This window comes from Janthinobacterium algoris (assembly GCF_051380935.1).
Classification (GTDB): Bacteria; Pseudomonadota; Gammaproteobacteria; order Burkholderiales; family Burkholderiaceae_D; genus Janthinobacterium.
Genome location: NZ_JBNYXZ010000008.1, coordinates 1 through 57671, shown reverse-complemented (window position 1 = coordinate 57671; position 57671 = coordinate 1). Strand labels below are relative to the sequence as shown.

Annotated in this window: 51 protein-coding genes and 1 pseudogene (1 of these 52 running past the window's edge); 24 read left to right on the top strand and 28 right to left on the bottom strand. The window is 60.5% G+C overall.

All coding sequences use genetic code 11. The features are described from left to right. The 6 genes from ACQ4W7_RS13550 to panB all read left to right on the top strand — a co-directional run. A protein-coding gene (locus ACQ4W7_RS13550) for an AI-2E family transporter (protein WP_426071836.1) crosses the window boundary here: on the top strand, positions 1-204 show its end. Its footprint begins 879 nt before the window's first position; only the last 204 of its 1083 coding nucleotides appear in the window; its start codon lies beyond the left edge, outside the window; the stop codon is at positions 202-204. Positions 205-303: 99 nt separating this feature from the next. Beyond that, the gene (gene hda, locus ACQ4W7_RS13545; RefSeq protein WP_034788687.1) at positions 304-972 is read left to right on the top strand and encodes a DnaA regulatory inactivator Hda; all 669 of its coding nucleotides are present in this window, start codon (positions 304-306) and stop codon (positions 970-972) included. Further along, entirely contained in the window at positions 972-1643 is a 672-nt protein-coding gene (locus ACQ4W7_RS13540; protein ID WP_426072168.1) for a histidinol-phosphatase, read from the top strand. The genes hda and ACQ4W7_RS13540 overlap by 1 nt, the downstream gene beginning before the upstream one ends. After that, positions 1636-3012, top strand: a complete 1377-nt coding sequence (gene pcnB / locus ACQ4W7_RS13535; protein ID WP_436531087.1) for a polynucleotide adenylyltransferase PcnB — start codon at positions 1636-1638, stop codon at positions 3010-3012. Before ACQ4W7_RS13540 ends, pcnB begins: the two co-directional genes overlap by 8 nt. Positions 3013-3020: 8 nt before the next feature. Continuing rightward, positions 3021-3500 carry a 2-amino-4-hydroxy-6-hydroxymethyldihydropteridine diphosphokinase gene (gene folK, locus ACQ4W7_RS13530; protein ID WP_436531085.1) on the top strand — a complete coding sequence of 160 codons (480 nt, stop codon included), beginning with the start codon at positions 3021-3023 and terminating at the stop codon, positions 3498-3500. A 122-nt stretch (positions 3501-3622) separates the two neighbouring features. Then, on the top strand, positions 3623-4498 hold the full coding sequence (gene panB / locus ACQ4W7_RS13525) for a 3-methyl-2-oxobutanoate hydroxymethyltransferase (RefSeq protein WP_426071833.1): 876 nt from the start codon (positions 3623-3625) through the stop codon (positions 4496-4498). A gap of 54 nt (positions 4499-4552) precedes the next feature. Here the strand turns inward: panB and ACQ4W7_RS13520 are convergent, their stop codons facing one another. The 7 genes from ACQ4W7_RS13520 to ACQ4W7_RS13490 form a co-directional block, all read right to left on the bottom strand. After that, entirely contained in the window at positions 4553-6040 is a 1488-nt protein-coding gene (locus ACQ4W7_RS13520) for an aldehyde dehydrogenase (protein ID WP_436531083.1), read from the bottom strand. Between the two features lie 36 nt (positions 6041-6076). Then, positions 6077-6922 carry an ABC transporter permease gene (locus ACQ4W7_RS13515; protein ID WP_436531081.1) on the bottom strand — a complete coding sequence of 282 codons (846 nt, stop codon included), beginning with the start codon at positions 6920-6922 and terminating at the stop codon, positions 6077-6079. Then, a complete protein-coding gene (locus ACQ4W7_RS13510; protein ID WP_426071830.1) occupies positions 6919-7860 on the bottom strand; it encodes an ABC transporter permease subunit in 942 nt (313 codons plus the stop codon). Before ACQ4W7_RS13510 ends, ACQ4W7_RS13515 begins: the two co-directional genes overlap by 4 nt. A 7-nt stretch (positions 7861-7867) precedes the next feature. Continuing rightward, entirely contained in the window at positions 7868-9016 is a 1149-nt protein-coding gene (locus tag ACQ4W7_RS13505) for an ABC transporter ATP-binding protein (RefSeq protein WP_436531079.1), read from the bottom strand. A 133-nt stretch (positions 9017-9149) separates the two neighbouring features. Next, complete coding sequence (locus tag ACQ4W7_RS13500) at positions 9150-10610, bottom strand: aspartate aminotransferase family protein (protein ID WP_436531077.1); 1461 nt, start codon at positions 10608-10610, stop codon at positions 9150-9152. Positions 10611-10621: 11 nt separating this feature from the next. Next, on the bottom strand, positions 10622-11992 hold the full coding sequence (locus tag ACQ4W7_RS13495) for a glutamine synthetase family protein (RefSeq protein WP_102121276.1): 1371 nt from the start codon (positions 11990-11992) through the stop codon (positions 10622-10624). 70 nt (positions 11993-12062) lie between these two features. After that, entirely contained in the window at positions 12063-12830 is a 768-nt protein-coding gene (locus ACQ4W7_RS13490; RefSeq protein ID WP_426071827.1) for a gamma-glutamyl-gamma-aminobutyrate hydrolase family protein, read from the bottom strand. 255 nt (positions 12831-13085) lie between these two features. On the opposite strand from ACQ4W7_RS13490, the gene ACQ4W7_RS13485 reads away from it, so the two are divergent. Then, positions 13086-14231: an MFS transporter gene (locus ACQ4W7_RS13485; RefSeq protein WP_426071826.1), complete on the top strand. Its 1146-nt coding sequence runs from the start codon at positions 13086-13088 to the stop codon at positions 14229-14231. Between the two features lie 6 nt (positions 14232-14237). Here the strand turns inward: ACQ4W7_RS13485 and ACQ4W7_RS13480 are convergent, their stop codons facing one another. The 5 genes from ACQ4W7_RS13480 to ACQ4W7_RS13460 all read right to left on the bottom strand — a co-directional run bounded on the left by ACQ4W7_RS13480 (position 14238) and on the right by ACQ4W7_RS13460 (position 20691). Further along, positions 14238-15026 (bottom strand): hypothetical protein, encoded by a 789-nt coding sequence (locus ACQ4W7_RS13480; RefSeq protein WP_436531074.1) that lies wholly within the window; start codon positions 15024-15026, stop codon positions 14238-14240. Beyond that, positions 15023-15580, bottom strand: a complete 558-nt coding sequence (locus ACQ4W7_RS13475; protein WP_426071824.1) for a sigma-70 family RNA polymerase sigma factor — start codon at positions 15578-15580, stop codon at positions 15023-15025. Before ACQ4W7_RS13475 ends, ACQ4W7_RS13480 begins: the two co-directional genes overlap by 4 nt. A 49-nt stretch (positions 15581-15629) precedes the next feature. Next, entirely contained in the window at positions 15630-17528 is a 1899-nt protein-coding gene (locus ACQ4W7_RS13470) for a beta-propeller domain-containing protein (protein WP_436531072.1), read from the bottom strand. A gap of 96 nt (positions 17529-17624) precedes the next feature. Then, positions 17625-18248 (bottom strand): trimeric intracellular cation channel family protein, encoded by a 624-nt coding sequence (locus ACQ4W7_RS13465; protein ID WP_070254674.1) that lies wholly within the window; start codon positions 18246-18248, stop codon positions 17625-17627. A gap of 4 nt (positions 18249-18252) precedes the next feature. Continuing rightward, positions 18253-20691: a penicillin-binding protein 1A gene (locus ACQ4W7_RS13460; RefSeq protein WP_436531071.1), complete on the bottom strand. Its 2439-nt coding sequence runs from the start codon at positions 20689-20691 to the stop codon at positions 18253-18255. A 144-nt stretch (positions 20692-20835) separates the two neighbouring features. Between ACQ4W7_RS13460 and ACQ4W7_RS13455 the strand changes: the two genes are divergently transcribed. Then, entirely contained in the window at positions 20836-21723 is an 888-nt protein-coding gene (locus tag ACQ4W7_RS13455; RefSeq protein ID WP_436531069.1) for an HTH-type transcriptional regulator ArgP, read from the top strand. Positions 21724-21735: 12 nt separating this feature from the next. Here ACQ4W7_RS13455 and ACQ4W7_RS13450 read toward each other — a convergent pair whose 3' ends face one another. The 11 genes from ACQ4W7_RS13450 to ACQ4W7_RS13400 form a co-directional block, all read right to left on the bottom strand. After that, positions 21736-22608 carry an ABC transporter permease gene (locus tag ACQ4W7_RS13450; RefSeq protein ID WP_436531067.1) on the bottom strand — a complete coding sequence of 291 codons (873 nt, stop codon included), beginning with the start codon at positions 22606-22608 and terminating at the stop codon, positions 21736-21738. Beyond that, positions 22605-23450 (bottom strand): ABC transporter ATP-binding protein, encoded by an 846-nt coding sequence (locus ACQ4W7_RS13445; RefSeq protein WP_426071819.1) that lies wholly within the window; start codon positions 23448-23450, stop codon positions 22605-22607. Before ACQ4W7_RS13445 ends, ACQ4W7_RS13450 begins: the two co-directional genes overlap by 4 nt. Position 23451: 1 nt before the next feature. Continuing rightward, positions 23452-24426, bottom strand: coding sequence for an ABC transporter substrate-binding protein (locus ACQ4W7_RS13440; RefSeq protein ID WP_436531343.1), 975 nt, complete (start codon positions 24424-24426; stop codon positions 23452-23454). Between the two features lie 84 nt (positions 24427-24510). Next, positions 24511-25395 carry a TauD/TfdA dioxygenase family protein gene (locus ACQ4W7_RS13435; RefSeq protein ID WP_436531065.1) on the bottom strand — a complete coding sequence of 295 codons (885 nt, stop codon included), beginning with the start codon at positions 25393-25395 and terminating at the stop codon, positions 24511-24513. 151 nt (positions 25396-25546) lie between these two features. Then, complete coding sequence (gene can, locus ACQ4W7_RS13430; protein ID WP_426071816.1) at positions 25547-26218, bottom strand: carbonate dehydratase; 672 nt, start codon at positions 26216-26218, stop codon at positions 25547-25549. Between the two features lie 133 nt (positions 26219-26351). Next, on the bottom strand, positions 26352-27485 hold the full coding sequence (gene dnaJ, locus ACQ4W7_RS13425) for a molecular chaperone DnaJ (protein WP_219115251.1): 1134 nt from the start codon (positions 27483-27485) through the stop codon (positions 26352-26354). A 168-nt stretch (positions 27486-27653) separates the two neighbouring features. Next, positions 27654-29597 (bottom strand): molecular chaperone DnaK, encoded by a 1944-nt coding sequence (gene dnaK, locus ACQ4W7_RS13420; protein WP_436531063.1) that lies wholly within the window; start codon positions 29595-29597, stop codon positions 27654-27656. 91 nt (positions 29598-29688) lie between these two features. Then, positions 29689-30210: a nucleotide exchange factor GrpE gene (grpE, locus tag ACQ4W7_RS13415; RefSeq protein WP_426071815.1), complete on the bottom strand. Its 522-nt coding sequence runs from the start codon at positions 30208-30210 to the stop codon at positions 29689-29691. A gap of 345 nt (positions 30211-30555) precedes the next feature. Continuing rightward, positions 30556-31665: a ferrochelatase gene (gene hemH, locus ACQ4W7_RS13410; RefSeq protein ID WP_436531061.1), complete on the bottom strand. Its 1110-nt coding sequence runs from the start codon at positions 31663-31665 to the stop codon at positions 30556-30558. Between the two features lie 107 nt (positions 31666-31772). After that, positions 31773-33440, bottom strand: a complete 1668-nt coding sequence (recN, locus tag ACQ4W7_RS13405) for a DNA repair protein RecN (protein WP_426071813.1) — start codon at positions 33438-33440, stop codon at positions 31773-31775. 46 nt (positions 33441-33486) lie between these two features. Further along, positions 33487-34458, bottom strand: a complete 972-nt coding sequence (locus tag ACQ4W7_RS13400; protein ID WP_426071812.1) for an NAD kinase — start codon at positions 34456-34458, stop codon at positions 33487-33489. Between the two features lie 261 nt (positions 34459-34719). Between ACQ4W7_RS13400 and ACQ4W7_RS13395 the strand changes: the two genes are divergently transcribed. The 4 genes from ACQ4W7_RS13395 to gloA all read left to right on the top strand — a co-directional run bounded on the left by ACQ4W7_RS13395 (position 34720) and on the right by gloA (position 37420). After that, positions 34720-34986 carry a hypothetical protein gene (locus ACQ4W7_RS13395; RefSeq protein WP_426071811.1) on the top strand — a complete coding sequence of 89 codons (267 nt, stop codon included), beginning with the start codon at positions 34720-34722 and terminating at the stop codon, positions 34984-34986. Between the two features lie 51 nt (positions 34987-35037). Next, positions 35038-36348: a PQQ-dependent sugar dehydrogenase gene (locus ACQ4W7_RS13390; protein ID WP_436531058.1), complete on the top strand. Its 1311-nt coding sequence runs from the start codon at positions 35038-35040 to the stop codon at positions 36346-36348. A 118-nt stretch (positions 36349-36466) separates the two neighbouring features. Next, positions 36467-36889, top strand: coding sequence for an OsmC family protein (locus tag ACQ4W7_RS13385; RefSeq protein ID WP_426071809.1), 423 nt, complete (start codon positions 36467-36469; stop codon positions 36887-36889). A gap of 123 nt (positions 36890-37012) precedes the next feature. Continuing rightward, positions 37013-37420: a lactoylglutathione lyase gene (gene gloA / locus ACQ4W7_RS13380; RefSeq protein ID WP_436531056.1), complete on the top strand. Its 408-nt coding sequence runs from the start codon at positions 37013-37015 to the stop codon at positions 37418-37420. 4 nt (positions 37421-37424) lie between these two features. Here gloA and ACQ4W7_RS13375 read toward each other — a convergent pair whose 3' ends face one another. Continuing rightward, positions 37425-38330 carry a LysR substrate-binding domain-containing protein gene (locus ACQ4W7_RS13375; protein ID WP_436531054.1) on the bottom strand — a complete coding sequence of 302 codons (906 nt, stop codon included), beginning with the start codon at positions 38328-38330 and terminating at the stop codon, positions 37425-37427. Positions 38331-38422: 92 nt separating this feature from the next. Here ACQ4W7_RS13375 and ACQ4W7_RS13370 point away from each other — a divergent pair, with 92 nt between their 5' ends. Beyond that, on the top strand, positions 38423-38890 hold the full coding sequence (locus ACQ4W7_RS13370) for a DMT family transporter (RefSeq protein WP_436531052.1): 468 nt from the start codon (positions 38423-38425) through the stop codon (positions 38888-38890). Positions 38891-38960: 70 nt separating this feature from the next. On the opposite strand, the gene ACQ4W7_RS13365 is transcribed toward ACQ4W7_RS13370, so the two are convergent. The 4 genes from ACQ4W7_RS13365 to ACQ4W7_RS13350 form a co-directional block, all read right to left on the bottom strand. Further along, on the bottom strand, positions 38961-40301 hold the full coding sequence (locus tag ACQ4W7_RS13365) for a TolC family outer membrane protein (protein WP_426071806.1): 1341 nt from the start codon (positions 40299-40301) through the stop codon (positions 38961-38963). 303 nt (positions 40302-40604) lie between these two features. Continuing rightward, positions 40605-40928: a rhodanese-like domain-containing protein gene (locus ACQ4W7_RS13360; protein ID WP_426071805.1), complete on the bottom strand. Its 324-nt coding sequence runs from the start codon at positions 40926-40928 to the stop codon at positions 40605-40607. Positions 40929-40941: 13 nt separating this feature from the next. After that, entirely contained in the window at positions 40942-41592 is a 651-nt protein-coding gene (locus ACQ4W7_RS13355) for a protein-L-isoaspartate O-methyltransferase family protein (protein WP_426071804.1), read from the bottom strand. A 170-nt stretch (positions 41593-41762) separates the two neighbouring features. Continuing rightward, on the bottom strand, positions 41763-42413 hold the full coding sequence (locus ACQ4W7_RS13350) for a TetR/AcrR family transcriptional regulator (RefSeq protein WP_353659779.1): 651 nt from the start codon (positions 42411-42413) through the stop codon (positions 41763-41765). Between the two features lie 292 nt (positions 42414-42705). On the opposite strand from ACQ4W7_RS13350, the gene ACQ4W7_RS13345 reads away from it, so the two are divergent. From ACQ4W7_RS13345 to ACQ4W7_RS29140, 11 genes and pseudogenes are all read left to right on the top strand, one after another. Continuing rightward, entirely contained in the window at positions 42706-43146 is a 441-nt protein-coding gene (locus ACQ4W7_RS13345) for a helix-turn-helix domain-containing protein (protein WP_436531049.1), read from the top strand. Between the two features lie 241 nt (positions 43147-43387). Further along, positions 43388-44389: a PDDEXK family nuclease gene (locus ACQ4W7_RS13340; RefSeq protein ID WP_436531047.1), complete on the top strand. Its 1002-nt coding sequence runs from the start codon at positions 43388-43390 to the stop codon at positions 44387-44389. Continuing rightward, the gene (locus ACQ4W7_RS13335) at positions 44380-46758 is read left to right on the top strand and encodes a TnsB C-terminal domain-containing protein (protein WP_436531045.1); all 2379 of its coding nucleotides are present in this window, start codon (positions 44380-44382) and stop codon (positions 46756-46758) included. Before ACQ4W7_RS13340 ends, ACQ4W7_RS13335 begins: the two co-directional genes overlap by 10 nt. After that, the gene (locus ACQ4W7_RS13330; protein ID WP_436531043.1) at positions 46758-48266 is read left to right on the top strand and encodes an AAA family ATPase; all 1509 of its coding nucleotides are present in this window, start codon (positions 46758-46760) and stop codon (positions 48264-48266) included. Before ACQ4W7_RS13335 ends, ACQ4W7_RS13330 begins: the two co-directional genes overlap by 1 nt. A 2-nt stretch (positions 48267-48268) precedes the next feature. After that, on the top strand, positions 48269-50068 hold the full coding sequence (locus tag ACQ4W7_RS13325) for a TniQ family protein (RefSeq protein ID WP_436531041.1): 1800 nt from the start codon (positions 48269-48271) through the stop codon (positions 50066-50068). Between the two features lie 35 nt (positions 50069-50103). Beyond that, positions 50104-51252, top strand: coding sequence for a TniQ family protein (locus tag ACQ4W7_RS13320; RefSeq protein ID WP_436531039.1), 1149 nt, complete (start codon positions 50104-50106; stop codon positions 51250-51252). 510 nt (positions 51253-51762) lie between these two features. Beyond that, a complete protein-coding gene (locus ACQ4W7_RS13315) occupies positions 51763-53031 on the top strand; it encodes an HlyD family type I secretion periplasmic adaptor subunit (protein ID WP_436531037.1) in 1269 nt (422 codons plus the stop codon). Positions 53032-53102: 71 nt separating this feature from the next. Further along, a complete protein-coding gene (locus ACQ4W7_RS13310) occupies positions 53103-53597 on the top strand; it encodes a hypothetical protein (protein ID WP_436531035.1) in 495 nt (164 codons plus the stop codon). Positions 53598-53603: 6 nt separating this feature from the next. Further along, positions 53604-54449: a DUF6973 domain-containing protein gene (locus ACQ4W7_RS13305; RefSeq protein WP_436531033.1), complete on the top strand. Its 846-nt coding sequence runs from the start codon at positions 53604-53606 to the stop codon at positions 54447-54449. A 178-nt stretch (positions 54450-54627) separates the two neighbouring features. Next, the gene (locus ACQ4W7_RS13300) at positions 54628-56721 is read left to right on the top strand and encodes a peptidase domain-containing ABC transporter (RefSeq protein WP_436531031.1); all 2094 of its coding nucleotides are present in this window, start codon (positions 54628-54630) and stop codon (positions 56719-56721) included. Between the two features lie 53 nt (positions 56722-56774). Further along, a pseudogene (locus ACQ4W7_RS29140) lies at positions 56775-57545 on the top strand (IS66 family transposase); the annotation flags it as partial. Positions 57546-57671: the final 126 nt, after the last annotated feature.

The following is a 57671-nucleotide window of genomic DNA, read 5'->3' as shown; positions in this document are numbered from 1 at the left end:
ATCGAGGGCTTTTTCCTCACGCCGCGCCTGGTAGGCGAGCGCATCGGCCTGAACCCCCTGGCAGTGATCTTCGCCTTATTGGCTTTCGGGCAATTGTTTGGTTTCGTCGGCGTTTTGCTCGCCTTACCCGCTTCTGCCGTCCTGATGGTCGCTTTTAAGCATCTAAGACGCCACTACCTGTCCAGCACCTTCTATAATGCATGATAGGGTACCCGATACGGCTACAATGTGAAACCAATAACAAACTAACAATAGCGACGACGACGCATACGCAGTAATGAAAAACAGGACAAGGCGTACGCCATGAAACAACTGGTGCTCGATTTAGGCACAGACCAGGCGCACAGCCTCGATACCTTCGAGGTGGGACAGAATGCCGAAGTGGCGCAGCTAATGCGCCAGTTCGCCGCGCGCACCTCGCGCGAACATTTTGCCTACCTGTGGGGCGAACTGGCCGCCGGCAAGAGCCATCTGCTCAAGGCCCTGGCCAGCACTGAGCGCGCGCGCTATATTTCGCCATTCTCGATCGAGTCCGAATTCGTGTATTCGCCTGACGTGGATTTGTACCTGCTCGACGATTGCGAAAAGCTGTCGCCGCTGGCGCAGATCGATGCCTTTGCCCTGTTCAATGAAATCCGCGCCAACAAGGCCTACATGGTGTGCAGCGGCGCCGTGCCGCCGGCCGTGTTGCCCGTGCGCGAAGACTTGCGCACACGCATGGGCTGGGGTCTGATCTATCAAATCCACGGCTTGACCGACGATGAAAAAATCGCCGCCCTGACCCAGGCGGCCACCACCCGCGGCTTGACCTTATCGCCGGGCGTGTTACCCTATCTGCTGTCCCATTTCCGGCGCGACATGCGTTCGCTGTCGACGATGCTGGACTCTCTCGACCTCTACTCCCTTGAAACCCAACGCCCGATCACCTTGCCATTGTTGCGCGAGTTGCTGCAGGCGGAAGCGAAAGAATGATGAATCTGGCCCTGTTTGACCTCGACCACACCCTGCTGCCCATCGACTCGGATCACGAGTGGGGCGAATTCCTGGTACGCATCGGTGCCGTGGACGCCGCCGAATTCACCCGCCGCAACGACGAATTTTTCGCGCAATACCAGGCCGGCACGCTCGATCCGGTGGAATACCTGGAGTTTTCCCTCGGCACGCTGGCGCAGTTCCCGCGCGAACGCCTGGAAGCGCTGCACCAGCAATTCATGGCCGAAGTGGTCTTGCCGGCAATCCGCCCGGAAGTCGTGGCCTTGCTGAAGCAGCACCAGGATGCGGGCGATTTGCTGGCCATCGTCACGGCCACCAACCATTTCATCACCAAGCCCATCGCCGATGCGCTGGGTGTCGAGCACCTGCTGGCCGCCATGCCCGAATACGACGCCAAAGGCAATGTCACGGGCAAGCTGCTGGGCACGCCGACCCTGGGCGCGGGCAAGCTGACCCACACCCACGCCTGGCTGGAAAAGATGGGCAAGGAGCTGGGGCAGTTCGAGCGCAGCTATTTTTACAGCGATTCACACAACGACATTCCCTTGCTGTCGGTCGTTACCCACCCTGTAGCGACCAACCCCAACACCGCTTTGAGCGCACACGCATCCCTCCACGGCTGGCCATCACTCCACTTATTCAATGATTAAAAAATTCATCCGCAAGATCCTCGGCGTTAAAAAAGAGGCAGCGCGCGACACCACGGCAGCCATCGTGCTCGGTCCTGCGCAACACGGAATCGACCCGAAACTGGTGTCGTCGAATGCCATCCGCGTCACCAGCAGCCTGCAGGAAGCGGGTTTCGAAGCCTTTGTCGTCGGCGGCGCCGTGCGCGACCTGCTGCTGGGCGTGAAGCCGAAAGACTTCGATATCGCCACCAACGCCACGCCGGAACAGGTCAAACGATTGTTCCGCCGCGCCTTCATCATCGGCAAGCGCTTCCAGATCGTGCACGTGATGTTCGGCCAGGATTTGCTGGAAGTGACGACCTTCCGCGGCGCCGGTGCCGACTCCGCGCCCAAGGATGAACATGGCCGCGTCCTGCGCGACAATACCTTTGGCTTGCAGCACGAAGATGCGCTGCGCCGCGACTTCACCATCAACGCCATGTACTACAACCCGGCCACGCAGGAAGTGCTGGATTACCATGGCGGTGTGGAAGACATCCGCGCCAAGACCCTGCGCATGATTGGCAAGCCGGAAGAGCGCTACCGCGAAGACCCCGTGCGCATGCTGCGCGTGGTGCGCTTTGCCGCCAAGCTGAAATTCACCATCGAGCCGCACACGGCCGCGCCGATTCCCATCATGGCGCCGCTGATCAACAACGTGCCCGCGCCGCGCGTGTTCGACGAAATGCTGAAACTTCTGATGAGCGGCCACGCGCTGGCCTGCCTGCAGCAGCTGCGCAAGGAAGGCTTGCATCACGGCTTGCTGCCGCTGCTCGACGTAGTGCTGGAACAGCCGCTGGGCGCGAAATTCGTCACCCTGGCGCTGGATGCCACGGATCAACGCATCGCCGCCGGCAAGACCGTCTCGCCGGGCTTTCTGTTTGCCTCGCTGCTGTGGCACCAGGTGTTGGAAAAATGGACGGCCTACCGCGCCGCCGGCGAGTCGACCATCCCCGCGCTGCACCTGGCGGCCGACGACGTGCTCGACTCGCAAACGGAAAAGCTGGCCCTGCAGCGCAAGATCGGCTCCGACATGCGCGACATCTGGTCGATGCAACCGCGCTTCGAGCGCCGCGTGGGCAAGGCGCCGCATAAACTGCTGGAACACCTGCGCTTCCGCGCCGGCTACGACTTCCTGCTGCTGCGCTGCGCCTCGGGCGAGATCGATACCGAGATCGGCGAGTGGTGGACAGCCTTCTACGAGGGCGACGAGGAAACGCGCGAAGCGTTGCTCGTCAGCGCCAATGCCGCGCCGGGCGCCGCCAAGAAAAAACGCCCGCCACGCCGCAGCACGCGCAGCAAGACTGGCAGCGGCACGGGCAGCACCAGCGGCAGCACCGGCGAGGATTGAACGCAGCCATGCAGCAAGTGACCGCTTACATCGGCATCGGGGCGAACCTGGGCGACGCGCGCGCGAATGTGCAGGATGCGCTTGCGCGCCTGGCGCGCCTGCCCGGCGCCTCGCTGATCGACGCCTCGGCCAGCTACCGCACGGCGCCCATAGCTTCAAGCGGTGACGACTACATCAACGCGGTGGCGCGCATCACGACCACCTTGCCGGCCGAAGAACTGCTGCAGGCCCTGCACGCCATCGAGGCGGCGCATGGGCGCGAACGGCCCTACCGCAACGCCCCGCGCACGCTGGACCTGGACTTGCTGCTGTACGGCGATGAACAGATCGCCAGCGCCAGCCTGACGGTCCCCCATCCGCGCCTGACAGAACGGGCCTTCGTGCTGATACCGCTGCTGGCCCTGGCGCCCGCCATCGTCGTGCCCGGACTCGGGCCGGCGCAAGACTACCTGGCAAGCGTCGCTGACCAGGCCATCAGCCAGCTCTGACCCCCAGCTCTGCCCCATCTCGCTCCCATCCTCTACAATGCCGCTCCTGCAGCACGCCGCATAAAGTACTACACTAGCGGCGTCGCAATCGCATCACCCCCCTTTCACTCTAGAGAATACCTATGTCCGCTTATTTGCAAGGAACAGATCTGGCCGCAAAAGACAAGGCCGCCACACCGGCGCCGGCGCCATCCAAGCCTGTCGCCAACAAGGCCGTGACCATCCACACGCTGGCCACGCTGCGCGCCGCCCGTGAAAAGATCTCCATGCTGACCTGCTATGACGCCAGTTTCGCGTCGCTGATGGACCGCTGCGGCGTCGAGATCCTGCTGATCGGCGATTCGCTCGGCATGGTCTGCAATGGCCACAACTCCACCCTGCCCGTCACCATGGCCGAACTGGCTTACCACACGGCGTCCGTGGCGCGCGGCGCCAAGTCGGCCATGATCATGTCCGACCTCCCGTTCGGTGCGTATGGCACGCCCGAAACGGCCTACGCAAATGCCGTCATCCTGATGCAGGCAGGCGCGCACATGGTCAAGATCGAAGGCGGTGCCTGGCTGGCCGAGACCGTCCGTTTCCTCACCGAGCGCGGCATCCCCATCTGCGCCCACATCGGCTTGACGCCGCAATCGGTGCACCAGCTGGGCGGTTATAAAGTGCAGGGCAAGAGCACGGAAAGCGCTGCACAGCTGAAAAACGACGCACTGGTGCTGCAAAACGCGGGCGCCGCCATCGTGCTGATGGAAGCCATGCCGTCGCAACTGGGCAAGGAAGTGACCGACATGCTGACGATACCCACCATCGGCATCGGCGCCGGTCCCGACTGCTCGGGCCAGGTCCTCGTCATGCACGACATGCTGGGCGTGTTCCCAGGCCGCAAGGCGCGCTTCGTGCGCAACTTCATGGAAGGCGCTGCCAGCATCGACGATGCCGTCACCGGCTTTGTGAAAGCCGTCAAGGATGGCAGCTTCCCGGCGCTGGAACACTGCTTCTGATGTCGTTCTGCCTGTCGGCTTGCGCGCAGAGCGCCAGGCCGACAGCGCTTCGTTTTATCCCACCTGTATCCACGTCGTCTTCAGCTCCGTGTACTTGTCTAACGCGTGCAATGACTTGTCGCGCCCGTTGCCCGACTGCTTGTAGCCGCCGAACGGCACGGTGATGTCGTCGCCATCGTACTGGTTGACGTGCACGGTGCCGGCGCGCAGGGCGCGCGCCGTCTGGATCGCCTTGCTAATGTCGGACGTCCACACGGCTGCCTGCAAGCCGTACGGCGTGGCGTTGGCCTGTTTCACAGCGTCGGCAAGGTCCGTGAAGCCCAGCACGGACAAGACAGGCCCAAAGATCTCTTCGCGCGCTATCGTCATGTCGGCGTCCACGCCGAAGATGGTCGGCTGCACATAATAGCCGCCCGTCTGCGCGCGCACGGCTTCGCCTCCGCCGAGCAGCTGTGCGCCTTCGCTCTTGCCGGCCGCGATATAGGCCATCACCGTGTTCATCTGCGTGGCATCGACGATGGCCCCCATGACGGTGGCTTCGTCGAGCGGGTCACCGGGCTGGAAGCGCGGCAGCATGGCCAGCGCTTTGGCCAGGAATTCCTGCTTGATCGATTCTTCCACGAACAGACGCGAGGGCGCGTTGCAGCTTTCGCCCTGGTTGAAGAAGATGGAACCGACGGCGGCCGCCACGGCCTTGTCCAGGTCCGGGCAATCGGCGCAGACGATGTTGGCGGACTTGCCACCCAATTCCGTCCACGCCCGTTTCAAATTCGACTGACCCGCCATCTGCACGATCAACTTGCCCGTGCGCGTGGAACCCGTAAAGCCGATGCAATCGACATCCATGTGCAGCGCCAGCGCGGCGCCGGCTTCGTTGCCGTAACCTGGCAGCACGTTGAAGACGCCCGGCGGCACGCCCGCTTCCAGCGCGATGTCGGCCAGGCGCAGGGCCGTCAGCGGCGATTTTTCCGACGGTTTCAATATCACGCTGTTGCCGGCCGCGAGAGCGGGCGCGATCTTCCACGCGGCCATGATCATCGGGTAATTCCACGGCACGATGGCGGCGACGACGCCGACCGGTTCGCGCGTGATCAGGGCCAGGCTGTTGGCGGGAGTCGGTGCGATTTCATCGTAGACCTTGTCGATCGCCTCGCCATACCAGCGCAGGCAGTTGGCGGTGGCGCCCACGTCCACGCTTTGGCTGTACTTGATCGGCTTACCCATGTCCAGGGTTTCCAGCAAGGCCAGCTCGGGACCGTATTGCTGCACCAGATCGGCGAACTTGATCAATATCCGCTTGCGCTGCGCGGGCGATTTACCGGCCCAGCGGCGGTCCTCAAAGGCGGCGCGCGCGGCCAGCACGGCCGTGTCCACATCCACGCCATCGCAGCGGGCCACTTGCCCCAGCAAGCGCCCATCAATGGGCGACAGATTGTCGAAAGTCTGGCCGGACCTGGCCCAGGCGCGCTCGCCGTTGATGAAGGCGCGTCCATCGATCGTGAGCGCTGCGACCCGCGCATGCCAGTTGGTGTTTTCCGTCATGGTCGTCTCCTGCAAGGTGAAAACGCCAGCTTACTCCTAGTCTGGCGAATAGGCCGCAGACATCTGCTTGCGGCGTTTCCGGTCGGCGCGCGCCAGCATCACGGCATACGCGATCACGGCGAGCGTCACCACCAGGATGGTCAGCGCGGCGATGGCATTCACGCGCGGGTCGAGCCCCAGGCGGGCGCGCGAGAAGATCACCAGCGGCATGGTCGTCGAACCGGGGCCGGACAAAAAGGCCGACATCACCACGTCGTCCAGCGACAGAGTAAATGTCAGCAGCCAGGCCGAGGCCAGGGCCTGCGTGATGTTGGGTAGCGTCACGAGGAAGAAGACCTGGTGCGCGCGGCAGCCCAGGTCCATCGCCGCTTCGGCCAACGATTTACTCATTTCCTGCAGGCGTGACTGCACCACCACGGCCGCATACGCCATGCCCAGCAGGGTATGCCCCAGCCAGATGGTCAGCACACCCCGCTCGGGAAAACCGAAGACCTTTTGCATGGACACCAGCATCAGCAGCAAGGAGAGGCCGATGATCACTTCCGGCATCACCAAAGGCGCGCTGACCATGGATGAAAATAGGGTGCGGCCACGGAAGCGCTGGTAATTGGTCAGCGCGAAGGCGGCGAAGGTGCCGAGGATGACGGACGAGGTGGCCGACATGAAGGCGATCTTCAGGGACAAACCAAAACCCGAGATGATTTCCGTATCGCTCATCAACTCGCTGTACCAGCGCAGCGAAAAACCGCTCCACACCATGTCCTGGCGCGAGCTGTTGAACGAAAAGACGATCAGCACGATGATGGGCAGGTAGAGGAACAGGTAGCCCAGCGAGAGCCAGCCGCGCCCGAACCAGCGCTGCAGGAAGGTACGTCCGTTCATGTGCGCTCCTCCGCGTCCTGGTCGGTCTTGTATTTGTTAAAAATGGCCATCGGCACGAGGATCAGCAAGACCACCAGTACCGTCACCGACGACGCCATGGCCCAATCGTTATTGGTGAAGTATTCATCCCATAGCACGCGGCCGATCATCAGGGTTTCCGGGCCGCCCAGCAGCTCGGGAATCACATATTCGCCCACGGACGGAATGAACACCAGCATGGCGCCGGCGATGATGCCCGACTTCGACAGGGGCACCGTGATGCGCCAGAATGCCTGCAAAGGCGTGGCGCCCAGATCGGCCGCCGCTTCCAGGTAGCGCATGTCCATCTTTACCAGGTTGGCATACAGAGGCAAAATCATGAAGGGCAGATAGGCGTACACCATGCCGACCACCAGCGAAAACGAGGTGTTCATCATGTGCAGCGGTTCCTGCACGATGCCCAGCGCGATCAGCAAATCGTTGAGCAAGCCGTGGTTGGCCAGGATGCCCTTCCACGCATACACGCGCAGCAGGAACGAGGTCCAGAACGGCAGCATCACCAGCATCATCAGCACGGGCCGGATGGACGGCCTGGCGCGCGCCATGAAGTAGGCGAACGGGTAGCCGATGAACAGACAGATGGCCGTGGTAATCGCCGCATATTTCAAGGAACTGAGATAGGTGAGCAAATACAGTTCATCGGCGGCGATGAACAGGTAATTGGCGATTTTGACCTTCAGCACGACGATGCCGTCGACATACGACAGCAAGCCGCCAAAGGGGCTGCCCGCCGTGTCCATGTCGGACAGGCTGATGCGCAGCACGATCAGGAAAGGCACGAGGAAGGCGGCTGTCAGGAACAAGGAAGGCACGGCGATGACGGCGTTGCGGGCCGCATTTCTCCCCGTTATCCAGCGCAGGGTGACAAGGTTACGCAGCGATTGCAAGAGGGACGTCATGATGGCCTCAGCTGGTCAGCACGACGATGTCGGCGCCATCCCACCAGACCCACACGCGCTGCTCGCGCTCGAGGCGCGCGGCGTCGTGGCGGGCCGCGTTGGTGCGCGAGACTTTCACCACCGCGCCGCTGTCGAGGCGCACATGGTAACTGGTTTCATTGCCAAAATACGCCATGGCGACGATCACGCCCTGGGCGCAGTTGTAGCCATGCTCCGCTGGCGACGCGCGCTCTTCCAAAGCGGGTGGCTCAATCTGGATGCCGATTTTTTCGGGGCGCACGGCCACCGAGACATCCATGCCCAAGTTGCCCGTGATACCGTGCGAGACATAGTGCTCGCCATCGGCGGTGGCGATCACCACGTGATCGGGTTCGTCCCGCGTGATGTGCCCGTCGAACAGGTTGACGCTGCCGATGAAGTCGGCGACAAAGCGGCAGTTTGGCGTTTCGTAGATTTCACCGGGCGCGCCCACTTGCAGGATGCGCCCTTCGCTCATGACGGCGATGCGCGTGGCCATGCTCATCGCCTCATCCTGGTCGTGCGTGACCATCACGCAGGTGACGCCCACCTGTTCGATGATGTTCACCAGTTCCATCTGCGTGCGTTCACGCAGTTTCTTGTCGAGCGCGCCCAGAGGCTCGTCGAGCAGCAGCAATTGCGGGCGCTTGGCCAGGCTGCGCGCCAGCGCCACGCGCTGCTGCTGGCCGCCCGACAGTTGATGCGGCTTGCGCTTCGCGTATTGGCCCAGCTGCACCAGCGCCAGCATCTGCTCGACCCTCGCCGCCACTTCCGCTTTCGGCAAGCCGTCGCGGCGCAGGCCGAAGGCGATGTTATCCCACACGGACAGGTGCGGGAACAGCGCGTACGACTGGAACATCATGTTGATGGGCCGCTGGTGCGGCGGCACATCGACGATGCTGTTGCCCGCCAGAGCAATGCGCCCCGAGGTCGGCGTCTCGAAACCGGCCAGCATGCGCAGCAGGGTCGACTTGCCGCAACCTGAACTGCCGAGCAGGGCGAAAATCTCGCCCTTGTTGATCGTCACGGAAATCGCATCGACGGCGCGCACGCCATCGAATTCCTTGACCAATTGATCAATCAGCAAGAAAGGCGCTTGGGCGTCGCTGGCCGACGCGGCAGGTATTGCTATCGTCATGTGTGGGTACTTTGGTCGAGGGTGTCAAAATGAAAAACTGGCCGCTGTAGTGGCGGCCAAGATGGAAGTTTAGCGGAACTGCCGCCATCGCGGTCCAAAAATTGCGCAGATGGCGGCAAAATGGGGCAAAAACCTACACCCAGCCCTTCGCCTTCACCTGCGCATAGGTCTTGTCCAAACACAGGCGTATCAACGTCACCATTTCATCGATCTGCGCGCGCGTCATGACCAGCGGCGGGGCGACGATCATGCGCTCGCCCACGGCACGCATGATGACGCCGTTGTCGAACATGTGGCCGCGGCAGAGCATGCCCACACCCTGGTTCTCGTCGAACAGCTCGTTCTCATGCACGGTGGCGCCCTTCTTGCGCACCAGGTTCAGGCCCGCGACCAGGCCGCAGCTGTCCGCGTAGCCGACCAGCGGATGTTCGCCCAGGCTGGCGAAGCACTGTTTCAGGTAGGGGCCCGTATCCTCGGCCACCTTTGCCACCAGTTGCTCTTCCTCGATGATGCGGATGTTTTCCAGCGCCGCCGCGCAAGCGACGGGATGGCCCGAATACGTGAAACCGTGCGTGAATTCGCCGCCCTGCTCGATCAGCACCTTGGCCACCCTGTCGCCCACCAGCACGCCGCCCAGGGGCACATAGCCGGACGTGACGCCCTTGGCAAAGGTGATCAGGTCGGGCTTGATGCCGAACAGTTCGGAGCCAAACCAGCGCCCCAGGCGGCCAAAGCCGCAGATGACTTCATCGGCGATGAGCAAGATGCCGTACTTGTCGCAGATGCGCTGTATTTCAGGCCAGTAGGTACTTGGGGGGATGATGACACCGCCCGCGCCCTGCACCGGCTCGCCGATGAAGGCGGCCACCTTGTCGGCGCCGATTTCCAGGATTTTTTCTTCCAGCCAGCCGGCCGCTTTTACACCGAATTCCTCTGGCGTCAATCCGTGGCCCGACTCCAGGTAATTCGGCTGGCCGATATGCGCGATGCCCGGTATCGGCAGGCCGCCCTGCGCATGCATGCCATCCATGCCGCCCAGCGACGCTCCCGCCACCGTGCTGCCGTGATACGCGTTGTGGCGGCTGATGATGGTATGGCGCTCCTGGTAGCCGAGGATGTCCCAGTAGCGGCGCACCATGCGCAAATTCGTGTCGTTGCCTTCGGAGCCGGAACTGGTGAAGAACACATGCTGGAACTGCGGCGGCGAGATTTGCGCCAGCTTGGCCGCCAGCTGCGCGGCTGGCACGTTCGTCGTGCCAAAGAAGCTGTTATAGAAGGGCAGCGTTTCCATCTGCTTGTACACGGCTTGCGAAATCGAGGTGCGGCCGTAGCCCACGTTCACGCACCACAGGCCAGACATGCCATCGACGATTTTCTTGCCCTGGCTATCCCACAGGTAGACGCCGTCGCCGCGCACCATCACCCTGGCGCCCTTGCTTGCCAGGTCCTGGAAGTCGGTGAATGGATGCAGGTAGTGGGCCGAGTCCATTTGCTGGATGGCGGCCGTGTCATACACCTGCGGCGCCGCGTTCTTCTGCGCCACGGAGGCGACCAGGGCGGCGCTTGGCGCCAGTGGATTGTTTGTTGTGCTCATGCGTGCTCCTTTTAAACGTGCAATAACAAGTGTTCGCGCTCCCATGGGCTGATCACCGTCATGAATTCCTGGTGCTCCAGGTCCTTGATGGCCGCATACACGTCGATGAAGCGATCGCCCAGCACCGTGCGCAGCTTGTCTTCCGCGCGCAGCAGTTGCAGGGCTTCCGGTAAGCCTTGTGGCAGTTCGAACTTCATGTCGTAGGCGCTGCCCACCATCATCGGCGTCGCTTCCAGCTGCTCCGTCATGCCCAGATATCCACAGGCCAGCGTCACGGCCAGCGCCAGGTAGGGATTGGCGTCGGCGCCGATGATGCGGTTTTCCACGCGGCGGTCCTGCACGCCCGACTCGGGCACGCGAAAACCCACGGTGCGGTTGTCCAGGCCCCACTGGATGTTGATGGGTGCGGCCGTATGGCGCACGATGCGGCGGTAGGAGTTCACGTAAGGCGCGACGATGGCCATGGCCGACGGCATGTAGCGCTGCAATCCCGCAATGTAATGCTTGAAGATGGGCGCGGCCGAACCGTCGTCGTTGCTGAAGATATTCAGTCCCGTCTTCGCATCGACGACACTCTGGTGCACATGCATGGCGGACCCCGGCTCGCCTGCCATGGGCTTGGCCATGAAGGTGGCGTACATATCGTGTTTCAAGGCCGCTTCACGCAGGGTGCGCTTGAAGAAAAAGACCTTGTCGGCCAGGCCCAGCGGGTCGCCGTGCAGGAAGTTGATTTCCATCTGTCCCGCACCGATCTCGTGGATCAAGGTGTCGACGTCGAGGTTCATCAATTCGCAGTAATCGTAGATATCCTCGAACAACGGGTCGAATTCGTTGACCGCATCGATGCTGTAGACCTGGCGGCTGGTCTCGGCCCGGCCGCTGCGGCCGATGGGCGGCTTCAGCGGCAAGTCGGGGTCGGTGTTCTTCGCCGTCAGGTAGAATTCCAGCTCCGGCGCCACCACGGGTTTCCAGCCCTTGTCCGCATACAGTTTCAGCACGCGCCGTAGCACAGATCTTGGAGCAAAATCGACCAGCATGCCGTCGGCAAAATAGCAGTCGTGGATGACTTGCGCGGTGGGGTCTGTGGCCCACGGCACCATGGTGATGGTGGTGGGATCGGCCTTCAAGATCATGTCGCGGTCGGTGCTGGAAATGGCGCGGTCGTAGCCGCCGTCGTCGACCGGGTAATTGCCCGTCACGGTCATGCCCAGCACCGCTTCCGGGATGCGCATGCCGCGCTCCTGGGTGAATTTACCGCGCGGCAGGATCTTCCCGCGCGCCACACCCGTCAAGTCAGGCACCAGGCACTCGATTTCCGTGACGCGCTTTTCATTGAGCCACAAATCCATATCCGTATAAGTGAAATTTTCGCGTATTGCCATGTTTTCCTCTCGCTGGTATTAATCAAGCGCCGCGCGGTGCTGGTGCGGCGCACCTGTCATTCCTGTCCTGTCATTCTATCTTTCTGTGCTGCTGTTCCTGGTAATCGCGGCACGCCTGGCCGAAGGCACCGAACAGCCGCATGGCGTGCGCATTGTCTTCCACCTGCCATTCCGGGTGCCATTGCACGCCCAGCGTAAAACCGGGGGCGCTGGCCACCGTGTAGGCTTCCACCAGCCCGTCGTCGGCCAGGGCTTCCACCAGCAAGCCGTCGGCCAGCCGGGCCAGGCCCTGGCCATGCAGGGAATTGACCATCATTTCGCTCTCGCCGCCCAGCAGGCGCGACAAAAGGCCCTCGGGCATCAGGCGAATGCGGTGCGCGGGCGCGTACTGGCGTTCCAGCGGATCGAGCACCTTTTCGCGGTGATCCTGCATGTTCGGCACCGCATGCACGGCCTGGTGCAGGGTGCCGCCCAGGGCCACATTGACTTCCTGGAAACCGCGGCAGATGGCGAGCAAGGGCAGCTGGCGCGCCAGCGCGGCGCGGATCAGGGGCAAGGTGGTGGCGTCGCGCGCGGGGTCTTGCGGTAAGTCGGGATGCAGGATGTCTTCGCCATACAGGCGCGCGTCGACGTTCGAGGCGGAACCGGTCAGCAGGATGCCATCGGCGATCTGCAGCGCCGCGTCCAGGTCCACCTCAGCTCCCAGGGCAGGCAGCAGCAGCGGCAGGCAGCCGGCGCCGTGCAGCACGGCGTGCAGGTACTTGTCCTGCGCCATGTGCCAGGCATGGTTTCCCAACTGGCGCTGGCAGGCAGGAACGAGAACGATGGGATGGCGCATGGAGCTTCCTCGCTGGCGTGACGATCCAATGACAGCGCCATGACAGCGCTGCCGCTCGCTACACTGTACAGCAGAGCCAATAGAAACCGGCACACATCGCCTACACTACGGCTTTGCAATCTTGCCTTTATTAAAATCATCATATGCCCGTCCGGCGCCAAACACCAGCACCACCGGCAAAGTCCCTTACTTTCCCATGCATCCACACCGTTTTCAAGTCTTCCAAAACTCCTTTTTCACCCTGCGGGGGCAGCCATGAAGACCATGCCATGGCGTGATTTCTTCGCCCTCGTGGTCAGCATCGGCGTGGTGGGCCTGGGCCTGGGCGCCACCATGCCGCTCACCGCGTTGACCCTGCACCAGCGCGGCGTGGGCACGGACATCATCGGCATGATCACGGCCGTCAGCGCGCTCGGCATCCTGGCCGCCTCGCCGTTCGTCTCGCGCTGGGTGAGGCGCTTTGGCGCGCGCGCCACCATGCTGGGCGCCGTGTGGGTAGCGTCGCTGGCGACGATCGCCATGCAGTTCACCGACCACCTGCTGGCGTGGAGCGTGCTGCGTTTCCTGTTCGGCGGCGCCATGGGCGTGCTGTTTACCATCGGCGAAGCATGGGTCAATCGCCTGGCGCCCGACAATTCGCGGGGCCGCGTGGTGGCCATGTACACCACCAGTTTTACGTTTTTCCAGCTGATCGGCCCTGCCCTCGTCGCCCTCTTCAACGACAAGATCAGCTGGAGCTTTGCCGCCTGCGGCCTGCTGTTCCTGCTGGCCGTGCCGGGATTGATGCTGATCTCGAACAGCGGCCCGGAAAGGGAGCCGGAAGAACATGGCGTGAAATGGACCTTGATCCTGCCGCGCATGCCGATGATCGTGCTGGGCGCCGCCTTCTTTGCCCTGTTCGATACGCTGGCATTGAGCCTCCTGCCGCTGTATGCGATGGAGCACGGCATCAGCACGGACCTGGCCCTGCTGTCGGCCACGGTGGTGCTGGTGGGCGACACGGGCCTGCAATTCGCGCTGGGATGGATGGCAGACCGCTTTGGCCGCGCCAGGGTGCACGCAAGCTGCGGCGTGGCGGTCTGCCTGCTCTTGCCGTTGCTGCCGTTCGCCGTCGGCACGCCGTGGCTGTGGTGGACCTTGCTACTGTTGCTGGGCGCGGCGGCGGGAGGCATTTACATGCTGGCGCTGGTGGCCTGTGGCGAACGCTTCACTGGTCTGTCGCTGACCAGCGCCAGCGCCATCGTCAACGCCACCTGGGGCGTGACCAGCGGCGGTGGTCCCCTGCTGACGGGCGTGCTGATGCAATCGGTGGGCGTGAACGCTCTACCGGCCGTGATGTGGGTGTGCGCCGCCATTTTCGTCGGCAGCGCCGTGTGGGAACGCCGGAAGGGCATCGTGTAACGCGCGCTACTTCGGTATTTTCTCCAGGCGCTGCCGCAGCTCCTCGGCCACAGGATAATCGGGATACGCCTGCCGGAACGCGGTCCATTCGTCCTGCGCCAGCGCGCCTTCGCCCGCCTTGAGCAAAGCGTCGATCTTCACCAGCCACACGGAAGCGTCAAGCCTGGCCGGCGGCGGCAGCGGCGCCGACTTTGCCGCGACGGGAGCGGGCATGGCCAGCGCGCGCTGCACGGGGGACTGGCGCTGCAAGCTGGATTCGGCTTGCACGGCGGCTTGCTGCTCCATTGCCCGCTGCATATCCGTGGCTGGCGGTGGCGGCGGTGCCAGTTCAGGCGGCGGCGCTGGCTTGGCTGCGGCCATGGCACGCGGCACTGGCGCTGATACTCGCGCCGGTACTGGCGCCTGCACGGGCGCCGTGGAGACGGCAGCTTGCGGCACTGGCGCCGCATCCGGCATCGCATCCTGCGTGACCGGTTCCCCGACCACGGGAAATTGTGCCGGCTTCGAGCCGAACCAGTCCACGCCGATCAGGTTCACCGTCAGCAGCACGGCGGCGGCCAGCCCCAGCGGAACGCGCCAGCGCTGCGGATAGTCCGGGGATTTCTTGGCGGGCAAGGTACGCAGCACACCATCGGCGCTGTCGTTCGCGGCTGCCGGTTGTTGCAGAGCTTTCTCTGCATCGGCCAGGATGAGCGCATCGAGCGCGCTGGAAGGCCCTGGCTGCGGCAAGCCGGCCAGCAGCGCGTTCAATTCTGCGTCATGCACTTCGTCGTTATCTTGATCGTGCGTATTCATGCCTGCCCTCCCGCGCTGTCCAGTCCGGCCCGCAACTTCTGCATGGCATAGCGCAGCCGGCTCTTGACGGTTTCCGCCTCCGCCCCCGTCACCACGGCGATCTCGAGGATGCTCATGCCGCTGAACTGCTGCAGCACCAGCGCCTCTTTTTGCTCGGTGGGCAACGCGGCGATGGCCGCATGCAGCAGCGCGTGCTGCTGTTTCCACTCCAGCGACTGCGACGGCGATGCGCCCTCGTCGGCCAGTTCGCCCACGTCGTCATGCTCCTGTCCTTCCCGCTGGCGCAGGATGTCGATCAGGCGGTTACGCGCGATCTGGTACAGATAGGTGCGAAACGCCGCCTGCGGCCGGTAGCCCGTGCGCGCCGCGTGCAGGCTGGCCCAGGCATCCTGCACTATCTCGTCAACCCACGCGCGGCGCGGCGCACGCCAGGCCACAAAGCGGTACAGGCCCTGGCTATGGCGCCGGTACAATTCCCGAAACGATGGCAGGTCGCCGGCGCTGTAGCGCAGCATCAGGTCTTCATCCGTCGCGGTGAGTAAAGTGTCGGGCATGCGAACCAGTGTAGCCGAACTACGCGGCAGCGACAATTTCCCTGCGCCTTCAGCGTACAGTGGACGCAATGGGCGCATAACTGATGCGGCGCACTTCGCGGATCTGTCCCACCTTGAGCGCCCCCTCCACCAATTCATAGCCGAGCAGGGCGAAGACGCGGCCCTGCAGGAACAAGGGGCGCGCATTGCCATACCAGTCCACGCAGGATGCGCGGCAGCCGTCATCCGGTGATGGACCGGGCCGTGTGGCCAGCGCACCCAGTTCCGTCAATTGCAAGCCGCTGTTGCGCAGGTACAGGATGGAAGCGGCCGGCCGGTTCAAGCCGGGCCGCTCATCCGCGCCCAGGATGGGCAGCCCGATCATGCCTTCGTCTTGCGCTTGCGGCTTGTAGAAAAAGCCGTGGCTGCGCGACTCTCCCTGCGCCGCATCGGCGCGGATGTAGCGCGTGGCGACGGACGCCTGCGCCCCCAGGCGGATGCTGCTGAAGTGCAAATCCTTGCCCTGCGCACCGATCACCACGGCATCATTGCCCAGCGCCTCGATGCGCTCCACGCCGTGCGGCAGAGATAAAGCTTGCACGCTGCCCGCATCGGCCCAGCGCACGGCATACAGGGGCTGGCGCGGCCAGGACTGGTCTGCCTGTCGCCCGCCGCCATTGCCCGGATTGCCGTACAACAGATACGCTCCCACATAGCGGTTCTGCAAGCCGTAACCGCCACCACCGGGCAGAGGCTTGTAGCTGCTGGCGGGCGCACTGTCGCGGCCATCGGAAAACGACGTCAACGGCACGCGCAGCAGGGCCATGTCGCCGCGGCCCCGCGCACCATCCCACATGGCGTCGCCCTGGCCCTCGGCGCGCAGCAAGACGTTCAGGTGGCCATCCACGCTTTCCAGGAACGAGAACTGGTCGACGGGCGCGCCCGCCACTTTCAGGGCGCTGGGCGCACTGCCATCGAGGGGAATGCGGAACACGCCCGAGTCGCGGCCCCGGCGCGTGGTCCACACGAATACGGACTCGCCCGACACATAAAATGCGCGGCCCTGCGGTCCCATCACGGCCGTCGCTTCGCAACGCATGTCGCGCTGCGCCAGGTCGCACACGGTGACCGTGTGCAGGGTCAGGCCGGCGCCAACTTCGGGCTCCTCATCGGTACGATAGATGCGCGTGGCAGGGGCGATGCGCTTGAAGTCGGACGGCACGGCGTCGGGACGCCAGCGACGCAGCGCAGGAAAGCCGCCGAACGGGTCGCCCCGGCGCAAGTTCAACGACAGGGGAGAATAGAACACCAGTTTGCTGCCTATCAGCCGGCTGGCGTAATTGCGCGAGGAATAATAATCGTTGGAGCGCAAGTGATACGTGGAGCGGTAGGCCAGCTTGCCGTCGGCCGCGATGTCGAACAGGCCAATCTCCGTGCCGCCACGGCTGTAGCTGTAGCCGATGACCACCACCGTATCGCCATCGATCAGCATCTCGTCATACCAGCTGCCCGACGGATCGCTGCCCGGCGCGAACGCGTCGAGCACGGCGACGGGTTGCAGGGCATTGCCGCCTACCTGCACCGTAAACAGCTTACCGCGTCGGAGCATCACCAGGTGCTTGCCATGCAGCTTGACGATGCCGCCTTCGTCCACGCCCGCCGTCTGCACATTGGTGATGGATTCCGCCGCTTCTGCCGAAGCTGCCGGCACGGCTTTCGCCGCCATCGGTGCGACAGGGGCCGGCGCCGCCGCCGTGTACTGCGCCGAATACTGCGCCGTCGCGCGCTGCAGTTTCTGCTGTTCCCTTTGCAGGGCCGCCTGGCGCGCCTGCAACTGCTGCAAATAGCTGCTCAAGGCCTGCTCGCTGGCGAACGGCGCCAGCGTCTTGCGCGGTGCCGTGCCGGCGGCGTGGCAGCCTGCCGACAGCAGCAGGGACAGTATCAGGGTGATCTTGAGGGCGCTGGACATCGCTTCTTCTCCGGTTGGCTGGGGTGTCAAACATGAAACGCAGCGGCGCAGAAAAAGGGGTTAAATGTGCGTGAAAATATTTACGCGGCTGCTGCCTTACTCAAATCCCCGTATGCGGTCGCCATTGAAATTCGGCAAGCGCCACTCGAAGTGCAGGGCCAGGAAACGGAACAGGAAGCCGGCGCCGATGGACGCCAGCTGCGCCACCGAGCTGTCGACCTTGAAATACAGCAGTCCGACATACAGGCTGCCCGTAAACAGCGCCACGGTGGCATACACTTCACGCTGCAGCACGAGGGGAATCTGGTTGCACAGAATATCGCGCAGCAAGCCGCCGAAGACGCCCGTGATCATCCCCGCCAGCACGACGATGGCTGGATGCATCTTGGCCGACATGGCGATGTCGCAACCGATCACGCAAAACGCCACCAGCCCCAGTCCATCGACCAGCAAGAAGATGGCGCGCAGATGGTGCAGGTAGCGCGCGACAAAGGCCGTGACGACAGCCGCGCCGATGGTAAACAGCAGGTACTCGGGATGCGCGATCCAGCCCAGCGGATAGTGCCCGAGCAGCACGTCACGCACGGTGCCGCCACCGAGCGCCGTGACGGTGCCGATCATGCAGATGCCGAACAAATCCATGCCGCGCCGCATGCCCATGATGGCGCCGGACATCGCTTCGGCGACAATCGCCACCAGGTAAATCGTATATAGCAACATGCTCTTACTCTTCCGAAAATGATTTGAGAATTTGTTCGCGTTCGCGCGCTTCGCTCAAGGTGCGCGCCTCACTCGTGCCCGTGCTGGAGCCGCCATTGCCGCCATTGCCAGCGTCACCGTGCGCCATGCGCGTATCCGCATCGCCACTGCCACAACTGACGCTGCTGTGGATAAAGGCAAAGTTATCCTTCAGGCAGTCGCCGGCCAGGTATTCGGCATACACGTAATCGCCGTCGAGCAACGCCAGGCCTGGCGGTTCGGCCAGCACCTGTTCGCGGCGGCCTTGTACTGCCACCTGCATGTAGTCGCGCCAGACAGGCAGCGCCAAAGTCCCCCCGGTGGCGTTGCCCAGGCTTTTCGGCTGGTCGTAGCCGAGCCAGACGACAGACACGAGGCCCGAGGAATAGCCGGCGAACCAGGCGTCATACGCATTGTTCGATGTCCCCGTCTTGCCGGCCGCGTCGCCGCGTCCCAGCGCCAGCGCGCCGCGTCCCGTGCCGCGCTTGACGACGTCGCGCAGCATGCTGTCCATGACGTAGGCATTGCGCGTGGTGATGACTTGCGTGCCCGGTGCCGGTTCGCCCTTGGCGCGTGGCGCCGCATCGCTGAACAGCACTTCGCCGCTGCGGCTGCGCACTTCCTTGATCAATTTCGGCGGCATCTGCATGCCGCCGTTGGCGAACACCGCATACGACTGCGCCAGTTGCAGCGGCGTGACGGCGCCCGCGCCCAGCGCCAGCGGCAGGGAGACGGGATTGCGCGCGCCCTCGAAGCCGAAGCGCGTGGCGTAGTGCTGCACGTAGGCGGGGCCGGCCGCCTGCATCAGGCTGACGGCCACCAGGTTTTTCGAGCGTACCAGGCCGCGCCGCACGCTGATGAAACCTTCATAGTTGTTGGCGTAATTGCGCGGACGCCACGGCTGCGCTCCCGTTTCCTGCGGCAGCAGCAAGCGCTGCGTATCGTCCACGGCGGTGCCTGGGAAATATCCCTTTTCCAGCGCCGCCGAATACACGAAGGGCTTGAAGCTGGAGCCGGGCTGGCGGTACGCCTGCATGGCGTGGTTGTAGTGGTTGCGGTAGAAATCGAAGCCGCCCGCCATGGCGACGATTTCGCCGCTGTGCGCATCGACGGAAATGAGCGCGCCTTCCATCTCTGGCAGCTGGCTCACCAGCCAGCGCTTCTTTGCCGCGTCGTGCACCACGCGAATCACGCTGCCCTCGACGATGGCGCGCTTGCCATCCCATTGCAGCTTGCCGCCCAGGCGCGCATCCGATGCCGTGAGCACGATCTCGTCGCCATTGCGTAGCTGCGCCGTCAGTTGGCGCTTGCCAGCAGTATCGACTTTGCGCACCAGCGCGGCACGCAAATCTCCGCTATCCGGATAGGCGGCTAGCTGGCGCGCCAAGCTGTCTTCGGAGGCAGCCAGGCGCGCTTCCGGGCCACGATAGCCGCGTCGCGCCTGCGCGTTCAGCAAGCCATCGCGCAGCGACTTGTCGGCCGCCCGCTGCGGCGCCATGCGGATGGTGGTCGTCACGTCCAGGCCCATGCTGTAGGCGCCTTCGGGATAGCTTTGCAGGATCAACTGCCGCGCTTCCTCGACCGCATACGCGGCCGCGTGCACGGAGCTGTTACGGTCCTTGTTCAGGGCCAGTTTTTCCGCCACGGCGGCGTCAAATTCGGCTGGCGTGATGTAGCCGAGTTCGCGCATGCGCTGCAGGATGTAGTGCTGGCGCACGGTGGCGCGCTGCGGATTGGCGACGGGGTTATAGGCCGACGGCGCTTTCGGCAAGCCCGCCAGCATGGCCGCTTCGGCGATGCTGACCTCGGCCAGGGGCTTGTCGAAATAGATATTCGAAGCGGCGGAAAAGCCGTAGGAACGCTCGCCCAGGTAAATCTGGTTCATATACAGTTCCAGCAGCTTGTCCTTGCCGTAGTGCTGTTCCAGCTTGTAGGCGAGCAGCATCTCCGTCAGCTTGCGCTGCACGGTCTTTTCGCGCGACAGGAAAAAGTCGCGCGCCACCTGCATGGTGATGGTGCTGGCGCCCTGCGCATGGTGGCCTGTGACGATGTTGGCGAGCGTGGCGCGCGTCAAGCCATAGAAATCGACGGCGCCATGCTCGTAGAAACGCGCATCCTCGATGGCCAGCAAGGCCTGGCGCATGCGCAGCGGAATCTCCTTCAAGGGCAAAAATTCGCGGCGCTCTTCGCCGTATTCGGCCAGCAGCTCGCCTTCGCTGGAGAAAATGCGCAGCGGCAGCGCAGGCTTGTACTGGGCCAGGTGCTCGACGGCCGGCAAATCCTGCCATGCCTGGCGCAGCCACCAGCCGCCCGCCAGCGCGGCGGCCATGCCCAGGCCCAGGGTCATGCCCAGGCCGAATTTCAGATTGCGCGCCAGCTTGGATGGCGACTTGCGGGTGGTCGTGTCGTTCGCTTGTGCTTCCATGGTGATATTCCCTTGCTGCCAGGAGGCCGCATACGGGTATGCCGCACTCCATCAAAGAGGCATTGTGCACTGCAACACACCTATCCTTATCAAAAGTAAGTATTATTTAGTATTGATAAATTTTTCTTATGTTAGGCGCACACCATGAACCTGAATCCCAAGCACACGGAAGCGTTCCGCGCCGTTGTCGAAACGGGCAGCTTCGAGCAGGCGGCGCTGCGGCTGCACCTGACCTCGCCCGCCATTTCTCAGCGCGTGCGGGCGCTGGAAAGTCAGCTGGGCAATGCCTTGATCGTGCGCAGCCGTCCTGCGCGCGCCACACGCATGGGCCAGCGCCTGATGCAGTACCTGAAACGTGCCAAACTACTGGAAGCGGACTTGCAGGCGGAACTGGCGGTGCAGCAGGATGCCCCGCTGACCCTGGTGCTGGCGCTGAACGCGGATTCGATGGGTACCTGGTTCTTCCCGGCCCTGTCCGAGGTGCTGATACGCGAGCGCGTGCTGCTGGACCTGACCGTGGAAGACCAGGACCACACGTATACTTTGCTGGAAACGGGCATGGCGATTGGCTGCATCAGCACGGAGCCCAAACCCATGCGCGGCTGCACGGCGGAATCGCTGGGTGTGATGCGCTACTGGCTGGTGGCCACGCCCGCGTTCCGCCAGCAGTGGTTCGCGCACGGCCTGACGCGCAAGGCGGCGCGCACGGCGCCCGTCGTCGCTTACACGCGCAAGGACACCTTGCAATCATCGTTCCTGCAAGAGGCGCTGGGCTTACCAGAAGGGGCCTACCCCTGCCATTACGTGCCGGGCGCCACCTCGCACTTCAACGCCATCCGCTACGGCCTCGGCTACGGCATGGTGCCCGAGCTGCTGCTGAAGGCGAACACGGATGGCGAGTTGGTGGAAATGCTCACGCCCAAGACACCGGCCGACGTGGCCCTGTACTGGCACACGTGGAAAGTGCAGTCGCCGCGCATGGAGCAGCTGTCGCGGCAAATCATCGCGGCGGCGCGCAGCATGCTGAAGTAGTTATCGTGACAACTACCGTTGCATGCCCCAGCGTTTCAAAGTGACGCGTTCCAGGCTGCGAAAGCCGATGTTTTCCACCAGCAGCCCGATGACGATGACGGCCGCCAGGCCCGCGAATACCTTGTCCGTGTACAACTCGTTGCGGTTCTGAAAAATATACCAGCCCAGGCCGTCCTGCCCAGATGTCGTGCCAAATACCAGCTCGGCGGCGATCAGGGTACGCCAGGCAAACGCCCAGCCGATCTTCAAGCCCGAGACAATGGAGGGCAAGGCGCCCGGCACGAGGATGTGCAGCACCAGGCGCAAGCCGCTCAGCCCGTAATTGCGGCCCGCCATGCGCAGGGTTTCCGGCACGCTCTGGAAGCCGGCATACGTATTCAATGCCAGCGGCCACATCACGGAATGGACGATGACGAAGATCAAGCTGGCGCGCCCCAGGCCGAACCACAGCAGGGCCAGCGGCAGCAGGGCAATCGCCGGCAAGGGGTTGAACATGGCCGTCAGGGTTTCCAGCAGGTCACGCCCGATGCGGCTGGACACGGCCAGCAGGGTCAGCACGAAGGCGGCCAGCACACCCACCGCATAGCCTTGCAGCAAGACGACCAGGGAGGCGGCTGTACGAGTGAGCAATTCACCACTGGCGATGCCGCCGATAAACGCCTGCGCCGTCTGCAGAAAGCTGGGCAAGAGTAAATCGTTGTGTGTCCAGCGCGCCGCGCCCTCCCAAAGCAAAGCCAGGCTGAGCAGAATCAAGACCTTGCGCCACAGCGCGTGCTGACTCCAGCGCTGCCAGCGCGACAGCGGCGGCTCGATGGTGACGCCGACAGGTGGCGGCGCCGCATATACGAATTCCTGGCGGATCGGCGGTTCCAGCAGCACGTTCATACGCCCTCCCGCTGCGCGCTAGCGGCTTGCGGGGCAGCCGTTGCGTCTTCATCGAACAGCAAGCCGTGGATGCGGCTGCTGGCGGCCTGGAATTGCGCACTGCCTGCGCTGTGCAAGCCGAACTGATGGCTGTTCAGTTCTGCGCGCACCCTGCCAGGATGGGGCGACAGCAGCAGGATGCGGTTGCCCACCACCAGCGCTTCCTCGATCGAATGCGTGACAAACACGAGGGTAAAGCGCAACTCTTCCCACAAGCGGCTCAGCTCTTCTTGCATCTTGCGCCGCGTCAAGGCATCGAGGGCGGCAAACGGCTCGTCCATCAACAACACTTCCGGCTGCATAGCCAGCGCGCGCGCGATGGCCACCCGCTGCTTCATGCCACCCGACAAGGTGTGCGGATGGGCATCTTCAAAGCCGGCCAGGCCCACCTTGGCGATCCAGTGATGGGCGCGCTCGCGGGCCGCCACCTTGTCCAGCCGCTTGCTGGCCAGCAAGGGGAACATGACGTTTTCCAGCACGGTTTTCCACGGCGGTAACTGGTCGAATTCCTGGAACACGACGACACGGTCCGGCCCCGGCTTTGTGATGATCTTATCTTGCATGGCGATGCTGCCCGCGCGCGGCGCGATGAAACCGGCCACGGCTTTCAAGAGCGAAGATTTGCCGCAGCCCGATGGCCCCAGCAACACAAAACGGTCGCCGCGAAATACGTCGAAACTGACGTCGTGCGTGGCGCGCACCGTGCGCTGTTCCGTGCGGTACTCCAGGCTGACATGTTTCACGCTGAGCAGGGGTGCCACCGTCGCGGGCGGGCGTACCAGGTGAAAAGCCGGTGCGTTCATGTCAGCCTCCTTGTGTAATGGCAGGATCGTCAAAGAAGTAATCGCGCCAGCTGTCGGGCAGGTTGCGGATGGCGCTCACGCGATGCAAGAATTGCGCCAGGCCATAGGTATTTTGCGGTGCAATCTTGAATTGCACTTGCGGGTTGGCAAAGATTTTCAGCAGCAAGTTGCGGTCCACCTTGCTCTTGTTGACCTTGATATAGATGTCGGCCGCACCCTGCGGGTTGCTGCTCGCATACTGCGCCGCTTCCGCCAGCGCGGCGATAAAGGCGCGGTAAGTCTTGGGATTATCCTTGCGGTATTTTTCCGTCGCATAAAGCAGGGTCGACGAGCTGGGTCCACCTTGCACGTCGTAAGAGTTCAAGATGATGTGGGCGTTCGGGTTCTGCGCCAGTTCCTGCTCCTGGAACGGCGAGTTGCCGAAGTGGCCGCTCAACTCCGTGCCGCCGGCGATGATGGCGGCGGCCGCATCCGGGTGCGGCAAGGTTTGCGTGATTTTATCCAGACGGGCAAATTCCTTGTCGCCCCACTGCTTTGCCACGGCCATCTGTAAGATGCGCGCCTGCACGGAGACAGACACGGCGGGCAAGGCAATGCGGTCCTTGTCCGTCAAGTCCGCCAGGGTTTTCACCTTCGGGTTGTTGCTGATCAAGTAGTAGGGGAAATTGCCCAAAGACGCCACGCCGCGCACATTCTGCCGGCCTTTCGTACGGTCCCATATCGTCAGCAGCGGCCCCAGCCCAGCCCCCGCGATATCGATATTGCCCGACAACAAAGCGTCATTGATGGCGGGTCCGCCGGACAAGGTGATCCACTCGACCTTCACGTCGACACCCTGCTGCTTGCCATGCTTTTCGATCAGCTTTTGTTCCTGCGCAATGTTGAGCAGCAAGAAGGTGATACCGTGCTGGCCGGCGATGCGGATCTGGCCTTCGGCCCGGGCCATGGGCATTGCCATGCCTGTCAAACACAGCATGGCGATAGTGGCGAAAAGGCGGCGGCGGGCAAAGGTAAAGATCGGCAACATGGACACTCCTTGGGTCAGATCAACAGACAAAAATCAGTACGGCACATCGCCTTCGATGGTGGTGCGATACAGTTTGCGGCGCTGCTCGGGCGGGCAAGCCGTCGCCAGATGCATCAGCGAGCGGTTGTCCCAGAACACCAGGTCATGCGGCTGCCAACGGTGCACATACAGGTGTTCGGGGCGCACGCTGTGGGCAAACAGTTCGTCGAGCAGGGCGCGGCTTTCATCCTCGGGCAGGCCGACGATGCGCGTGGTGAAATGTTCGCTGACAAACAGGGCGCGCCGTCCCGTTTCCGGATGCACGCGCACCACGGGATGGGTGACCGGTTTGACTTCATCGATCTGCGCCTGCGTCAGGGCGGGGCGCCATGGGTTGCGGCGGCGCAACTCCTCATACTGGCTCAGATAGCTGTGTTCGGCGCGGGCGCCGCGCACGGCGTGGCGCAGCGCGGCCGGCAAACTTTCCCAGGCCAGGTGCATATTCGCAAACACGGTATCGCCGCCCTCTTCCGGCAACTCTTGCGCGTGCAGCATGGAGCCGAGGCTGGGCACTTGCTTGTACGACAAATCGGAATGCCAGAAATGGCCCGCGTCGCCCAGGCCAATGGGCTGGCCATCTTCGACGATGTTCGAGATGATCAGCACTTCCGGTTGCGTGGGTAGCTGGAACTGGCGCAGCACGTGGATTTGCAGGGGACCGAAGCGGCGGCTGAAATCGACTTGTTGCTGCGGCGTGATGCGCTGGTTGCGGAACACCAGCACGTGATGGTCGAGGTGGGCATGGTGCAGGCGCTGGAAGTCGCCCAGCAACAGCGGCTGCGCCAGGTCCAGCCCCAGCACTTGCGCGCCGAGCGGCGCATCGAACGTCTCGATACGGAAATGGCTGGTGGATTGCAAGGGTTTCAGGACGGCCGACATGGGAATTCGCCAAGAGTCTGGGGAAGTCCACTGTATGCCGGCCGGCGTTCCTTGCAAACGAAGCATTTACTATATGGATATGCGCGGCGCGTTGCGCCACGCTGCGACAGGCATCGGCGTGGCCAGGGATCTGGCGCGGCGCCGGCGCTGCTTACGCCGTTGCTTCGTAGCGAGCCAGGCGGGCCGCCATGCGCGGCGCCAGCTCGTGGCCAGCCGTGACCGTCACTTCCAGGTCGTTCAGCAAACCATCCTTCAAGCCATAGACCCAGCCATGGACGCTGAGTTCCTGGCCCCGTTCCCACGCATCTTGCACGATGGTGGTCTGGCACACGTTCAAGACCTGCTCGACCACATTCAGTTCGCACAGGCGGTCGCCGCGCTGGCGGCTGGTCAGCACGTCGCCCAGGTAGCGTTCATGCTTCTGGCCCACGTCCTGCACGTGGCGCAGCCAGTTATCGACCAGGCCGATGCGCGTGCCCGTCATGGCCGCATGCACGCCCTTGCAGCCGTAATGGCCGACGATGATGACATGTTTGACTTTCAGCACGTCCACGGCAAATTGCAGGACGGACAGGCAATTGAGGTCGGAGTGCACGACCACATTGGCAATGTTACGGTGGACAAATACGTCGCCAGGCGCCATGCCCAGCAGTTCGTTGGCGGGCACGCGGCTGTCGGAACAGCCGATCCACAGGTATTCGGGCGACGTTTGCGCTTCCAGGTTCTTGAAGAAGTTCGGGTCTTTCGCCACCATCGAGTCGGCCCAGCGGCGGTTGCGCTGCAGCAGTTCCGCCAGGGCCTGGCCATTTTTCGGTTCGGTCATATCGCTCCCATTATGTGAGTACGACTGAGGGCGGCAGATCGCGCCCGTAGGCCGGCGATGTGCGCATTTTCTCAGTCGTAGTGAAAAAAACGCCGGGATGTTTAAGCATCCCGGCGCATGGTGTTACGTGTGCTTACTCAAAAAAGTCCTTGACCTTGTCTTTCCAGGTCTTGCTTTGCGGACTGTGCTTGGCACCGCCCTCGGTGGTCGACTTTTCAAAGTCGCGCAGCAGGTCTTTTTGTTTTTCCGTCAGCTTCACCGGTGTTTCGATGGCCACGTGGCAGAACAGGTCGCCCGCGTAACCGGAGCGCACGCCCTTGATGCCCTTGCCTTTCAGGCGGAAGGTCTTGCCCGACTGGGTACCTTCAGGAATCGTGAACGACACTTTGCCGTTCAGGGTAGGCACTTCGATTTCGCCGCCCAAGGCCGCCTTGGTAAACGAGATCGGCATTTCGCAATGCAGGTCGTCGCCTTCGCGCTGGAACACGGCGTGCGGCTTGATGTGGATTTCCACATACAGGTCGCCCGCCGGGCCGCCATTCGTGCCCGGTTCGCCGTTGCCGGACGAGCGGATACGCATGCCGTTGTCGATACCGACTGGAATTTTCACTTCCAGCGTCTTGTTGCGCTTGATGCGACCGGCGCCGCCGCACGGCGTGCAGGGGTCGGTGATGACCTTGCCGCTGCCATGGCATTTCGGACAGGTTTGCTGGATGCTGAAGAAACCTTGCTGCATGCGCACCTGCCCGTGACCACCGCAAGTACCGCAGGTGGTCGGCGAAGTACCCGGCTTGGCGCCGCTACCGTGGCACGTGTCGCACTTGTCCCAGCTCGGCACGCGGATGGTCGTGTCGAAGCCGTGCGCAGCTTGCTCCAGTGTAATTTCCAGGTTGTAGCGCAAGTCGGCGCCACGGTACACCTGTGGTCCGGCATTGCGGCTGCGTCCACCGCCACCGCCAAAGATGTCGCCGAAGATATCGCCGAAGCTGTCGGCAAAGCCGCCAGCACCGCCGCCGAAGCCGCCACCGCCGCCCATATTCGGGTCCACGCCAGCGTGACCATAGCGGTCATACGCATCGCGCTTTTCCGGATTGGTCAGCATCTCGTAAGCTTCTTTGACTTCCTTAAACTTTTCTTCCGATTCCTTACTATCCGGATTGCGGTCCGGATGGTATTTCATCGCCAGTTTACGGTAAGACTTTTTGATCTCTTCTTCCGAAGCATTTTTTGCGACACCGAGTGTCTCGTAAAAATCACGCTTTGCCATGTTGTCGGCACCTTGCAGTCTATCTACTGATGTAAAAATTACACGAAAAAGCCGAGTCGAGTGCTGCACTGGGCAACGACTCGGCTCGGCCGGTCTTCGCGGCTAATCCCGCGATGTAGCGTTCAGCCCGGCTGCCCCCAGTTCATGGGAGCGCAAGACATTACTTCATTACTTGCTGTCTTTGACTTCTTTGAAGTCAGCGTCAACAACGTCATCTTGTTTGGCGCCTGCGTCCGATGCGCCAGCGGCTTGCTGTGCACCTTCCGCGCCGCCGGCAGCTTGCTGCGCTTGCATGTCGGCATACATTTTTTCGCCCAGCTTCTGCGATGCGCTCGACAGTGCAGCCACCTTGGCGTCGATCTCAGCCTTGTCGCCCGCCTTGATGCTTGCTTCCAGGTCTGTGATAGCCGCTTCGATCTTCTCTTTCTCGCCCGCATCGAGCTTGTCGCCGTATTCGGTCAAGGATTTCCGGGTCGAGTGTACCAGAGCATCGGCCTGGTTGCGCGACTCGGCCAATTCTTTGACCTTCTTGTCTTCTTCCGCGTTCAACTCGGCGTCTTTCACCATCTTCTGGATTTCAGCCTCGGTCAAGCCGGAATTGGCCTTGATCGTGATCTTGTTTTCCTTGCCGGTGGCCTTGTCTTTCGCGCCGACGTGCAAGATGCCGTTGGCGTCGATGTCGAAGGTCACTTCGATCTGCGGCGTGCCGCGCGACGATGGTGGAATGCCTTCCAAATTGAATTCACCCAGGCCTTTATTGCCGGCAGCGATTTCGCGCTCACCCTGGAAGACCTTGATGGTCACCGCAGGCTGGTTGTCGTCCGCCGTCGAGAACACTTGGCTGAACTTGGTCGGAATCGTCGTGTTTTTGTGGATCATCTTGGTCATCACGCCGCCCAGGGTTTCGATACCCAGGGACAAAGGCGTGACGTCCAGCAACAGCAAGTCCTTGCGTTCGCCCGACAGGACCGAACCTTGAATCGCTGCGCCCACTGCCACGGCTTCGTCCGGATTCACGTCTTTGCGTGGATCTTTGCCGAAGAATTCCTTCACTTTTTCCTGCACCTTCGGCATACGGGTCATGCCGCCGACCAGGATGATGTCGTCGATGTCGGACACTTTTACACCGGCATCCTTGATGGCGATGCGGCAAGGTTCCATCGTTGCGATGATCAGCTCTTCCACCAGCGATTCCAGCTTGGCGCGGGTCATCTTCAGGTTCAGGTGGACCGGCGCGCCATTCGCCATGGCGATGTACGGCTCGTTGATCTCGGTTTGTTGCGACGACGACAGTTCGATCTTCGCGCGCTCGGCCGAAGCCTTGATGCGCTGCAGAGCGATCGGATCTTTTTTCAGATCGATGCCGTTGATCTTCTTGAACTCGTCGATGATGTAATCGATGATGCGCTGGTCGAAGTCTTCGCCGCCCAGGAAGGTGTCACCATTGGTCGACAGCACTTCAAATTGTTTCTCACCATCAACATCTGCGATTTCGATGATCGACACGTCGAACGTACCGCCACCCAAATCATACACGGCGATTTTACGGTCGCCTTTTTCGGTCTTGTCCAGGCCGAACGCCAGCGCTGCCGCGGTTGGCTCGTTGATGATGCGCTTGACGTCCAGGCCAGCGATACGGCCGGCATCCTTGGTGGCTTGACGCTGCGAGTCGTTGAAGTATGCAGGCACGGTGATAACGGCTTCGGTAACTTCTTCACCGAGGTAGTCTTCTGCCGTTTTCTTCATCTTGCGCAGCACTTCAGCGGAAATTTGTGGCGGCGCCAGTTTTTTGTCGCGTACGCCGATCCATGCATCGCCGTTGTCGGCTTTCATGATTTGGTACGGCATCAGCGCGATGTCTTTTTGTACTTCTTTTTCGTCGAACTTGCGACCGATCAAACGCTTGACTGCGTACAGCGTGTTTTTCGGATTCGTCACGGCCTGGCGTTTCGCTGGCGCGCCGACGAGAATTTCGCCATCTTCTTGATAAGCAATAATCGACGGCGTCGTGCGTGCGCCTTCAGCGTTTTCGATTACCTTTGGTTGACCGTTTTCCATGATGGAAACGCAGGAATTCGTGGTTCCCAGATCGATACCGATAATTCTACCCATGATTTATTTCCTTTTATTTGCTAGATTTCAGATGGTTCTTATATGTGGCAAAGCGGCATGGTTTCAAGGCTTGCTTGATGCCGCCCTCTGATTATTTTGCTTGCGCGGTCGTTACGATGGCTGGGCGCAGCAAGCGGTCTGCAATCATATAGCCCTTTTGCAGGACAGACACGATGGTATTGGCTTCCTGCTCCGCTGGCACCACGGCAACGGCCTGGTGTTTCATCGGATCGAGCTTTTCACCCTGCACCGGTAATACTTCCACCAGGCGGTTGCGCTCGAACGCGGCGTTCAGTTGCTTCAGGGTCAGCTCGACGCCTTCTTTCAGCGATTCGATGGTCGGTGCTTCCACCGTCAGCGCCGTTTCCAGGCTGTCTTTTACCGGCACCATGGCTTCGGCAAAGCTTTCCACTGCGAATTTATGCGCTTTAGCAACATCTTCCTGCGCACGGCGGCGAATATTTTCACCATCGGCCTTGGCGCGCATGAAGGCATCGTGCATCTCTGCAAGACGCGCTTCGGTACTCGCCAGCTGCTCTTCCAAAGTAGGTTCTGCGGGAGCCGCGGCGTCCGCTTGCGGATTTGGTATAGCTTGGTTTTCCTGATCTTGCATCTAGAAAGCTCCTACAATCAATGACTTAAATGAGTTGGTCTAATTATCTTTACAACACTGTCGGGCAGATGGGGCTATATCCTATTGTTTCAAGGGGTATTCATGCTAAAACCAGCGATTACATCGTTGCATGTTACAGCTTATTACAAAGCACTTCCCATTTCGGGCAGCGATCCGTGCGCGCCCCCTTGATGTTGCAGGCTTCCCACGGCAAAGCGGGCATTCTACCAGCCCCGCCGCCGCCATCGCCATTGGCAGCGCTACTATCTGGATAGTGCCTTGCTCACACCAGACATGACAAAGCCGCGCAAGCGCGGCTTTTTATTGCGCAAATGGCAATACCCGTTAATTCGCCGCGCCCAGCGCCAGGGCCGCAGCGCGCGCATGCTCGCCCGCTTTCTTGTCGGCCTCGCGCTGCGGCGCCGTCTTCATCGTCGGCCAGCCAATCATGTGCTGTTCGGCAATTTCCGCCATGCCCGCGATCCAGGCTGGCGTTTCGTTCAGGCAAGCAATGTAATGGAAATGCTGGCCGCCGGCCGTTTCGAAATCATGCTTGGCTTCCATGGCGATCTCTTCCAGCGTTTCCAGGCAATCGCTGGTAAAGCCCGGGCACAGCAGGTCGACGCGCTTAACGCCCTGTTGCGCCAAGGCCACCAGGGTAGGTGCCGTGTACGGCTGCAGCCATTCGGCCTTGCCAAAGCGCGACTGGAAGGTCACCACATATTGCTCTTTACTTAACTTTAACTTTTCCGCTAGCAATCGCGCCGTTTTCAGGCATTGGCAGTGGTACGGATCGCCCAGCAGCAAGGTGCGCTTGGGCACACCATGAAAACTCATCACCAGTTTTTCTGGACGGCCATGCGCTTCCCAGTGATTCAACACGGAATCGCGTAAGGCGTCGATATACGTGTCGTGCTCGTGATACTGCTTAATAAAACGCAATTCCGGCACATTGCGCACTGTGGTGTAATGAGCGAACACGGCGTCATAGATGGAGCCCGTCGTCGTGCCCGAGTATTGCGGATAGGCTGGCAGGATGGCGATGCGCTCGTAGCCTTCGCTTTTCAGCCTGGCCAGCACGTCGGGCAAGGAAGGCGAACCGTAGCGCATGGCCATGGCCACCATCACGCCGTCATGGCCACGCTCGGCCAGGGCGCCGGCCAGCAATTTGGCCTGCTTTTGCGTATGCACTTTCAAGGGCGAACCCTCGCGCGTCCAGATCGACGCGTATTTTTTGGCCGACTGGCCAGAGCGAAATGGCAAAATAATCAGGTTCAGGATGAACCACCAGACGACGCGGGGAATCTCCACCACGCGGGGATCGGACAAAAATTGCTTCAGGTAACGCCGCACGGCCGACGAGGTCGGCGCATCGGGCGTGCCCAGGTTGACCAGCACCACGGCGCTGCGGTCGATGCTGCCATGCGTGTACGGCGGTTCTGTTTGAAATGACATGAAGGCTCTTCTAAGGCGTTGGATGGAGTGGCCAACCATTATAGTTACATTGCGTCAACATCGGGGAGTACTGCTTGGCGAAGGCAGCACGCCCGTCAGGTCCCAGGTCAAATCGCCAGCAATTCGCGCGCGTGCTTGCGCGTGGTGGCCGTGATTTCCAGGCCGCCCAGCATGCGCGCCACTTCTTCCACACGGGCCTTGGCATCGAGCATGTCGATGCGCGAAGCCGTCTTGCCATTGTCCAGGGTGCTTTTTGCCACCTGAAAATGCTGGTTCGCCTGGCTGGCCACTTGCGGCAAATGAGTCACGCACAATACTTGCCGTCCCTGCCCCAGGCGTTTCAGCAGGCGCCCCACCACTTCGGCGACGGCGCCGCCAATGCCGCTGTCGACCTCGTCGAAGATCAGGGTCGGCGTGGTGGTAGCGTGCGAGGTGATGACGGAAATCGCCAGCGCGATGCGCGCCAGTTCGCCGCCGGACGCCACTTTGGCCAGCGAGCGGGGCGCCGTGCCCGCATGGCCGGCGACGAGAAATTCCACTTGCTCAAGCCCGTGGGCGGCCGGTACGCATGGGTGCAGGGCGATTTCGAAGCTGCCGCCCGTCATGCTCAGTTCCTGCATGGCGCGCGTGACGGCGTGCCCCAGCTCCACTGCCGCCGCCTGGCGCGTGGCCGACAGGCGGCCCGCGACGACGCGGTATTCCGCTTCGATCTTCGCTTCCTGGCGCAGCAAGCCTTCGATGTCAGAAGCGTCGGCCAAGTGTTGCAGCTTTTCCGACAGCTTGGCGTGTTCCTCCGGTAGCTCTTCGGGCGTGACGCGGAATTTACGGGCCGTGCTGTGCATGGCTTCCATGCGCGCGTCGAGCTGGTGCAGCCGCTCAGGGTCCAGTTCCACGCGGTCCAGGTAGTTGTTCAGCGCGTACACGGATTCCTGCAGCTGGATGCGCGACGATTCGATCAGGTCGACGATCGGCTGCAATTCCGCGTCCACGGACACCAGCTTGCCCAGCTTCTGGTTCAAGGCCGACAGTTGCGACACGATGGGGTGGTCTTCCGACTCGGAAATGAGGGACAGGGCTTCCTGCGCCCCTTCCAGCAGGCTGGCCGCGTGCGACAGGCGGCTGTGTTCGTTCGTGATGTCCGTCCACTCGCCGGGCTTGGCCGCCAATTTTTCCAGTTCGCCCACTTGCCATTCCAGGCGTTCGCGCTCGTACAGCACGTTGGCGGCATTCGTTTCAAATTCTTCGCGCTGGCGCACGAGGGCGCGCCAGCGCTTGTGCAGCGCCGCCACCTGCCGCGCATCCTGCTCCACGCCCGCTTCGCGCGCCGTTGCCTGGCCATCGAGCAGGGCGCGCTGCGCCTCGCTTTTCAGCAGCGACTGGTGCGCGTGCTGGCCGTGGATATCGACCAGCATGTCGCCCAGTTCACGCAACTGCGCGGCCGTGGCGGGGATGCCGTTGATATACGCCTTCGAGCGGCCGGCATTGTCGATCACGCGGCGCAACAGGGCGCCGCCATCGTCGTTGGCGAACTCATGTGCCACCAGCCAGGCCTGCGCCACCTCGCTGACGGAAAAATCGGCCGTGATGTCGGCCTTGGCCGCGCCTTCGCGCACCACGCTGGCGTCGCCGCGTCCGCCCAGCGCCAGGGTCAGCGCATCGATGAGGATGGACTTGCCGGCGCCCGTCTCCCCCGTCAGCACGCTGAAGCCGGCGGAAAATTCCAGTTCAATAGTATCGACGATGACAAAATCGCGAATGGACAGTGTATGGAGCATGGCTTCTGTGGTTAGGCGGCGCACCGCGGGTTGACGTGGAAAACTGTTAGCTGAGCTTGCCCTCGCCCGACGGGTACTCATTCCAGTGCAATTTTTCACGCAGGGTGTTGTAGTAACTCCACCCTTCCGGATGCAGGAAGGTAATCGTGTGCGGCGAACGGCGGATGAGGATGCGGTCTTGCTGCACCAGGCTGGCAAAGGTCTGCATGTCGAAATTGACGCTGATATCGCGCCCGCGCACGATTTCCACGACGATCTGGCTGGAGTCGGGCAGGACGATGGGGCGGTTCGACAGCGCATGCGGGGCGATCGGCACGAGCACGATGCCGCCCAGGGTAGGGTGCAGCAAGGGGCCGCCGGCCGACAGCGAGTACGCGGTCGAGCCCGTGGGTGTGGAAATGATCAAGCCATCCGAACGCTGGTTGTACATGAAGTGTCCATCGACTTCGACGCGCAATTCAGCCATGCCGGCGCCGCCGCCGCGTGAGACGACGACATCGTTGACGGCCATGCCCACGTGAATCGATACGCCGTCGCGCAGCACACTGCCTTCGAGCAAGGTGCGGCGTTCGGCCTTGAAGCGGCCACCGAGAATTTGCGCCAGCACGGGCAGCATGCGCTCGATTGGGATATCCGTCATGAAACCCAAGCGCCCTTGATTGATACCGATCAAGGGGACGTCGAATGGCGCCAGCTGGCGCGCAATGCCCAGCATGGTGCCGTCGCCGCCCATGACGATGGCGCAATCGGCGGCAGCACCGATCTCGGCCGGCGACATGGCGCGCACGCCGGGAAACGCCAGATTCAGGTGCGCTGCCGTCTCCGCCTCAAAGACTACCGTATGGCCCAGCACTTGCAGGAAATCGACGATGCTTTTCACGGGCTCGGCAATGCCATCCGTATTCTGGCGCACAACCAGGGCGATGGTCTTGGCGCCCAGGTTGAAGCGCTCGCCCGGGGCTGGCAAGGTAGCGGCTGGCTGTTCGGCGCGCTGTTCGGCGTGTGTATCGACGGGCATAAGAGTCTCGGAAATGAATTCAGTGGCAAGCCGCCCCAGGCTGTCGCGTCGCACGCCGCCATCGCATTATACTGTATATATGAACAGTATAGTGCGGCGGACGTGTGCCTGCAAGGGGCGTTCTTGGTGTTGCACGCAGTGTAGCGCAGAAAAAGAATCGTCCATGCGTGCGCCAGCGCTCTCAGCATGCACATATCCGCTTGCAGGCGGCCTGGCGCGGCAGGACACTGAGCTCATTCATCTTTACTGTCAGGAGGCCATATGGTTACCCCACCAAGTGAACGCAAGATCAATACCGATGAAAAGGTTAAAAATGACGGTGTCGACCGTCTGCCGCACGAGCGCGATGAGTCGCCCGACGCGCAAGACGTGCGCCCGCGCAAAATCATGCAACAGGCGGCCAGCGACCTGGAACGCGGCCTGGTCGATACCGACCGGCGCGCCCAGCCCGGCGTGGAAAAGGTCAAGCCGGCCGCGCCGCAGCAGGCCCGCCCCGACGCGCAGCTGGAACCAAAGAAGACGCGCTGAATCGAACTTTCACGCACTGCTACTCGCACTGGTAGCGTTATGGAGTACGCCATGCACCGTTACGTCTGTTCATTCCTGCTGGCCGCTGCCTGCGGCACGACTGTGGCCCACGCCCAGGCGCCCGCCATGCCCGTGGGCTTTGGCCCGCAACCCGCCCTGCCAGCACCGGACAAGCAATTCATTCCCACCGTCAAGGTGGCGCCCGTGCAGCGCTGGACAGCCGCGCAGCGCCCCGTGGTCGCGGCGGGCCTGGCCATCCATGCGTATGCGCGCGACCTTGACCATCCGCGCTGGCTGTACGTGCTGCCGAATGGCGACGTGCTCGTCGCGGAAACGAATGCGCCGCCGAAACCGGACGACAGCAAGGGCATCAAGGGCGCCATCATGCAAATGCAGATGAAGAAGGCAGGCGCCGCCACGCCCAGCGCCAACCGGATTACCCTGCTGCGCGGCATCGATGCACATGGCGTGGCGCACACGCGCAGCGTATTCCTGCCAGGATTGAACTCGCCGTTCGGCATGGCCCTGGTCGGCAACGAGCTGTACATCGCCAATGCCGATGCGCTGATGCGCTTTCCTTACGTCGCCGGGCAAACGGCCATCACGGCGCCGGGCGTCAAGGTGATGGATTTGCCGGGCGGGCCCATCAACCACCACTGGACCAAGAACGTCGTCGCCAGCACCGATGGCAAATTTCTCTATGTTTCCGTCGGTTCGAACAGCAATGTGGGCGAAAACGGCATGGCGGCCGAAGACGGCCGTGCCGCCATCTGGCAAGTCACGCGGGCGACGGGCAAGGCACGCGTGTACGCCACGGGCTTGCGCAATCCGAACGGCATGGCCTGGCAACCCAAAACGGGCGCCCTGTGGACTACCGTCAATGAGCGCGACGAGCTGGGCAACGACCTGGTGCCGGACTACATGACCTCCGTCAAGGACGGCGCCTTCTATGGCTGGCCCTACAGTTATTTCGGCCAGCACGTCGATGCGCGGGTCAAGCCGCCGCGCCCCGAACTGGTGGCCACCGCCATCGCGCCCGATTACGCGCTTGGCGCGCACACGGCCTCGCTGGGACTGGCGTTTTATGACAGCACCTTGCTGCCCGCCCGCTTCCGGGGTGGCGCCTTCATCGGCCAGCACGGCTCGTGGAACCGCAAACCTTTCAGCGGCTATAAAGTCATCCATGTGCCCTTCGCCAATGGCGTGCCCAGCGGCCCGCCACACGATGTCGTCAGCGGCTTCCTGGACGAGAACGGCAAGGCGCAAGGGCGCCCCGTCGGTGTGGCTGTCGACAAGGCGGGCGCGCTGCTGGTGGCGGACGACGTGGGCAATGTCATCTGGCGCGTGACGCCGGCGCAGTGAGAGCCGATGCCGCGCGCCGCCCATGCGCCCCTGCATGCGCCCTCTGTGTGACGCAACGAACGGAAGGGCAAGGGCGGGGCGCGCATGATGGACGCTCGAACCACGCGAGGAGTACATCATGAAAAAAACAGGATCAGCCGTCTGGAGTGGCGGCCTTAAAGATGGCAAAGGGTATATTTCTACCCAAAGCGGCGCGCTCGACAATGTGGCATATGGCTTCAACACGCGCTTTGAAGACGGTCCCGGCAGCAACCCGGAAGAACTGATCGGCGCCGCCCATGCCGCCTGCTTCACCATGGCCCTGTCCGGCCAGCTGGGCGAAGCGGGCTTGCGCGCCACGGCCCTGAAAACCACGGCCGATGTCAGCTTGGAAAAAATCGATGGTAGCTATGCCATCACGGCCGTACACCTGACTCTGGTGGCGACCATTCCCGGCGCCACCGACGAAGCGTTCCAGGATGCGGCCCTGCGCGCCAAGCTGGGCTGCCCCGTGTCGAAGTTGCTAGCCACGGAAATCACCTTGGACGCCCATCTGGAGTAAATCCAGGGCACTGACGTCACCGTCCGCTGCTGTCCTGCACCAGGGCGGCTGGGGCGGTCTCAGCAAGAAAGCCATAAACCGCATAAAATCCTGCCATTCCCCTATCATCATCAAGGATTTACGATGCGTATTTTGCACACCATGTTACGGGTCGGCGACCTGCAGCGTTCCATCGATTTTTACACCAAGGTCCTGGGCATGAAGTTGCTGCGCACCAGCGACAATCCCGAATACCAGTACACGCTGGCCTTCGTCGGCTACGGCGCGAATCCCGACCACGCGGAACTGGAACTGACGTATAACTATGGCACCACCAGCTACGAGCTGGGCACGGCCTATGGTCATATCGCCATCTCGGCCAATGACATCGTTGCCGCTTGCGATGCGGCGCGCGCAAATGGCGGCAACGTCACGCGCGAACCGGGCCCCGTCAAGGGCGGCAACACGGTCATCGCCTTCATTACCGATCCGGATGGTTACAAGATCGAATTGATCGAACGCAAGTTCGACGGCCAGGGCGGCGGCTTGTAATACCTCAGCCTGGCCCCGCGGCCGTTGCAATCGCGGCGCGCAGCCAGGCTATCCCCGCATCGCCGTCCGTGCGACGGTGCCGTATCACTTCAAACGCAAACGGCGCGATGGCAAACGGCGCAGAATGCTGTGCCAGCCCCTGCGCCGCGCTGCCGCGCAAGGCGCGCCGCGCCACCGTCAGGATCAAATCCGTCCCCATCACGACATCCGCTGCGACCGTCCAGTACGGTACGCGCACGGCGATGCGGCGCGCCTGGCCCAGCTGGGCCAGGGCCGCGTCGACTTCGGCCGCCATGCCGCTTTCGCTGGACGCCACCAACACGTGGGGGCGCGCCAGATAGGTCGTCAGGCTCAGCGTTTCATCCGGCGCCAGGCTGGCCGGGTCGAGCGCGCACACGAAGGTTTCCTCAAATAAGGTTTCCCTATGTAACTGCTCGGGCAGTTGCGGGAACACGCCTAGCGCCAGGTCGATCTCGCCATCCAGCACGCCGGCCACCACGGCCGGACGACTGGCATAGCTGATGGCCAGGTCGATGCCGGGCGCTTCCACGCGCAAACGGCGCAGCAAGATGGGCAAGATCAACGCTGCGCCATAGTCGGACATGGCCAGGCGAAACACGCGTTGTGTCGTGGCCGCCTCGAAGACGGCGCCGCCCAGCACGGAGCGCACGCTTTGCAGGGCTTCGGCCAGCGGCCGCGCCAGCGCCAAAGCGCGCGCCGTGGGCTGGAAGCCACCCTTGCCACGCAGCAGCAGCGGGTCGTCGAGCAGATGGCGCAAGCGTGACAGCGCATGGCTGACGGCAGGCTGGCTCATGTGCAAGCGCTGCGCTGCACGCGACAGATGGCGTTCGCTGAGCAGCGCTTCCAGGATCACCAGCAAGTTCAAATCGACGGCGCGCAGATTATTCATTTGGTGCATAGTTGAATGACAAATTACGAATTGGATTTAATCATGACAGCATAATACGATGACTCCATCAATTCACAGTGATGGAGTCACACATGCAAGGATGGATTACCGTATTTGCCCCGCTGGCCATGCTGGCCGGCGCCGTCGTCCCCTTCCAGGCGGGCGCGAATGCCGCGCTGGGCCGCAACTTGGGCCACCCTCTGTGGGCCACCATCGCCTCGCTGGCCGTCAGCGCCGTGCTCGCTTCGCTGGTGATGCTGATCTGGCGCGTGCCGGCACCCGATTTCCACCTCGCCGTGCGCGGGCCGGGCTGGGCCTGGCTGGGCGGCGCGGCCGGCGTGTTGTATATTACAGCCGCACTGATGCTGGCGCCGCGCATGGGTTCCGGCCCCTTCATGGCGGCCGTCATCGGCGGCCAAATGCTGGCCGCGCTGGCCATCGACCGCTACGGCTTGCTGGGCTTTGCCGTCAAGCATATTTCTCCGTTGCACTGGGCCGGCGCGGGCCTGGTGGTGGCCGGTGTCGTGCTCACACAGATCGCCAACAGCCGCACCGTGTGAAAACACCTCAAGACGAAAAAAAACCAGCGCCGTTGCCGGTGCTGGTTTTCATTTCAGGACAAACCCGCGCTTACTTGTCGAGCAAGGCGTTGACGGGCATCAAATCCGTTTCCTTCAGGGTGCCGGCCGCGGCCTTCAGGCGCAAGCCGTTCATGATGGTGTCGTAGCGCGCTTTCGACAGGTCTTTTTGCGTCGAGAACAATTGTTTCTGCGCATTCAAGACGTCGATATTGATGCGCACGCCCACCTGGTAGCCGAGCTGGTTCGACTCCAGCGCCGATTTGCTCGACACTTCCGCCGCTTCCAGCGCCTTGACTTGCGCCAGGCCGCTGTTGACGCCGAGGAAAGCCTGGCGCGCGCCTTGCGACGCGGTGCGGCGTGCCGTTTCCAGATCGTTGCGGGCCTTGTTTTCCAGCGCAATCGATTCGCGCACCTTGCTGGTGACGGCAAAGCCGCTGAAGATCGGGATGCTCCACTGCACGCCGATGGCATTGTTGTTATTGCCGTTGCCATTGCCGCCACCGGAGGTGTAGCTATGACCCGTGTTGGCAATCAGGTCCAGGGTCGGGTAGTGGCCTGCGCGGTTGCGGCCGATGTCGCGCTTGGCTGACTCCACGTTGAACTGGGCCGTGACGACGCCGTAGTTCTGCTCTTCCGCCGAGCTCACCCACGGTTCGATGGCGGCCGGTTCCGGCGCGCTGATGACCACGCCCGTGCGCATCGGCGCCAGATTCGTTGGCGCTTCACCGATGATGGTTTGCAAGGCACTGCGTTTGTTGGCCAGGTCATTGATGGCGGCAAATTCCTGCGCCACCACCAGGTCGTAGGCCGCTTGCGCTTCGTGCGTGTCGGTAATCGTTTGCGTGCCGACTTCGAAATTGCGCTTGGCCGATGCCAGTTGCTCCGTCGTGGCGACTTTTTGCGCCTGCGTGGCGCCCAGGTTGTCCTGCGCGCTCAGCACGTCGAAATACGCCTGCGCCACGCGCGTGATCAAGTCTTGCTGGACTTGCGCAAATTGCGCTTCGGCGATCGCTTGCGCCAGCTTGCTTTGCTGATAGGTTTCCCAACGGTCCCAACGAAACAGCGGTTGCGCCAGGGTCAGGTTGTAGCTATTCGTACGCACGTTCACGGACGGCGAGGTGATCTTGTTGCCCCCATTGTTCTGGACAATCTGCTCGGTATTGCCGCGCGTATTGCTGCCCGACGCAGAGATCTGCGGCAGCAAGCCTGCCAGCCCCTGCGGAACCCGCTCCATCCCGGCCGACAGGGCCGCGCGCGCGCTGGCGTACTGCGCGTCATTGGCCAGCGCCTGCTGGTACACCTGGATGAGATCGGCCGCCTGCGCTTGCAGCGAGCATGTCATCGAGACAAAGGCGCTGGTCATCAGCACGGCGATAAGGGGTTTCCGCATTGCATTTCTCCGTTGGAGTCGTCAAAAGTTGATGGAATCAAAAATCTGCTACCGCTTGCCTTGCGCCCGCCGGGTGAGCGGGGTACAGGCCTCCACAGGCATGCAGGAAAACATGCCTGGGTGCATCTACTGCAAAAATAACTTAGAGCCTATCCCAGTAGGGAGCGTCTTCTGCTGGCAGTTCATCAGGTGCGCGGACAAGGCGTGAGGAGGACACGTGGCGAGCCACGCAACGACGATCAACGCAGTCCCCGCTTCTGAGGGGCGCCAGCAGGGGATGTATTCATCTACTGGGATAGACTCTTAGTATTTAGGCATCGCGCTGTCGACTTGCAGCGCCCAGGCATGGACGCCGCCCGTCAAATTACTGATCTTGCCAAAGCCGTTGCGCTCCAGGAAGGCCGCCACTTGCATGCTGCGCATGCCGTGATGGCAGATGCAGACGATCTCGGCATCTTCATCGAGGTCATCGATGCGCGCAGGAATCGAGTTCATCTGCATCAGGGTGGCACCGTCGAGGTGGCACAGGTCGAACTCCCACTGTTCCCGCACGTCCAGCAACAAGGGACGCGCGCGGGATGGATCAGCCAGCCAGGCGGCCAGCTGCGGTGCACTCAAATGCTCCATCGAATCGGTCGCCTCAGAACTGGAAATGCGACGGTGCCACGGCTTGCAGCGGCGTAACATTGGTTTCAAACAGCTTGCGCGTGTCGTAAGCTTTGTCCGAGCTGCGCGTGATTAGGTGCGCCGACATGATCGGCGCTTCGCCGATGATGGCCAGGATGCGGCCGCCGACTTTAATTTGTTGCAACAATGTTTCCGGCAGCACAGCCAGGGCGCCGGAGACGACGATCACGTCGTACGGTGCGCCCTTGCTCCAACCCTGGGCGCCGTCGCCCAGTTCCACGGTCACGTTCGTCACGCCATTGGCGACCAGGTTCTGCTCGGCCAGGGTTTTCAATTGGGGAACGATTTCCACGCTCGTCACATGACGCGCCTTGTGCGCCAGCAAAGCGGCCATGTAACCGCTGCCGGTGCCGATCTCCAACACATTTTCATGCTTTTTAACGGCTACGTCTTGCAAAATGCGCGCTTCCAGCTTCGGCGTGAGCATGCATTCACCGCCGCCCAGTGGAATTTCGGTATCGACGAAGGCCAGGTTTTTATAGGCAGCCGGCACGAAATCTTCACGCTTGACCACGTTCAACAGCTCCAGTACGTCGATATCCAGTACGTCCCATGGACGGATCTGCTGTTCGATCATATTGAAGCGGGCTTGTTCGATATTCATCTTTGGACTCGGTAAGTGAAGTAATAATCCGCCATTTTATCGTTGAACTGGCTGAAAGCACATGTTAACCATAAAGGCGGGAAATGGAGGAAATTTGCGACGATCTGCAGATTTGGGGGGGCGAACCTTGGAAAAGGGGCAACTGAACGGTATTAGCCAGGCCGGGCGCATCAGCTTTTACCGGGCGCCTCCACCTGCAGGCTGCGCAAGCTCATGTCGATAAACGCATCCATGTAGGCGAGCGGATCGATATTCTTGACCTCGCAAGGCAGGAAGGAATGCGTCCACATCATCAGCATGGTGACGGGCGCGCTGAGGATGGTGCTGACCAGCACCGGATCGACCTGGCGAAATTCGCCGCGTTGCATGCCCCGTTCCAGCAGGCTGACGATCAGCCCATTGCCGCGCGTGACGACTTCTTCGTTGTAAAACTGCGCCAGTTCCGGGAAATTGTTCGCTTCGGCCAACATCAGCTTGGTCAAGCCGGCCAGTTTGGTGGCGCCGAACTCTTCCCACCACTGCATCATCACCTTGCGCAACAACTCGGCGCTGCTGCTGTCCGAGGCGGCCATGCTGTCTTCCGCCTCGCCGATCGACTGCACGATATTGTCGCGCACCACGGCCTTGAACAGCTCTTGTTTATTCTCAAAATACAGGTACAAGGTGCCTTTCGACACGCCGGCCCGCTTGGCCACATCTTCCAGGCGCGTCGATGCGAACCCCCGTTCGACAAACAGGTCGAGGGCGGCGGCGAGCAACTCCTGCGGGCGGGCATCCTTGCGCCGCTCCCAGCGGGGCTTGGTATCAATCGGGGCTTGCATGTGTCTTTCCAAGTAACTTACTTTTGAGTCATTAATAGTAGACCTGTCTACCGCCAAGGTCAAGCGCAGGCCGACTGTTACGTCGGAATAGAAACTTGAACAGCGTAATAGAAACTTGAATGTGCGATCACGTCGTTTTAATAACAACTTGAATCATATAAGTAGTTGAGGGTTTCCGTAAGGGTGGCCATGTGCCGTGATTTCTGGGGCAGGATCATATTTTTATTGACAAAGGAAAAAACGTGTCCATAATACTCCTATTAATAGTTATATTTACTTCTAAAATTGGTATATGAGCCCATTCTCAACAGTATTTCGGGAATTGCGCATATTTTGCGAGCTACGGCAGACTGAATTCGCCTCCCAGCTTGGCTACGAACAAAGTTATATCTCAGCTATTGAGCTGGGCACCAAAGGGCCGCCATCCATCGATTTCATCGAGCGCCTGGTGCAGCGTTTGCAGCTTGACGAGCATTGGAAGAAGCGCTTGTTTGAAGCGCTGGACGAGTCCCAACGAAAAATTATGTTGCCCAATGAGGCACCCGATGAGCTGTACAGGATGTTCAATGAACTTCGGCGCCAGATCGGTGCATTGCACCCGGCCCAAGTGGAATTGATACGAATGGCATTGCGCATGCCTGTCATGTTGTCGCACCCACATTTCAAACCTTTGCGCCCCCTCAAGCGCAAAGGAGAACCAGACAGAAGCGATGTGGTCGAAGTAATACTGTAATGCCAAGCCGGCGGCTTGGCATCAGATCAGGACAAGACGGTTGGCCACTGTGCCTCGCGCTATTAATCCTGCTCTGCCAAAGCATCACGTAAATAGTCACACTCGATAGTCGTGTATTGACCGACGTCCATAATGTGAGCTATTTACCTCCAAAATTTGAGCTTTTCCGTTTGCAGGACGACATGAATGCTTCGGTGCGTCATTGCGTGCGGAAAAACATATTCTGGAGATGGAGCGGTCCATGTCAGGAACTACGCAACAATTGACCAGTTCGGGGCGTTTCGATGCCCCATCAGACTTGATTGCCGTTCCGGCCGAGCCAACGCCCAAGCCTCGACTACAAAAAGGCATGACGCACAAGAAGTTGTGCCAGCGCATCAGGTTGGGCCATGGCATGGGGCACGGCAGCGGCTATTTGCCTTGGTTGATCCTGCGGCGCAACAACCCTTCGCCCTATTCGAATCAGGTGGCCACCTCCATGCCGCCTTTGCGCCGTGGCGCCTATTATTACTCAAGTGGTGAATACCACACCGCATTGTTGCTGTTATGGCTAGGTGTGCGGGATCTGCGCGAACAATTTCCGCTATGGCCAATCGCCCATCCCCATCCTCTCGATGGAACGCCTGGCACGGCTCCCATCCAAAGACCGTGGTCTCGGGGCTTGCTCGATATCGCCCGTGACGCCGGTATCAATCATGGCTACGAAATCGGCACCGGCGTTCCCTACGTCGCGAGCCTTGACCTGCTGGCCACAGCACCGCTGCCAGGGGGAGATAAGCTGGCAGGTTTCTCGTCGAAACCGATCGTTGCCCCCACTCAGGAGGTCGACTGGCGCACGCTTGAACGGCTGGAGTTGGAAAGGCGCTATACCGCCGCTATCGATTGTCCCTATTTCGTTTCAAGTTCCGCCCTGGTACCGAAACTCATGGCCGGACAGCTTGAAGTCTGGTTGGACGCGTCAACATTGTATTGCGCACCGCATCTCATTACCTGGGCCGGCGAGTTCGCGCACTACCTCAACGCCAGCCTTGATCTGCCGATCAACGAAGCAGTGCTCCATGCAGCCCGTACGCTACGCCTCACGACCGCCGAGGCCTGGCTACTTTTCCAGCACTACGCATGGACACAGAGCATCGACATCGACCCATCGCGACGTATTCTGACCTCCTACCCAGTCCGGCCGGGTGGGCGGGCCATGCGAGACGACTTGCGCCGGCGCTTTTTCGGAGATACATGGCTATGACGGAAACGACCATCGAGCAGGGCCTGGTGCTTGCCGGGACTTCGGACAATTCGCCTCTTCCTGGCCTGCATCGCGTGCTGGAAGTGGCTTCGTACTTGGATCAAGTCACACTCATCCCGATTCCGAGTATCGGTCGGGACATGCAGGGCAAGAAGCAGAAAAGCTACTACGCCAAGGGATTTTTTTTAAGAAAGCTATCCCAGTTGAAATTCTGGCTTGAAACGAATGCTATCAAACCGACGACGTTGGTCTTGCCGAATCACTGGCACCTTGGCGATGAAGATTTTCGCCGCCTGTGGCCACCTTGCGACGACCCGGCTGTCGCGCCGGAAGATCGGCACCGATCAACGCTTGAACTTCGGCGGGACCGCAAATGGACTTTGATCGCACCACTCATTCCTACCGGTGCCAGTATACGGCCACCGAACCTGGCCTGCCTCGATTCTCTGGTGCGCGCGCGGGCAAGGGAGGCTGGCGTCAGCGCGGGACAGATATTTGATGCATTGCATCGTTATTATGCTTTTGGATGCATCAAAAATGCCTTGATACCGAATAATGTTGGTCGATCTGGCGCACCTTCGGTTCCGCGCCGGGGAAAAAACCAGGTCAAGCTGGGCCGCAAAAACACGGCCGTCAAAGCCGGCGACACGGAGAAAGCTGGACTCATCCTGACCGATCAGGACGTGCTGAACATTCAGGATGGCTATATTTCGTTCGTCCGTCCCGGCACAACCGTGAGGCAAGCCTTCCTGTCCATGACCGGGACGTATTACAGCACCGGCCATGTTCTTCAACAAGGCCTGCTGACACCAGTACTGTTGGATGCCCACTTACGACCGACTGAAGACAATTTTCGCTATCACGGACCTAGAGCGCCGGACGCCACCGGCGCCGCGCGCAGGTTAATGGGTGAGGGGAAATGGGCCCGTGATTATCGTTACTTGGCCGGCACGGTGCGCGACGGCATCGTCGCGATCGGGCAGGTCGGATCGCTTGATGCGTCCCCGGTCGACGTCAATTTCGTCGCATGTGGTGATCCGCGACAACCGATCGGTGTAGGCCGGGGCCTGTTCGTGCGCGATGCGTGGCTCGGACTGTATCTTGGCTGGCATATCGGCATGGGAGGATTGGGCACGGACGACGCCAAGATGGCGATTTTGAGGGCCGCGACCGACAAAACTTCCATGCTTGAACGCTACGACCTCGATCTGCCGCCTGAAGATTTTCCCGCGCTGTTTTTCACCAAATACCTCAGCGATAACGGGGAATTGCGCAGCAAGGGTGGCATCACGACCATGGTAGACGACCTGGCGTCGCGCATCGAATTTATTGCCAGCGGCAGAGCGGACCGCAACAGTCCATCGGAGTCGGGACACCATTCGCGACACCGCAATTTCGACCATCACATCACTGGCACTACAAAAGGGCGCCCATCGAAGCGCGGCGAGCGGCCAGCGATTACCAAAGCCTTGATCTCACGCTTTTCCTATACGCGCCTGCTCTTGCTCTGGATACATTGGGCCAATACCAAACAGGACCTTCCCTTGCACATGGTGCCGAGCGAAATGCGCAGGGAATATGCAGCACAAGGGGAAATCGTTCCACGTACCCGCATCGCTATCTATCGATGGGCAAAACTGAATGGCTATGTTGCCGGAAAACCGGTTGACCCAACCTATCTGCGCTCGCATTTGTTACCGCGCTTCACCGCGAGTATTCAGCGCAGGGGACTTGTATTGCATCGGCCCAATACCGGCAATGCTGTGGAATTACTAAACGGCGCACGGTTCAATCACCAGTATCTGGCCGAATCCGGCCTGATTCGCGATGCCATAGCAAGCGGCAACATCCACATCGAAGTGCGGGCCGATCCGGACGACCTGTCTCACATTTTATTGATGGATAAAAACGGAACGCACATTATCCCCAACATCAAGGATGACGCCATACTGCTCCACGAGGGTGGTATAGCTGATCTGTGCGGGCTCAATGACGCGGATCGCTTGTACGTTCAGACGACAACATCGCGCCGCGACCAGGATGAGATCGATCAGCAGGCATTCAGGCAAGAAACTGAAGCGGATGCCAGGGATAGGAAAAAACTTGCGCAAGACAGCCTCGGGAAAAAGACTGCACAGAGCAATAAGGCGGGCAATGTTCGCGCTGCACAGGCACAAGAAAAACGCGACCAGCTCGATGATGCCGTGCGGCGCGCAACCGAACCTATTGCCCCCTCACCACCCTCGGCACAGCCACCGGCCACAGCATCGCCGCCAGTGCCTGCCGAACCGGCGCCACCGACTTTGTCGACCTTGACCGATATCAGAAAGCATCGCCTATCCCGCTTTAATAGTGAAAGGAAGTTTTGATGTTCTCATCCGCCCAAACCACCGCCTCACCGCCCGTCCCAAATCCTTTTCTGGAACCGCTTGAAGTGCATTTGTCGACGCAAAATCTTGAACAACGCCTGTCGAATTGGCCGTTAGACGGCCTGGACATCAAGAACCTCGACATGCAGACACGCCTTGATCTACTCGATCGGCTGCAAGATCAAATGTTTGAGCCCACGCTGACAGCCATTGATACGACAAGCCGCCTGTTCCGGGTGATACGTCGCGGCTACACATCGCACAATCCAGCCTTGGTCTCATCGCGGCAACAAATGATGGCGCTTGCCCGCTGCGCCGGTCGGGAACTCAATAATTTGCCTTGGTTACCCAGCTACGCAAAAGGATTGCGCGCGAGTGGTATCACAGGGCTCGGCAAAAGCTACGAGATTTTGCGTGCACTGAGCCTCATTCCTCAGCGCATAGAGCACGGCCCGTCCAAAAGCGCCGACTGGAACCACATGATTCAAGCTCCATGGCTGTACGTGGCAATGAGCCACGACGGCTCGCTCGGCGGCCTGCTGCTCCAGATATTGACTGCGCTCGACGCTGCCATCGGCACCAATTATGCTCGCGCCCGTGACATCGCTGGCCTGAGCAATGAAAAGCTCGCCGTCCATATCGGCATCATCCTGCTCAACCACGGCGTCGGCGTGTTGGTCATCGATGAATTACAAGGTCGCAATTTCGCCGGTGGCGTGCGAGGCGGCCTCGCCGCGACGTTTTTCCTGCGCTTACTCAACTTCGGCATCCCTCTGGTACTGATGGGCAACCCTCTTGGCATGGATGCGCTCGATTCATTTTCACAGGATATGCGCCGGGTCGGCTCGGGTGGCAACATCGAAATGCACCCGATGGAGTCGTTTGACTATGACTTTACCGACGTTCTGGCGCCTGCACTGTGGCGATACAACGTGATGCCAGAAGCGTCACCGATTGCCGACAAGGACGGTGCGCTGCTGTTCAAATATTGCGGCGGCATCCGTGATTATGCAGGTCGCATCCGCGCCAGTTCGCAGCGTTTGGCGCTCGACGAAGGTTGTTCTTATGTTACTGAAGTCCATATGGAGCAAGCTTTCAACGGCCCGGACTTCAGCGCCAAGGACAGAGAGTTGATCGCTGGCTTTCGCGACAAAAATCCCATCCTTCTTCATCAATTCGACGATATTCCTTGGCGCAGTTATGCGGTGCGTTGGGGGCTATACCCGTCCTCCGAGGACGCATCGGCAGCATCGCCGGAAGTGCCGGAAGCGCCACCGAAAGCGAAATCGCCGCCTAAAGAGCGCAAACCTGTGGCGCAAAAGTCAAAAGAAACCGCACAGCGCAATCGCACCAGAAAAGCCAATCAAAAGGCGGAAAACGCAATAATAAAGGCTAACCTTGATCCGGAGGACATGCGCAATCAAGGCTTGCAAGAACATCTGATCAGCGGCCTGGAACATTTTCAAGCCAACAATTCACAGATCAATCCATCCTCATCTGGAGTGTAAGCATGCCCGTCAAGACCACTGCGCGAGAATCAAGTATTCTGCCATTTTTTCCTCTTGGCTTTCCCGATGAGACAATCGGCTCGCGAGTAAGCCGTTACCATATTCGCCGTGGCCGGCCAACGATCCAGGTAACGTACAAGCAGTTGTTCGACAAAGCGCCGTTCAGTTTGACAGGGCTGGTCCAGCCTAACCTCGACAAGCTCGCCGAAAGATTACCTGGTTTGCCTCGCCACAATCTGGTGCAACTGCAGAATGACAGCACCCTGTTACCACTATTTCAACAGTTCTTCGGCCCCAAGTCCGCCACAAGGCATCCGGATCGCATCCCAGGTCCGCCCTTGATCAAACTACCGCGACGTATCAAGGGCGACAACCGGCTGACCTATATCTGCACCCACTGCCTGGTCGATGATGAACGCGATCATGGCTGTCCATACATCCACCGTGCGCACCAGATCCCAGGCGTCACCGCGTGCTGGAAACATTCCGTCCGATTGCTCGATCGCTGCCCGTCGTGCGGGTGCCCATTCGCTGAGCCAAAGCAATTGATCCTGTCCGCATGGATGGGGTGCGAGTGCGGTTGCGCTCTTGCCGATCAAGCACGGCCTGACCTGCAACCAGCGTCTGCGGTAGAGGTTGAATTCGCCCGCTTTGCACAAGTGCTCCTGGCTGCGAAGCCAAGCAAATTGAGTATCGAACAATTGATCGATATCTACAAAGTGCGCGCAATTGAAATTGGATGCCAGTGGGGAGACAAGCGCGTCAATCACAGTATGTTGTTGGGGAAAATCGAAGCGCATTTCGGCGCCGAATTGTTCGCCAAGATCGATCCGGCTTACAAATCTGGAAAAACGGAGCATTGGCTCAATATTCTTTGTGCCCACTCTGCGGTGGAGGCGCCGCTGACGCGGCACTTGGTGGCAGCTTATTTTCTTTTCCGCGATGCCACGCTCTTTCTCAGCCGTGCCGAGGCCATCCTGTATGCCAAGCCCGAACTTGGTGATCCCCCACATATTTTAGGCGCAGCCCCGCGCTCGTCCAATGGCAACGTCGAATCTATCAGGGAGAAACGACCTGAGGAAGAGCTGCTCGATGAACTGGTCAATCTGGCGCAGCGCGATCATTACGATATCGCACAGTTATGGCGCCATCATTTCAGCAGCATGAAACGGGTTGTCAAATTACTGCCAAACGCCAGCGAAGTGATCGAACGCCGCTTGGCCAGCGCTGCTGCCAAGCAAAAAAAAGATGCCGCTAGGGCACTCAAAGTTCGCGAGCAGCATCTTGTACGCGATGCGCAGTGGTCGGAAGCTATCAAGGCAAGCGCGGTCGAGTTATATGGGGAAAATGCCAGGCCCGTGCGAGTTACCAAGAATCGATTGTTGCAAGCATCAAAATCCAAGTCTAAATCCTCTTGGCCTGCAGGGCCGGGATTTCCGTTGACTGCCGCGGCGATCAGTGGCAATGAGGAAAGCCTCTGGCATTTTTATGCCAGGCGCATCCTGTGGACCTTGCAATGTCTTCATGATCCGCACACGACCGAACACAAAATCATTGCGCTATCCAAGCTCGAAGTCAATAAGTTCAGGGTCATCATGGAATATTTTTCCGACTTTGTTCCTTGCGGAGGAGGCTCAATTCAGGTCATCAAGTCAATCCTAAAATCGCGCGGCCTTGCCAAGAATTGGCAAGGCCCTTGTCCCGAACGCGAATTCTACAAGGCAGGCCGGGCTTATCGCCTGCGCACCGCGCGCCGGGGCCCCATTGGCGGCCGCGCTGGCGATACACAACTGGGTACCTGACGCTCGGCCATACGATCAGTGTAAGGAGAAGCCAGATGGATATCCATTGCTTGCCGATTGCACGATCCGACGAAACGCTTTATAGCGTCGTCGCAAGGATACGGCTGGCCAACGCGGCAAGAAATGACATCGATGCCTGCCAGAGTCTGTTTGGCCCTTCACGCAACACGCGAGTGTCCGACTTCCCCGTCAACCTGAAATGGTTTTGTGACGTTACCCAAGACTGCTTTGGCGATCCGTCACGTGTTCTCGCAGATATGACACTGAGCGGCTTTTTTGAGCGGCTGGGCAGCCGCCCATGGAATAGTGGCTCGGCTCCGACACCGATCATCACCGCAGGCTATGGCTTGTCGACGTTGTCGAACGGTTCCACCAGCAAATGGAGGATGTGTCTGCGTTGTGTCGAGAGTGACCTGCGTTGCCATGCGACTGCATTCTGGCGACGTGCGCACCATCTGCCCACGGCATTCGTCTGTCCCATCCACGCCGCGCCTCTGGCGAGCTGCATACTGGCACCTCTCGAACGTCACAAGCGCTTTCTGCTACCGGAGCAAACCGAAGCGGACACCGTCAAGCCTCACATCGATTGGGCAGCACACCACCATGCCTTGAGTCGCCTGACTGTGCTGGGCATGGATGTGCTGGAGGATACCCGCCAAAGTATCGACGCCGACACCGTACACGCGACCTTGAACAACGCGCTCGGTGATCGCGGCCTGCTGACGGCGACGGGCATGCTGCGGTGCCTACCATTTTCCAGCGAATTCATGCATCGCTACCAGTTCCTGAGCGGGCATCCCGACTTCACGCCGGCGCTCTCGCCGCAGGGTATCGCCATCTTGCAGCGCAGCTTTACTCATCCGGCACCGGCGCGCTCGGCCATCCACAACTTGCTCCTAGTCGATTGGCTATTCGGCTCCTGGCAGGCATTTCATCAGCATTGCCACTGGCAAGCAACGATAGACTGCGCACCATCTCAGCAAGCACGGCACGCTCCGGAGGCAGCGCCGCAAACACACCGGAGAAAGTGCTTAGAATTTCTGGATTCAGACGGCAAAGCGACGCGTAGCCGTTTTGCCAGGGCTGCACCGACTTCGTTTCGCTGGCTGTTGCGCTTTGACCAAACCTGGTTCGACACCACTTTGCCTATTCGTTCAAAGAACAAGCAGCCTGGGCTGTTCTGAGCCACGGCAGTACTCGCCAGCTCAATTTGGCAGATCGATGAGGGCCCGAAAGAGCTGGGTTATACAGGTTGATACGACCGCGTAGCTGCGTTTTCCAGGCAGTGGAAGCCGGAGCAAACAGAGTGGGGAATGCTGCGAACAAACGAACAGGAAATGGAAATGGAAATGGAAATGGAAATGGGAAAATTTAGTCAATTTGTGAGTTTTGAAGAGAATTGCCAAGCTGCGCTTTGATATGATCCCGCCACATTGCAGATTTTATGAATAAATATTATTCTCATTACAATTCGCATTCAATTTTCCGTGCGCTTTTTTTCTGTAATGTAATTCACAATCTAACCCAAGCCTGTCAATGACCATTTTTATGTTTGGATGCGGAGCACCTCAACCAGGTAAGCACCGCCTCGGGTATGCCGTGGTTTCGCTGGAAGACCGCGATGTGCTGGGGGCAATGCCTTCGTCAGTCAAGCAAATTGCAGTATTTATCCACGAAAATCAGCACGCCTACGCATGCTGACTGCATCTTCGAGCAATGGGCGCGTAGTCCGTTTGGTGGCGGTTGCGCTAGTGATCGCATTCGGCTGGGCGCTATTTACCGAGCTAGAAGTGGTTGTAGTCGGCAACGGCGTGCTACAGGCCACCGAACAGGTAAAAATCGTCCGCACATTGGATGCGGGCGTAGTGCGTACTCTGCTTGTAGCAGAAGGTCACGAGGTCAAGTCCGGTCAACCCCTGCTTGAGCTGGATTTCGTACCTGCCGCCACCCAGGTGCGAGCACTTGAAATCGAACGCCAGCGCCTTTCCGCACGAGCCCACCTCGCGTGGGGGCTATTGCACAGCGCATCGCTTGCTACGCCGCTGGAATCTACCGAAGGATTGTTGCCCCCCACCGTTGCCGACCGGCAGATGCTGCACCATGAGCTGAAGGTATGGCGAAGCAAGGTCGCACACCAGCACAGCGTCGAGGAATCGGCACGCGCGGCAGTCGATAAAGCGAACCATATTCTCAGCGCCGCCAACGAGACGTTCGCTTTCCAGATCCGTCGTCACACGGACCTGACGAAACTGGTGCAGCAAAAATTCATGGCTCCGCACGCGCTGCAGGATGTCGAACAGGCACTGCTGCACGCCCGGTCCGCCCAGTCCAGCGCCCAAAGCCAGCTGGCCTTGTCCCGTGCCGAACTGGACAGCGCGCTGAACGGCCATCTGGTAGCCCGCACCGAACGCGAACGCGACGCTTATAACAGCTGGCGGGAAAGTTCCCGTCAGCTTTCCGAGAACACCGCCGCACTGACGCGTGCCACCGTTCATTTGGAACGTCTGACTTTACGCACGCCGATCGACGGAATCGTGCTGAGCCGCTCTGCCGACACGGAAGGCAGCGCCATCGGCGCGGGAGAAGAAACCTTTCGCATTGCGCCGCGACGCCAACCACTGCGCATCGAAGCCCGCTTTGAACACAAGGACATCGCGCACTTGCGCCCCGGTATGAAAGCCCATGTGAAAGTCGAGGCGCTTCCATTTACGCGATACGGCATGATGGCCGCCACATTGATCAGCCTGGCGCCCGACTCTTTGGACGATACTCAGGGCAGACGTCTTTACAAAGCCCAGCTACAACCAATCGCACCCGGCGATGGGCCGCCGGTGCTAGGTGGTGTAGAGCTGCGGCCTGGCATGGAGGTCGCGGTCGAAATTGCTACCCGAAGCCGTAGCGTTTTCGACTACGTCTGGAGTCCGTTGATCCGCAATTTACACGAGAGCGCCCGTGAACAATGATGCCCATGGCGCGTGTGCTCCTCAGTTTCACTTTTTCCCTCAACCATAACCTTTAAAAAGGAGACAATCATTTGATTCCCTTGTTTCGCGTCGTCGGCATGCTCGGCCTGACGGCGCTCTGTGCCTGTTCGGAAGAACGGCATCCGCTTGACCGCCATTTGGCCGATTTGCGTCCGGTCAAGGTCGTAAAGCTACCCGATATGGGTTGGCCGCCTGGCACGATACTGTGCACGATGGCCATTTATCAGAATGAATTAATAGATTCTGCACCTCTCGCGGATCGAGTTAACGAGTTCTTGAAGAAAAAGCAATTCAGAGGCACTGAGGATTATTGGTCGCTCATCGTCGTCAAACCGATGCCCGAAGGAGACGCAGGTATCGAGCAGTTGCTTATTAAGAGCGGAGACTATGACGTGATCAATGATCTGGATCGAATCATGCGTGATGCTGAGACACTTCCGCCTGGGTTTACGCCGCAGGCTTGCGTTCCCTTGGAGAAGGCCCGCGTACTAGTCACCCGAACACAAAGAAACTATCGAAAACTCATCATTTTTGGAACGGAGTAAATAATAATGACTTCTAAAGCAGAATACGAAGCCCAGGTAGAAGGTCTGCATGCGCAAGCTGATGCATATGCGAGACACTTCGGCTACACGTATGGAGCAATAAACGGTCACAACAATTCTTGGGATGCCTTCCGCCACGCGTACGTCAGTGCTGAAATGACACGAGTGCACGGTTCCCTGACCGCCAAGATTCTGGGGGATATGCACGAGATCAAAGGCGACTTCACTCGCGATCAGCCATGGGCAGAAAAAAACATGGATCTTTGGAACAATGCTGCAGGCCGCAAAATCGGTGAAAACAGTTATAACGCTGCTGACAGCGCGCGCCGCGTTAGTAATGCACTAGATAACGGATCATTGATCAAAGATCCCAAGGATCCGCGCAAGCATAGCTCTACCCCCCCGCAGCCGAACGACAAAGATCCGGAAGTCTGCTGCGAAGAGTGTGGCGCCGCACACACGTTTCCGCCAATTCCATGGCCGCCAGCACCGAACGAAGCCTATCTGGACGATGGTCAAGAATTCATAATCCCGCCGATGACTGTGCCCCCATTCAATTTGCCTGTCGTCGCTGTCGCGTCGAGGATGGCACTGACGGACGAATCACAGGGCGAACTGACAACTTCGACCGAATCAGCGATTGAGCTTACGCTGTCGACTACGTCGCAGGTCGAGCTGGCGACATGGGTTGAACCTTTGCAGGCCAGCATTGACAGCGCCATGGCTGTCATTGTCGAAACTCGTGTCGACGTGATTCAGATTCCGACGTTAGTAGCCGAGGTGGAAATCGCCATCGATCCAATGGTTTCTAACTGGAGCGATCACCGCGAGGCAGACATCGCTGTCGTTTGAGGATGCCGCGCATCGCATGACCGACGTGATCGCCGGCATGCAAGGGCGGCCCGTAATTTCACGGGCTGCCCAATTTTCATAGTCAACTCGCATGATCTCAGCCACTTCTCCCTCTCCGCCCTCTCCTCACCATCGTCAAGCCGTGGTCGCTGCCTGCTTGTTTGCGCGTCTCGCGAACGTGCACATCGATCCCGCTGCACTGACTTTCGTCAACGTGAAGCTCGATGCTGGTCACGAAACTCATGGCATCGAGCCGCCGACCGCCGAGATGCTGCATGCAGCGCTGATCGATGCCGCTATGCCGTGCACGTTGGATGCCCTGTCCGTGATCCCTCACTTGCGCACGCCCGCGCTGATCCGGTTGAGTGACACCGGCTGGACTGTGCTGCTGGAACAAGACGAGCATCGAGTGGTATTGCTAACACCGCTGTCGACCGATGGTGATCGGTTGACGCATCCTCGACCGATTACCTTATCGCTAACTGAGTTGAATGAACGACTTTTTTCAACGAGCGTCATCACTGTGGGGCGAAGCAAGACAAAGGGCCTGCAGTTGCGGCAATTTCTAAGTGAGAGCCTGCGAACCCATCGCGTTGCGATGAGTGAGATCGTACTGGCTTCGGCAATGTTGCAGGCTTTAGGGTTGCTGGGACCGCTAATGTTTCAGCTCATCACTGACAAGGTGCTGGTACACCAGAGCAAGCATACCCTGCTGCTGATCATGGGAGCGCTCATCGTAATTGCGCTACTGGAACTCGCGCTTGGCCTGGCCCGCAGCCACTTGATGCAGCAAGTCGGTGAACGCGTGAATCTGGAGTTGGGATCGACCACGGTGCGGCATATGTTCGCGTTACCACTCAGTTATTTCGAAACCCGGCGCCCTAGCGAAGTTGCTGGACGCGTGCGGGAACTGGAATCGGTCAGCCATTTCCTGATGGGTGGACTAATGACACTATGCCTGGACATGGTCTTTACTATGTTGGTTATCGGTATGCTTTTCCTCTACAGCGGATGGCTGGCGATGCTGATGCTGGGCATGGTCCTGGTGTTCTTTGTCACGGCGTGGGTAATGGGACCGTGGCTGCAGCAGCAGCAGGAGTCGCGCCAAGCCAGTGCCACCGAGGTACAGTCACTACTGATCGATAAGCTGCTATTCATTCGCGAGATCAAAGGCAGCGCGCTTGAGGCGCAGGCCCACAACGAATGGCGGGGCGCCTGGCAGCATTACTTAAACAGCAGCGCCACCCACCACCATGCGGGCAAACTGGTACAGGAAACTTTGACGGCCGGCTTCAAGGTCGGCGCGGCAGGCGTAATGGGCTTGTCCGCATGGATGGTGATGCAACAGCAACTAACAATGGGCATGTTTTTCGCTGTGGTCATGCTGAGTAACCGCGTGGCGCAGCCGGCGGTGCGACTGTCTTCAGTGTGGCTGGATGTGTCGCAATTGCGCGGCGCTTGGTCGCGCTTGCGGGAGATCCACGACCAGCGTACCGAACAAAGGGGGCGTCGTCTGACGACCACTACACCGCTGCGCGGCGGCATTGAATTCGCGGACGTCAGTTTCGGGTATGGCGATACGGCCGAAGACGTGCTGCAGCATGTCAATCTGCGCATTCGACCAGGGGAGCGCGTCGCAATCGTCGGTTTGCCCGGCAGCGGCAAAAGTACGCTGGCCAAGTTGTGTGAAGGGTTGTATACACCGCGCTCGGGTCGCGTGTTGCTAGACGGCCGCAATGTGTCGGGGCTAGACACCTTTCAAGTGCGGCGCCACATAGCGGTACTGGAAGCAACACCGACCGTTTTTGATGAGACAGTACATCGAAACATTGCCGCGACAGCACCCGAGTCTGCGACCAGCATGGTAGTGCGTGCAGCGGTTTTCGCCGGACTGCACGACATCATTGAGCGCTTACCGGAAGGGTATGCGACGCAACTGAGCAGTGCGGGCGGCGTACTCTCGCACGGCCAGCGTCAGCGTCTAGCGATCGCTCGGGCGTTACACACGGATCCGAAGATCGTAATTCTTGATGAGGGAACTTCCGCACTGGATCAAACTGGCGAAGCAGAGTTACTGGAGGCTCTGGCCCGGCGCGGCGGGACGCGTACTGTGCTGCTGATCACGCACCGGTTGCGGGCGCTGCAAGCGATGGATCGAGTGATTGTCTTAATGGAGGGCCGCGTGGTAGAGGACGGGACTTACGATGAATTGATGGCGCGCGAGGGCCCATTGAGAGCGATGCATGGGGAGCCAGAGTTGCGGGTGGAGTGAGACGCGATCGGTCGACACAGCATGGTGCTCCAAAATAGAGGCTTGCCCGGGACGCTTCCAGCCGGCCGATTGCGCGCAGCATCGCCGCTCCCGGCCTGCTGGCGCACGTGCCGGCGGCCAAGAGATCACCTGCCGTTGTACCTGTAGTCGGTGATCCACTCACGCGAAGGTGTCGAGCTGGACGGGCCCTGCTGTCCAGCTGGGTCGGAGCTGCCAGCGCGCTGCTGCGCCCGCTGGTCGAAGCCATCCGTAAACACGTACCGGCTGGCGTCAAACTGCATGCCGATGACACGCCAGTACTAGTGCTCGCGCCTGACAACGGCAAAACCAAAACCGGGCGGCGTTGGAACTACGTGCGTGATGATCGGCAGAAGCATGCTCCTTGCTCGATGACCTGGAACGCTGGCCGCGCACGTCTCTGTAAAAACAGTCCCGCAATTCAAACACGGCGGCGCCCATCCTGTATCGCCATCTTGCAGCGCAGTTTTATTCATCTGGCACCAGCGCGCTCGCCCATCCACAACTTGCTCCTGGTAGATTGGCTATTCGGCTCCTGGCAGGCATTTCATCAACATTGCCACTGGCAAGCGACGATGGACTGCACACCATTTCAGCAAGCACGGCCCCCTCCGGAGGCAGCGCCGCAAAAACACCGGAGAAGGTACCTTGAATTTCTGGATTCAGACGGCAAAGCAACGCGTAGCCGTTTTGCCAGGGCTGCACCGACCTCGTTTCGGTGGCTGTTGCGCTTTGACCAAACCTGCTTCGACACCACTTTGCCTATTCGTTCAAAGGACAAGCAGCCTAGGCTATTCAGAATTTAATAGCAGCAATGAGGTACCCTGACTTTTTCGGACACTCTTGTTTGGCAAACTTCACCAACTGGAGAACATATGAAACGCTCAACAACATACACGCCAGAGCTTCGAGAAGAAGCAGTAAAGCTGGTC

Bases quoted from the DNA above. Each gene is read 5' to 3' on its own strand.
- ACQ4W7_RS13495 (WP_102121276.1), bottom strand. From the start codon at position 11,992: ATGGCAATACGCGAAAATTTCACTTATACGGATATGGATTTGTGGCTC.
- ACQ4W7_RS13350 (WP_353659779.1), bottom strand. From the start codon at position 42,413: ATGCAAGCCCCGATTGATACCAAGCCCCGCTGGGAGCGGCGCAAGGAT.
- ACQ4W7_RS13390 (WP_436531058.1), top strand. From the start codon at position 35,038: ATGCACCGTTACGTCTGTTCATTCCTGCTGGCCGCTGCCTGCGGCACG.
- ACQ4W7_RS13360 (WP_426071805.1), bottom strand. From the start codon at position 40,928: ATGGAGCATTTGAGTGCACCGCAGCTGGCCGCCTGGCTGGCTGATCCA.
- folK (WP_436531085.1), top strand. From the start codon at position 3,021: ATGCAGCAAGTGACCGCTTACATCGGCATCGGGGCGAACCTGGGCGAC.
- ACQ4W7_RS13385 (WP_426071809.1), top strand. From the start codon at position 36,467: ATGAAAAAAACAGGATCAGCCGTCTGGAGTGGCGGCCTTAAAGATGGC.
- ACQ4W7_RS13320 (WP_436531039.1), top strand. From the start codon at position 50,104: ATGGATATCCATTGCTTGCCGATTGCACGATCCGACGAAACGCTTTAT.
- recN (WP_426071813.1), bottom strand. From the start codon at position 33,440: ATGCTCCATACACTGTCCATTCGCGATTTTGTCATCGTCGATACTATT.
- ACQ4W7_RS13305 (WP_436531033.1), top strand. From the start codon at position 53,604: ATGACTTCTAAAGCAGAATACGAAGCCCAGGTAGAAGGTCTGCATGCG.
- dnaK (WP_436531063.1), bottom strand. From the start codon at position 29,597: ATGGGTAGAATTATCGGTATCGATCTGGGAACCACGAATTCCTGCGTT.
- ACQ4W7_RS13445 (WP_426071819.1), bottom strand. From the start codon at position 23,450: ATGAACGCACCGGCTTTTCACCTGGTACGCCCGCCCGCGACGGTGGCA.
- ACQ4W7_RS13335 (WP_436531045.1), top strand. From the start codon at position 44,380: ATGGCTATGACGGAAACGACCATCGAGCAGGGCCTGGTGCTTGCCGGG.
- ACQ4W7_RS13485 (WP_426071826.1), top strand. From the start codon at position 13,086: ATGAAGACCATGCCATGGCGTGATTTCTTCGCCCTCGTGGTCAGCATC.
- pcnB (WP_436531087.1), top strand. From the start codon at position 1,636: ATGATTAAAAAATTCATCCGCAAGATCCTCGGCGTTAAAAAAGAGGCA.
- ACQ4W7_RS13345 (WP_436531049.1), top strand. From the start codon at position 42,706: ATGAGCCCATTCTCAACAGTATTTCGGGAATTGCGCATATTTTGCGAG.
- ACQ4W7_RS13480 (WP_436531074.1), bottom strand. From the start codon at position 15,026: ATGAATACGCACGATCAAGATAACGACGAAGTGCATGACGCAGAATTG.
- ACQ4W7_RS13330 (WP_436531043.1), top strand. From the start codon at position 46,758: ATGTTCTCATCCGCCCAAACCACCGCCTCACCGCCCGTCCCAAATCCT.
- gloA (WP_436531056.1), top strand. From the start codon at position 37,013: ATGCGTATTTTGCACACCATGTTACGGGTCGGCGACCTGCAGCGTTCC.
- ACQ4W7_RS13400 (WP_426071812.1), bottom strand. From the start codon at position 34,458: ATGCCCGTCGATACACACGCCGAACAGCGCGCCGAACAGCCAGCCGCT.
- ACQ4W7_RS13365 (WP_426071806.1), bottom strand. From the start codon at position 40,301: ATGCGGAAACCCCTTATCGCCGTGCTGATGACCAGCGCCTTTGTCTCG.
- panB (WP_426071833.1), top strand. From the start codon at position 3,623: ATGTCCGCTTATTTGCAAGGAACAGATCTGGCCGCAAAAGACAAGGCC.
- ACQ4W7_RS13450 (WP_436531067.1), bottom strand. From the start codon at position 22,608: ATGAACGTGCTGCTGGAACCGCCGATCCGCCAGGAATTCGTATATGCG.
- ACQ4W7_RS13375 (WP_436531054.1), bottom strand. From the start codon at position 38,330: ATGAATAATCTGCGCGCCGTCGATTTGAACTTGCTGGTGATCCTGGAA.
- grpE (WP_426071815.1), bottom strand. From the start codon at position 30,210: ATGCAAGATCAGGAAAACCAAGCTATACCAAATCCGCAAGCGGACGCC.
- ACQ4W7_RS13475 (WP_426071824.1), bottom strand. From the start codon at position 15,580: ATGCCCGACACTTTACTCACCGCGACGGATGAAGACCTGATGCTGCGC.
- ACQ4W7_RS13510 (WP_426071830.1), bottom strand. From the start codon at position 7,860: ATGACGTCCCTCTTGCAATCGCTGCGTAACCTTGTCACCCTGCGCTGG.
- ACQ4W7_RS13325 (WP_436531041.1), top strand. From the start codon at position 48,269: ATGCCCGTCAAGACCACTGCGCGAGAATCAAGTATTCTGCCATTTTTT.
- dnaJ (WP_219115251.1), bottom strand. From the start codon at position 27,485: ATGGCAAAGCGTGATTTTTACGAGACACTCGGTGTCGCAAAAAATGCT.
- hda (WP_034788687.1), top strand. From the start codon at position 304: ATGAAACAACTGGTGCTCGATTTAGGCACAGACCAGGCGCACAGCCTC.
- ACQ4W7_RS13435 (WP_436531065.1), bottom strand. From the start codon at position 25,395: ATGTCGGCCGTCCTGAAACCCTTGCAATCCACCAGCCATTTCCGTATC.
- ACQ4W7_RS13440 (WP_436531343.1), bottom strand. From the start codon at position 24,426: ATGCTGTGTTTGACAGGCATGGCAATGCCCATGGCCCGGGCCGAAGGC.
- ACQ4W7_RS13520 (WP_436531083.1), bottom strand. From the start codon at position 6,040: ATGACGGAAAACACCAACTGGCATGCGCGGGTCGCAGCGCTCACGATC.
- ACQ4W7_RS13395 (WP_426071811.1), top strand. From the start codon at position 34,720: ATGGTTACCCCACCAAGTGAACGCAAGATCAATACCGATGAAAAGGTT.
- ACQ4W7_RS13500 (WP_436531077.1), bottom strand. From the start codon at position 10,610: ATGAGCACAACAAACAATCCACTGGCGCCAAGCGCCGCCCTGGTCGCC.
- ACQ4W7_RS13540 (WP_426072168.1), top strand. From the start codon at position 972: ATGAATCTGGCCCTGTTTGACCTCGACCACACCCTGCTGCCCATCGAC.
- ACQ4W7_RS13515 (WP_436531081.1), bottom strand. From the start codon at position 6,922: ATGAACGGACGTACCTTCCTGCAGCGCTGGTTCGGGCGCGGCTGGCTC.
- ACQ4W7_RS13315 (WP_436531037.1), top strand. From the start codon at position 51,763: ATGCTGACTGCATCTTCGAGCAATGGGCGCGTAGTCCGTTTGGTGGCG.
- ACQ4W7_RS13460 (WP_436531071.1), bottom strand. From the start codon at position 20,691: ATGGAAGCACAAGCGAACGACACGACCACCCGCAAGTCGCCATCCAAG.
- ACQ4W7_RS13465 (WP_070254674.1), bottom strand. From the start codon at position 18,248: ATGTTGCTATATACGATTTACCTGGTGGCGATTGTCGCCGAAGCGATG.
- hemH (WP_436531061.1), bottom strand. From the start codon at position 31,665: ATGTCATTTCAAACAGAACCGCCGTACACGCATGGCAGCATCGACCGC.
- can (WP_426071816.1), bottom strand. From the start codon at position 26,218: ATGACCGAACCGAAAAATGGCCAGGCCCTGGCGGAACTGCTGCAGCGC.
- ACQ4W7_RS13490 (WP_426071827.1), bottom strand. From the start codon at position 12,830: ATGCGCCATCCCATCGTTCTCGTTCCTGCCTGCCAGCGCCAGTTGGGA.
- ACQ4W7_RS13340 (WP_436531047.1), top strand. From the start codon at position 43,388: ATGTCAGGAACTACGCAACAATTGACCAGTTCGGGGCGTTTCGATGCC.
- ACQ4W7_RS13470 (WP_436531072.1), bottom strand. From the start codon at position 17,528: ATGTCCAGCGCCCTCAAGATCACCCTGATACTGTCCCTGCTGCTGTCG.
- ACQ4W7_RS13455 (WP_436531069.1), top strand. From the start codon at position 20,836: ATGAACCTGAATCCCAAGCACACGGAAGCGTTCCGCGCCGTTGTCGAA.
- ACQ4W7_RS13355 (WP_426071804.1), bottom strand. From the start codon at position 41,592: ATGAATATCGAACAAGCCCGCTTCAATATGATCGAACAGCAGATCCGT.
- ACQ4W7_RS13370 (WP_436531052.1), top strand. From the start codon at position 38,423: ATGCAAGGATGGATTACCGTATTTGCCCCGCTGGCCATGCTGGCCGGC.
- ACQ4W7_RS13505 (WP_436531079.1), bottom strand. From the start codon at position 9,016: ATGACGATAGCAATACCTGCCGCGTCGGCCAGCGACGCCCAAGCGCCT.